Source organism: Nitriliruptor sp., assembly GCF_040882075.1.
Taxonomy (GTDB): domain Bacteria; phylum Actinomycetota; class Nitriliruptoria; order Nitriliruptorales; family Nitriliruptoraceae; genus Nitriliruptor.
The window spans coordinates 1-48,221 of the sequence record NZ_JBBEBZ010000004.1 but is presented as its reverse complement, the minus strand read 5'-3'; the positions used below and the strand labels follow the sequence as shown (position 1 = coordinate 48,221).

General features: G+C 72.7%; 45 protein-coding genes. 34 read left to right on the top strand and 11 right to left on the bottom strand.

The genetic code is table 11. The annotated features are described in order from the left end of the window. Positions 1 to 604: transposase (locus WEB03_RS00480; RefSeq protein WP_368069009.1), on the top strand; the 604-nt coding region annotated here is incomplete at its 5' end. Positions 605 to 896: 292 nt separating this feature from the next. Here the strand turns inward: WEB03_RS00480 and WEB03_RS00475 are convergent. Beyond that, positions 897 to 1,547 carry a response regulator gene (locus WEB03_RS00475; RefSeq protein ID WP_368069008.1) on the bottom strand — a complete coding sequence of 217 codons (651 nt, stop codon included), beginning with the start codon at positions 1,545 to 1,547 and terminating at the stop codon, positions 897 to 899. A 69-nt stretch (positions 1,548 to 1,616) separates the two neighbouring features. Between WEB03_RS00475 and WEB03_RS00470 the strand changes: the two genes are divergently transcribed. Next, entirely contained in the window at positions 1,617 to 1,946 is a 330-nt protein-coding gene (locus WEB03_RS00470; protein WP_368069007.1) for a hypothetical protein, read from the top strand. A 22-nt stretch (positions 1,947 to 1,968) separates the two neighbouring features. Here WEB03_RS00470 and WEB03_RS00465 read toward each other — a convergent pair whose 3' ends face one another. Further along, a complete protein-coding gene (locus tag WEB03_RS00465) occupies positions 1,969 to 3,546 on the bottom strand; it encodes a sensor histidine kinase (protein ID WP_368069006.1) in 1,578 nt (525 codons plus the stop codon). Positions 3,547 to 3,838: 292 nt separating this feature from the next. Between WEB03_RS00465 and WEB03_RS00460 the strand changes: the two genes are divergently transcribed. Next, on the top strand, positions 3,839 to 4,633 hold the full coding sequence (locus tag WEB03_RS00460; protein ID WP_368069005.1) for an enoyl-CoA hydratase/isomerase family protein: 795 nt from the start codon (positions 3,839 to 3,841) through the stop codon (positions 4,631 to 4,633). Between the two features lie 97 nt (positions 4,634 to 4,730). Beyond that, positions 4,731 to 5,051 (top strand): DUF3040 domain-containing protein, encoded by a 321-nt coding sequence (locus tag WEB03_RS00455; RefSeq protein ID WP_368069004.1) that lies wholly within the window; start codon positions 4,731 to 4,733, stop codon positions 5,049 to 5,051. Positions 5,052 to 5,060: 9 nt separating this feature from the next. Here the strand turns inward: WEB03_RS00455 and WEB03_RS00450 are convergent, their stop codons facing one another. The 4 genes from WEB03_RS00450 to WEB03_RS00435 form a co-directional block, all read right to left on the bottom strand. Beyond that, positions 5,061 to 7,382 carry a transglutaminaseTgpA domain-containing protein gene (locus WEB03_RS00450; protein ID WP_368069003.1) on the bottom strand — a complete coding sequence of 774 codons (2,322 nt, stop codon included), beginning with the start codon at positions 7,380 to 7,382 and terminating at the stop codon, positions 5,061 to 5,063. After that, positions 7,382 to 8,626: a DUF58 domain-containing protein gene (locus WEB03_RS00445; RefSeq protein WP_368069002.1), complete on the bottom strand. Its 1,245-nt coding sequence runs from the start codon at positions 8,624 to 8,626 to the stop codon at positions 7,382 to 7,384. Before WEB03_RS00445 ends, WEB03_RS00450 begins: the two co-directional genes overlap by 1 nt. 8 nt (positions 8,627 to 8,634) lie before the next feature. Next, positions 8,635 to 9,564, bottom strand: a complete 930-nt coding sequence (locus WEB03_RS00440; protein ID WP_368069010.1) for an AAA family ATPase — start codon at positions 9,562 to 9,564, stop codon at positions 8,635 to 8,637. 209 nt (positions 9,565 to 9,773) lie between these two features. Then, positions 9,774 to 10,037 (bottom strand): hypothetical protein, encoded by a 264-nt coding sequence (locus WEB03_RS00435; RefSeq protein WP_368069001.1) that lies wholly within the window; start codon positions 10,035 to 10,037, stop codon positions 9,774 to 9,776. Between the two features lie 172 nt (positions 10,038 to 10,209). Between WEB03_RS00435 and WEB03_RS00430 the strand changes: the two genes are divergently transcribed. From WEB03_RS00430 to WEB03_RS00330, 21 genes are all read left to right on the top strand, one after another. Then, positions 10,210 to 10,818: a TetR/AcrR family transcriptional regulator gene (locus tag WEB03_RS00430; RefSeq protein WP_368069000.1), complete on the top strand. Its 609-nt coding sequence runs from the start codon at positions 10,210 to 10,212 to the stop codon at positions 10,816 to 10,818. Positions 10,819 to 11,396: 578 nt separating this feature from the next. After that, positions 11,397 to 11,819: a division/cell wall cluster transcriptional repressor MraZ gene (gene mraZ, locus WEB03_RS00425; RefSeq protein WP_368068999.1), complete on the top strand. Its 423-nt coding sequence runs from the start codon at positions 11,397 to 11,399 to the stop codon at positions 11,817 to 11,819. A gap of 86 nt (positions 11,820 to 11,905) precedes the next feature. Next, positions 11,906 to 12,175: a hypothetical protein gene (locus tag WEB03_RS00420; protein WP_368068998.1), complete on the top strand. Its 270-nt coding sequence runs from the start codon at positions 11,906 to 11,908 to the stop codon at positions 12,173 to 12,175. 14 nt (positions 12,176 to 12,189) lie between these two features. After that, the gene (rsmH, locus tag WEB03_RS00415) at positions 12,190 to 13,188 is read left to right on the top strand and encodes a 16S rRNA (cytosine(1402)-N(4))-methyltransferase RsmH (protein WP_368068997.1); all 999 of its coding nucleotides are present in this window, start codon (positions 12,190 to 12,192) and stop codon (positions 13,186 to 13,188) included. Next, on the top strand, positions 13,185 to 13,634 hold the full coding sequence (locus WEB03_RS00410; RefSeq protein WP_368068996.1) for a hypothetical protein: 450 nt from the start codon (positions 13,185 to 13,187) through the stop codon (positions 13,632 to 13,634). The genes rsmH and WEB03_RS00410 overlap by 4 nt, the downstream gene beginning before the upstream one ends. 21 nt (positions 13,635 to 13,655) lie before the next feature. After that, positions 13,656 to 15,539: a peptidoglycan D,D-transpeptidase FtsI family protein gene (locus WEB03_RS00405; protein ID WP_368068995.1), complete on the top strand. Its 1,884-nt coding sequence runs from the start codon at positions 13,656 to 13,658 to the stop codon at positions 15,537 to 15,539. A 125-nt stretch (positions 15,540 to 15,664) separates the two neighbouring features. Next, entirely contained in the window at positions 15,665 to 17,146 is a 1,482-nt protein-coding gene (locus tag WEB03_RS00400; protein ID WP_368068994.1) for a UDP-N-acetylmuramoyl-L-alanyl-D-glutamate--2,6-diaminopimelate ligase, read from the top strand. Further along, positions 17,143 to 18,528: a UDP-N-acetylmuramoyl-tripeptide--D-alanyl-D-alanine ligase gene (gene murF / locus WEB03_RS00395; protein WP_368068993.1), complete on the top strand. Its 1,386-nt coding sequence runs from the start codon at positions 17,143 to 17,145 to the stop codon at positions 18,526 to 18,528. Before WEB03_RS00400 ends, murF begins: the two co-directional genes overlap by 4 nt. Then, positions 18,525 to 19,562 carry a phospho-N-acetylmuramoyl-pentapeptide-transferase gene (mraY, locus tag WEB03_RS00390; RefSeq protein ID WP_368068992.1) on the top strand — a complete coding sequence of 346 codons (1,038 nt, stop codon included), beginning with the start codon at positions 18,525 to 18,527 and terminating at the stop codon, positions 19,560 to 19,562. The genes murF and mraY overlap by 4 nt, the downstream gene beginning before the upstream one ends. Positions 19,563 to 19,669: 107 nt before the next feature. Then, the gene (gene ftsW, locus WEB03_RS00385; protein ID WP_368068991.1) at positions 19,670 to 20,788 is read left to right on the top strand and encodes a putative lipid II flippase FtsW; all 1,119 of its coding nucleotides are present in this window, start codon (positions 19,670 to 19,672) and stop codon (positions 20,786 to 20,788) included. Next, complete coding sequence (gene murG / locus WEB03_RS00380; protein WP_368068990.1) at positions 20,785 to 21,939, top strand: undecaprenyldiphospho-muramoylpentapeptide beta-N-acetylglucosaminyltransferase; 1,155 nt, start codon at positions 20,785 to 20,787, stop codon at positions 21,937 to 21,939. The genes ftsW and murG overlap by 4 nt, the downstream gene beginning before the upstream one ends. Beyond that, entirely contained in the window at positions 21,936 to 23,303 is a 1,368-nt protein-coding gene (murC, locus tag WEB03_RS00375) for a UDP-N-acetylmuramate--L-alanine ligase (protein ID WP_368068989.1), read from the top strand. The genes murG and murC overlap by 4 nt, the downstream gene beginning before the upstream one ends. Continuing rightward, positions 23,300 to 24,241 (top strand): UDP-N-acetylmuramate dehydrogenase, encoded by a 942-nt coding sequence (murB, locus tag WEB03_RS00370; protein WP_368068988.1) that lies wholly within the window; start codon positions 23,300 to 23,302, stop codon positions 24,239 to 24,241. The genes murC and murB overlap by 4 nt, the downstream gene beginning before the upstream one ends. Then, positions 24,238 to 25,020 carry a cell division protein FtsQ/DivIB gene (locus WEB03_RS00365; RefSeq protein ID WP_368068987.1) on the top strand — a complete coding sequence of 261 codons (783 nt, stop codon included), beginning with the start codon at positions 24,238 to 24,240 and terminating at the stop codon, positions 25,018 to 25,020. Before murB ends, WEB03_RS00365 begins: the two co-directional genes overlap by 4 nt. A 367-nt stretch (positions 25,021 to 25,387) precedes the next feature. Continuing rightward, on the top strand, positions 25,388 to 26,539 hold the full coding sequence (ftsZ, locus tag WEB03_RS00360) for a cell division protein FtsZ (RefSeq protein ID WP_368068986.1): 1,152 nt from the start codon (positions 25,388 to 25,390) through the stop codon (positions 26,537 to 26,539). After that, positions 26,517 to 27,299 (top strand): polyphenol oxidase family protein, encoded by a 783-nt coding sequence (locus tag WEB03_RS00355; protein ID WP_368068985.1) that lies wholly within the window; start codon positions 26,517 to 26,519, stop codon positions 27,297 to 27,299. Before ftsZ ends, WEB03_RS00355 begins: the two co-directional genes overlap by 23 nt. Next, positions 27,296 to 28,087 (top strand): YggS family pyridoxal phosphate-dependent enzyme, encoded by a 792-nt coding sequence (locus WEB03_RS00350; RefSeq protein WP_368068984.1) that lies wholly within the window; start codon positions 27,296 to 27,298, stop codon positions 28,085 to 28,087. Before WEB03_RS00355 ends, WEB03_RS00350 begins: the two co-directional genes overlap by 4 nt. After that, on the top strand, positions 28,084 to 28,659 hold the full coding sequence (locus WEB03_RS00345) for a cell division protein SepF (protein WP_368068983.1): 576 nt from the start codon (positions 28,084 to 28,086) through the stop codon (positions 28,657 to 28,659). The genes WEB03_RS00350 and WEB03_RS00345 overlap by 4 nt, the downstream gene beginning before the upstream one ends. After that, the gene (locus WEB03_RS00340) at positions 28,659 to 28,964 is read left to right on the top strand and encodes a YggT family protein (protein ID WP_368068982.1); all 306 of its coding nucleotides are present in this window, start codon (positions 28,659 to 28,661) and stop codon (positions 28,962 to 28,964) included. Before WEB03_RS00345 ends, WEB03_RS00340 begins: the two co-directional genes overlap by 1 nt. A gap of 31 nt (positions 28,965 to 28,995) precedes the next feature. Next, positions 28,996 to 29,700, top strand: coding sequence for a DivIVA domain-containing protein (locus tag WEB03_RS00335; RefSeq protein ID WP_368068981.1), 705 nt, complete (start codon positions 28,996 to 28,998; stop codon positions 29,698 to 29,700). Positions 29,701 to 29,801: 101 nt separating this feature from the next. Further along, the gene (locus WEB03_RS00330; RefSeq protein ID WP_368068980.1) at positions 29,802 to 30,944 is read left to right on the top strand and encodes a helix-hairpin-helix domain-containing protein; all 1,143 of its coding nucleotides are present in this window, start codon (positions 29,802 to 29,804) and stop codon (positions 30,942 to 30,944) included. A gap of 57 nt (positions 30,945 to 31,001) precedes the next feature. Here WEB03_RS00330 and WEB03_RS00325 read toward each other — a convergent pair whose 3' ends face one another. From WEB03_RS00325 to ileS, 3 genes are all read right to left on the bottom strand, one after another. Beyond that, positions 31,002 to 31,415: a hypothetical protein gene (locus WEB03_RS00325; protein WP_368068979.1), complete on the bottom strand. Its 414-nt coding sequence runs from the start codon at positions 31,413 to 31,415 to the stop codon at positions 31,002 to 31,004. 69 nt (positions 31,416 to 31,484) lie between these two features. After that, on the bottom strand, positions 31,485 to 32,078 hold the full coding sequence (locus tag WEB03_RS00320; protein WP_368068978.1) for a hypothetical protein: 594 nt from the start codon (positions 32,076 to 32,078) through the stop codon (positions 31,485 to 31,487). Next, entirely contained in the window at positions 32,075 to 35,278 is a 3,204-nt protein-coding gene (ileS, locus tag WEB03_RS00315; protein WP_368068977.1) for an isoleucine--tRNA ligase, read from the bottom strand. Before ileS ends, WEB03_RS00320 begins: the two co-directional genes overlap by 4 nt. Before the next feature lie 473 nt (positions 35,279 to 35,751). Here ileS and WEB03_RS00310 point away from each other — a divergent pair, with 473 nt between their 5' ends. From WEB03_RS00310 to WEB03_RS00300, 3 genes are read left to right on the top strand one after another with little or no spacing between them, the layout of a single operon-like run. After that, positions 35,752 to 36,123 (top strand): TraR/DksA family transcriptional regulator, encoded by a 372-nt coding sequence (locus WEB03_RS00310; protein ID WP_368068976.1) that lies wholly within the window; start codon positions 35,752 to 35,754, stop codon positions 36,121 to 36,123. Positions 36,124 to 36,129: 6 nt separating this feature from the next. Continuing rightward, the gene (lspA, locus tag WEB03_RS00305) at positions 36,130 to 36,723 is read left to right on the top strand and encodes a signal peptidase II (protein ID WP_368068975.1); all 594 of its coding nucleotides are present in this window, start codon (positions 36,130 to 36,132) and stop codon (positions 36,721 to 36,723) included. Next, positions 36,720 to 37,694 carry an RluA family pseudouridine synthase gene (locus WEB03_RS00300; protein WP_368068974.1) on the top strand — a complete coding sequence of 325 codons (975 nt, stop codon included), beginning with the start codon at positions 36,720 to 36,722 and terminating at the stop codon, positions 37,692 to 37,694. Before lspA ends, WEB03_RS00300 begins: the two co-directional genes overlap by 4 nt. A gap of 3 nt (positions 37,695 to 37,697) precedes the next feature. Here the strand turns inward: WEB03_RS00300 and WEB03_RS00295 are convergent, their stop codons facing one another. Continuing rightward, entirely contained in the window at positions 37,698 to 38,948 is a 1,251-nt protein-coding gene (locus tag WEB03_RS00295; RefSeq protein WP_368068973.1) for an APC family permease, read from the bottom strand. Positions 38,949 to 39,093: 145 nt separating this feature from the next. On the opposite strand from WEB03_RS00295, the gene WEB03_RS00290 reads away from it, so the two are divergent. The 3 genes from WEB03_RS00290 to WEB03_RS00280 all read left to right on the top strand — a co-directional run bounded on the left by WEB03_RS00290 (position 39,094) and on the right by WEB03_RS00280 (position 44,226). Beyond that, positions 39,094 to 39,882 carry a hypothetical protein gene (locus WEB03_RS00290; RefSeq protein WP_368068972.1) on the top strand — a complete coding sequence of 263 codons (789 nt, stop codon included), beginning with the start codon at positions 39,094 to 39,096 and terminating at the stop codon, positions 39,880 to 39,882. A 272-nt stretch (positions 39,883 to 40,154) separates the two neighbouring features. Beyond that, positions 40,155 to 43,709, top strand: coding sequence for a DNA polymerase III subunit alpha (gene dnaE, locus WEB03_RS00285; protein ID WP_368068971.1), 3,555 nt, complete (start codon positions 40,155 to 40,157; stop codon positions 43,707 to 43,709). Positions 43,710 to 43,887: 178 nt separating this feature from the next. Then, entirely contained in the window at positions 43,888 to 44,226 is a 339-nt protein-coding gene (locus tag WEB03_RS00280) for a YnfA family protein (RefSeq protein ID WP_368068970.1), read from the top strand. A 25-nt stretch (positions 44,227 to 44,251) separates the two neighbouring features. Here the strand turns inward: WEB03_RS00280 and WEB03_RS00275 are convergent, their stop codons facing one another. Continuing rightward, positions 44,252 to 44,920: a trans-aconitate 2-methyltransferase gene (locus WEB03_RS00275; protein WP_368068969.1), complete on the bottom strand. Its 669-nt coding sequence runs from the start codon at positions 44,918 to 44,920 to the stop codon at positions 44,252 to 44,254. Positions 44,921 to 45,086: 166 nt separating this feature from the next. On the opposite strand from WEB03_RS00275, the gene hisD reads away from it, so the two are divergent. Genes hisD through hisB form a run of 3 tightly spaced genes read left to right on the top strand, consistent with a single transcriptional unit; the run spans position 45,087 to position 48,111 of the window. Continuing rightward, positions 45,087 to 46,388: a histidinol dehydrogenase gene (gene hisD / locus WEB03_RS00270; RefSeq protein ID WP_368068968.1), complete on the top strand. Its 1,302-nt coding sequence runs from the start codon at positions 45,087 to 45,089 to the stop codon at positions 46,386 to 46,388. Continuing rightward, complete coding sequence (gene hisC / locus WEB03_RS00265; RefSeq protein ID WP_368068967.1) at positions 46,385 to 47,527, top strand: histidinol-phosphate transaminase; 1,143 nt, start codon at positions 46,385 to 46,387, stop codon at positions 47,525 to 47,527. Before hisD ends, hisC begins: the two co-directional genes overlap by 4 nt. After that, complete coding sequence (gene hisB, locus WEB03_RS00260; RefSeq protein WP_368068966.1) at positions 47,524 to 48,111, top strand: imidazoleglycerol-phosphate dehydratase HisB; 588 nt, start codon at positions 47,524 to 47,526, stop codon at positions 48,109 to 48,111. Before hisC ends, hisB begins: the two co-directional genes overlap by 4 nt. Positions 48,112 to 48,221: the final 110 nt, after the last annotated feature.

Here is a 48,221-nt window from a genome sequence, read left to right as displayed (position 1 = left end):
CCCGACCCAGGTGACCTCGGTGTGCTGTGACATGTCCCCGGCGTTCATCCGTGGCGTCACCGACCACCTGCCCGAAGCCGAGATCACCTTCGACCGCTACCACGTGGTCGCCCAGCTTTCCGACGCGGTCGATCAGGTCCGGCGTGGGGAACGCAAGGCCAACCCGGAGCTGACCCGCACCCGCTACATCTGGCTCAAGCGTCCCGCCAACCTCACCGCCCGGCAGGCCGAGACGCTGGCGTGGCTGACCCGACCGTCGTCGCAACTGGCCACCGCCCGCGCCTACCGCTGGCGGATGGACTTCGACGGCTTCTACGACCAGCCTCCCGGCCTGGCCGAGGCCTACCTGACCCGCTGGTGTCGCGGGGCGATCCGCTCCCGGCTGGAACCGATCAAGACGTTCGTGCGCATGGTGCGGGCCCACTGGGACGGGATCCTGCGCTGGCATGTGACCCGGTCGTCCAACGGCATCCTCGAGGGCACCAACTCGCTCGTTCAGGCGGCCAAGCGCAAAGCTCGCGGCTACCGCTCCAAGACCAAGATGATCACCATCGCCTACCTCATCGCCGGACGGCTGCCCCTACCCACAATCCACACGATCTAGCGAGGAGCCCACTTCTTCATGTGGTTCCCCTGTGGGTTCGTGTACGGGGGGTGGTTTCGCCATTGGGCTCCCCACGGATCCGGCGACCAGACTCGATCCGTGGTTCGCGGCCCTCGCTCCCGCGCTGGTGTTGCTGACAGGAGGGAGCATCCCGACCGAACGGCCCCGGCCGCATCATCAGTTCTGTTGAAACCACGACCGGATCGGGCCCACCGCGTGGCCGACCGAGAACCGGAGAAGCGCCTGGCAACGACGGGGCGACCGGGTTCGCAGGGACCGACAGCGCGACGGGTCAGGTGGCCAGCGGGGGATCCCAGCCGGCGTCGCGGGCCTTCGCGGTGGCGGCGAGCTGGGAGGTGACGCCCAGCTTGGTCAGGATCGCTCGCACCTGGGTGCGGACCGTCGCGACGGTCACGTGGGCCGCCCTGGCGACCTCGTCGACCGAGCGGCCGTGCATGAGCTGACCGAGCACCTCGGCCTCTCGCTGCGTCAACGCCTCGAATGGTGCCGATCGGCGTCGTTCACCGTCGCGGTGCTCGCGCAGCAGCGCGAGGTGGTCGTTGCGCTCGGCGGGGGAGAGCAGCGTCCCCTGGTCGACCGCTCGCTCGATCGCGCCCACCAGCTCGTCGAACGAACCGGACTTGCTCAGCACACCGATCGCCCCCGCGGCGACGCACTCCGCCCGGCGCACCGGATCGGAGACGCCGGTCACCATCACCACGCGTACGTCAGCTGCCGCCAGTGGCTCCACCAGCGGCAGCCCGGTGCGGCCCCCGCCGAAGTCGAGGTCGAGCAGCACCAGGTCCGGCTCCGTCGCGGTGACGGCATCGAACAGGTCGTCGTTCGTGTGGGCCGGGTCGATGACCGCGACCGCCGTGCCACGCGCCGTCAGCGCTGCCGCGACCGTCTGCGCGATCAGCCCGTGGTCCTCGACGATGGTCACCCGTCGCACGTCGGGTTTCTCCCCCATGTAGATGATGCGGTCCAGTCTCAGAGCGTGCTTCGATGCGGTGTGGACAGCTCGACCCCGCCCCGCTTGCGCATCGCCCTCTCGGTGGTGCCGCCCCTGCTCGCCGACAGCCTGCGGGTGCTGCTCGTCGACGAGCGAACCGATGTGACCGTCATCGTAGACGGGGCCAGTGACCGGTACGACGTGGCGCTCGTCACCCCGGGCACGACGCCGGTCGACGCCGATGTGACGATCGTGTTCGACGACGATCCGCAGGCGCGCGGCGGTGGGGTGCTCCACCAGGGCCCGGTCGCCACGCACCTCGGTGACGTCCACGAGGTGGTCGCAGCCATCCATCACTTCCACCCGGGCGCGACGGTCGCCGACGAGTAGCGCTCCGCAGCGCCCCTGGCTCTCACCCTCCGCCTCCGGCTGTGGCCGACGGGAACGTGGCCACGAACCGTGCGCCACCGCCGGTGGGGTGCTCGTGGCGCAGGTCGCCGCCGAGGTCGCGCATCGTCCGTCGAGCGATGTGGAGGCCGAGGCCTTCACCGGCGGAGCTCGGCGACAGTCGGACGCCGCGCTGGAAGATCGACTCCTCCTCGCCGATCGGCACACCTGGGCCGTGGTCCCGCACGCTGAGGACGACCTGGTCGCCCTCGTTGCGGACCTCGATGTCGATCCGGCCGCCGCGGGCGCCGGAACCGTGGACCTCGGCGTTGCGGAGCAGGTTGTCGACCACGCGGCTGATCGCCGAGCGGTCGCTGCGGATCTCCGAGGTGATGAGGCTGGCGAGCCGCAGCTCGACCGACAGGTCCCGCGCACGCGCGAGCCCGACCTGTTCACGCACCACATCGGCCAGGTGAAGGACCGGCGTTCCGTGGTCGCCTGGCCCGGCGGACGTGACCCCCCGGCCGTCGCTCGCCCGGGAACCGCTCGCGTCGCCAGCCGGTCCACCTGGGCTCGCCGCCGGTGCGTGGTCGCGGAGCATCATCCCGCGCAGCTCGGCGAGCTGGTTGACCACCGTGGCGGTCAGCTGCTCCTGGACCTCCGGTGACAGCTCCTCGCCGTGGCGTTGGAGCGTCAGGGTCGCGCCTTCGATGGCCATGAGCGCGTTGCGGAACTCGTGGTCACGCTCGGCCGCCTCGGAACGCTGGTCCTCCTCGCCACGCTGCTGGCGCAGCAACGCGTGGTGCAGCTCGGCGCGGCGGGACGTGGCGAACGTGGCCAGCGTCGTGACCGTCCCGCCGGCGGCGAGGGCGAGCGCCCCGAACCGCACGGTCGACGACGGGAAGGCGAGCGCGAGGTCGCCGACGCTCTCGATGAAGCGCACGACCTCGGCGGCCGCGATCCCCGCCACCGCCCACTGCGTCCAACCGGGCAGGTAGGCGCGGGCGCCGGCCGAGCGCACCGCGACGTTGATAGCGACGACGACCCACCAGGTGACGGCGAGGATCCGGACCACCGGTACCCAATCCTGACCAGGGACGGGGAGCCAGACGAGGGCCAGCAGCACACCCCAGAGAGCGAGCGTGGCCAGCGCCGCCGACAGCAGATCGCGTCCGGCCCTCGCCTGGGTGTCGACGTCGGGGCCGACGGCTGCCCACAGCAACCACGCGGCGGAGCTGGCGCCGAAGGCAGCCTGCAGCAGCCACGGTGCGGAACCGGGCGTCGGACCGACGAGGTCGAGCGCGACGACGCCGGCCAGCGCCCACGCCGCTGTCGCGATGCGGCAGCCGCGGACCTCACCGGTCACCCGCCACAGCCCGGTGGACGCGGCCGCGAACACCACCGTGAGCACCAGAGCCGCGACCTGGAGGTGGCTGGTGAACGGCAGGAGCGCCTCGCGGAGACCCGTGTCGACCGCGAGCAGACCCACGATGATGGCCAGTCCCAGCAGGCCGAGGCCGGCGCCCGACCACGAGCGGGCGTCGGTGCCGTCGCTGAGCGGTGGCCGCCGATCCGGGCCCCGGTACCGGTCACCCCGGTCCACGCGCTGGCCACGCCACGCTCGGCCCCTCGAACGGCCGTCGCCTCCAACTGCCGGATCCACCACGTCCCTCTGCACTCGTGCACGCCCCTGAACGTCCGCCCCGGAACGTCCCCGACACGTTGTACCGGAGGACCCTGACACGAACGCGGCGACGGGGAACCCTGAACACGGACGCTTCGACGGTCACCTCCGGCGCCCCTGCCTCCCATCGGCCAGCTGGCGCCCGCCTACGCTCGGCGCCAGGAGGGGCCGGTGCAGCGACGTACCGACCCGCGATCGGAGGAGGCGCAGCGTGAGCGAGGTCGTCAGCTACGAGGTCGTCGACCGGGTCGCCCACGTGACCATCGAACGGCCCGAGGTCAAGAACGCCATGAGCCTCGAGGTGTTCGACCAGCTCACGGACCGGGCCGAACAGGCTGCAGCGGACGATCGAGTGGGCGCCGTCCTCGTCCGCGGGCGTGACGGGGTCTTCAGCTCCGGGCTCGACGTGAGCGTGTTCGCCGCGCACGACTCGGCCGAGGATGGTGAGGAGGAGCTGACGGGGGAGGGGTTCATCGCCCGCCTCCAGCGCGCCTTCACCGCCTACGAGGACATCGACAAGCCGACCGTCGCCTGCATCGAGGGGTACTGCTTCGGTGGCGGTATCCAGCTCGCCGCCGCCTGCCACCTGCGCGCTGTGGCACCGGACGCGCAGCTGTCGGTGCTGGAAGCGAGGTGGGCGCTGGTCCCCGATCTCGGCGGCTCGTGGCGCCTGCCGCGCTTGGTCGGGCTCGGTCGTGCGACGGAGCTGACGCTCACGGCTCGGCGGGTCGACGCTGACGAGGCGCTGGCCATCGGGCTGGCCGAGTGGCGGCTCGGTGGTGACGACCCCGTCGCCGACGCGCACGAGCGAACCGCCGCGCTCGCCGCAGGTCCTGGTTCGGTGCGCCGGGCGCCACGCCTCCTGCGCGAGAACCTCGAACGCGACCGTGCCGCCGCGCTCCGTGTCGAGGCCGAGACCCAGCTCGCCTGCCTGTCCGGACCGGACTTCACCGAGGCGGTCACCGCCTCCCTCGAGCGGCGCGACCCCCGCTTCACCGGCGCCTGACCGACGCCCTCGCGAGCGTCCGGCCCCCGCTGGTCGACCGTGTGCGTCGCCGAGGGGGCATCGGTACGCTCGCGCGACGTCTTCCAGAGGATCGTCGATGCCGCTGTCGGAGCACGAGGAGCGCATCCTCGCCGAGATCGAGCGGCAGCTCGCCGAGGATGACCCGCGCTTCGTCGCCCGCTCGCGGCGCACCCCCGCCTCGCCTCTGGTCTGGCCCCGTCAGCGTCGACTGCGTGCAGCCATCGGCCTCGGGATCGTCGGCGTGCTCCTGGTGCTCTCGCTGGCGTTCACCTCGATCGGGGTGGCCGCCATCGGGATGGTCTGCATCCTCACCGCCATCGTGCTCGGTGCGACGGCCGTCCGTGAGCAGCTGGCTCCGACCCCGTCGCGGGCCGTCTCACCGGACGATGCCCCCTAGCGAGCCAGGTCACCCGCGACGGCCGGGGGCTCGCGAGATCACGGCCGCACCCGCGCGACGCGCGCTGGCTGCGGTGGTCTCCAGCGGCACCCGCAGCGGTGACAGCGCCCGGTCCCGGGGCGACACCGACGCCCGGAGCTCGGCCTCGAGGTCGGCCACGAGCGCTTCGGCCTCGGCGGCGATGGCCGCGTCGACGTCGCCACCGAAGGCGGCCGCCTGCGCGAGGGCGGCGAACCGGTCCCCGCCGGCGCTGACCCGCCCCTCGGCCTGCCAGCGACGCACCACCTCGGCGGTCGTCTCCTGCGGCGCCCGGCCGACGCCGTAGCGGCGACCGGTGGCCAGCAGCGAACGTTGGGCAGCGAGCACCCGCGCCTCGGGAGCGGTGTGGCCGGCCGCGCGGTCGCGGCGCGACAGCACGACCGTCCCGATGAGGGCCAGCAGGCCGAGGGCCAGCACCCACGGCCACCACGGGCCGCCGTCATCGGCGCCGTCCTCGGTCCCACTCTGATCGGTGCCGGGATCGGTCGGCGTCGCCGAGTCCGGGGCGGGGACGGGGTCCGGGGTGTCGGGGGTGGGGGTCTGTTGCTCACCGGTGTCGAGCTCGCCGAGCTCGCGGAGCCGGCGTTCGCGGAGGTTCTCGACCGGGGCGAGGTCCTCCTCGGTCGGCACGATCTGGGTCAGGTCGCTACGTGGCGTCGGTTCGAAGGTGATCCAGCCGTACCCCGGGAAGAGCACCTCGACCCAGGCGTGTGCGTCCGCCGTCGAGACGGTGTACTCGGTCAGCGGTTGTCCCGCGTCGGGATCGGCCGGATCGGTGACCGTGCCCGGCAGGAAGCCAACGGCGACGCGCGCGGGGATGCCGGTCGCGCGGAGCATCACGGCCATCGCCGTGGCGAAGTACTCGCAGTACCCGACCCGGTCCTCGAGGACGAACCGTTCGAGGGCCTGGTCGCCACGGAGGGCGGGGACGTCGAGGTCGTAGGTGAACCGGCCCCCGTCGGTGAACCAGTCCTGCAACGCCAGCGCCCGGTCGACGTCCGTGGTGGCACCAGCGGCCTCGTAGACGGCGCCCGCGGCCTCGGCCAAGCGGGCGTAGTCGCGGGGCAGCGCCGTCCACCGTGCACGCGTCTCCCCGTCGAGCTCGACGGCCCGTAGCTGGTCGATCGACGGCACGGGACGTTCGGCGTCGACGGCGTAGGTCGCACCCTCGGACACGCCGACGCGCGGTTGCCCGGTCAGGCCCTCACCTTCCGCCACGCTCCAGGTCGCCAGGAACCCGCCCTCGGTGGACCACACCATCTCGCCCGCGAGCTGGCCCCGGACCGTCACGGGTTGGTACGGCGTCGGGACGTAGATGTTGGCGAGGTCGAGGACCTCGACCTCGACGCGCGCCGTCGCCGTGGCGCGGGCGGGCTCCTCCGGAGGGAGGGGGCTATCAGCTCGGTAGAGCGACGACTCGGCCGGTTGGAAGCTGCCCGCTCCCGACGGTCCGAGCCGCCAGGTGCCCCCGTCGAAGCTGTCGAGCCCGGCGAGCCGGAGGTAGAGCCGTTCGCTCGAGCGGATGCGGAGCACGTCGCGTTCACCGGGCAGCTGTAGACGCTCGGTGACGTCGACGATCGGTTGGTACCCACGCGGCGACTCGGCGCCGCTGAGGTCGACCCACGCGGCACCGCCGTAGCCGGGCAGCAGCAACGGCGCGATGAGCGCGACCGACAGCGCGCCCGCTCCGACCGCCAACCCCGAGACCGTCGCCCGCGGCGTGTCGTCCTCACCGCCCTGCGGGGTGCTCAGCAGGAGCACGATGCCGACCGCCGCGAGGAAGGGCAGCGCTCGCAGCACCGCGCTGCCCGGGTCGTCCATCGGCACGGTCAGGGGCAGCGCCCAGAACACCAGGAACGGCACGAGCCCGGCGCCGGCCCGGCGGAAACGCACCGTCAGCTCGTGAGCGAGGTAGCTGGCCAGCCACGCGCCGGTGGCGATCGCCGCGGTGAACGCCGGTGTCGAGGCGACCGGTGCGATCTCGTCGCGCAGCCCGATCGCGGCCGCGTCGAGCAGATCGCGGAAGGTGGCCAGCGAGCTCGCGTCGGGCAGCAGACCGACGGAGGGCAGCGCTGTCACGTAGGTGAACAGCACGAGGCCCACCACCGAGGAGGTGAGCGCCGCGAACGCGCCACCGCCGACCCGACGGACGGCCCAGCCGACGGCGAGCGCCATCAGCCCGGCCGCGAGGGAGCGCCCCCGCCAGGTGTCGTCGACGAGGACGCGGGAGTAGGCCGGTGCGGTGGCGAACAGCACGAGGGCGAGCGCAGCGGCAAGGATCGTGTCGCGCATCAGCGGAGCCCGCCGCCGGCGGTGCCGGACATCGCCGGTCGGGCGACCACCAGTTCGCGCCAGTGGAGGTCGAGCCGGTCGCCCGGCCCGACGACGGTCACCCGCCACCCCGCAGCCCGCAGGCGGTCCGCCGTCGCGACCGGATCGACCACCTGCCGGGCCCCGCGACCGCCGTAGCGTTCCGCGTCGATCAGCAGCGCCACCCGGGATGTGAACGCACGACCGGTCCGCACGAGCAGCTGGAGCTCCACCGGGTCGGGGACGGTCAGGACGGCCACGAGCGCGCCATCGCCGGCCAGCCCCTGCCCGAGCTGTTGGAGGACAGCCGGCAGGTCCACCGGTCGCGGCTCGACGACCGCGAGGTGTTCGAGCCACGCTTCGGCGGACCGAGCGCGCGGGGCGGACGTGAGCGGTCCGTCGATGACGACCACGCCGCGACCACGGTCGGCGAGGTGGAAGGTGACCGACGCAGCGGCGGCGACCGCCGCCTCGATCGACGCTCCGGGTCCGTGCCCGTGGTGGCGATCGGCGCGTACATCGACCAGCACGCAGGCACGCGGATCCTGCGGCGCTTCGGCCTGGCGCACCATGAGCTTGCCGCGGTGGGCGGTCGAGGCCCAGTGGACGGCGCGCAGGTCGTCACCTTGCACGTACTCGCGGACCGTCGAGCGGTCCTCCCCGGACGCCAGTGGGCGGGGTGTGCCCTCGCCACCGGTCGAGTTCGCGCCCCCGAGCGGTAGTCCGGCGGGTAGGGCCCAGACCGGGGGGTAGACGATCACCTCGGCGGTCCCCGGCAGGTCGCGTGATCGGGCGATCAGGCCGAACGGGTCACGCAACCTCACCCGCAGCGGACCGACGGTGAAGCGCCCACGCTGCTGGCCCCGGAGCGGTGTGGTGAGGGTGACCCGGGCTCCGGGCGCCAGGGGGGGCACGGTCACCGACCCGCCGCCGCCGAGCACGAGCGGGAGGTGGTCGTGCAGCTCGAGCGTGGCCGTGGGCAGCCGGCCGGTGTTGCGGACGGTGACCTCCACCGCGGCCTCGGCGTCGAAGTGCAGACGACCCGGGCGCACGAACCGAACCGCGTCGAGCGTCGCCGAGGTCGTCCACACGAACAACAACGCGGCCGCGAGGAGCGCGAGCGCAGCGACGGCCGCGAGCTGGAGCTCGGCGACGCCGAACGCGCGGGAGGCGAGGTAGAGCAGGACGGCAGCGCCGACGAGACCCGACCCACGCTCGGTCAGCACTCGGGCTCCTACTCGGTCGGGGCCGGGACGCCGTCGATCACGTCGAGGATGACGTCCACGGGATCGTGCCCGGCGAGCTGCGCTTCCGGACGCAGGATGAGACGGTGAGGCAGCAGGTGCGGCGCGAGCGCCTTGACGTCGTCAGGGATGGCGTAGTCGCGACCCGCGACGGCGGCGGCGGCCCGGGTCGCGCGCAGCAGCGCCAGCGATGCGCGCGGTGACGCGCCGAGCTCGACCTCCGGGTGGGAGCGGGTCGCACGGCAGAGGGCGACGAGGTAGCGCTCGAGCGGTTCGGCGACGTGCACCTCGCGGATCGCCTCGATGGCGGCCGCGACCTCGGTGGCGTCGGCGACCGGTGCGAGCGAGGCGAGTCGGTCCCCGTGCCCGTGGGTGCGCAGGATCGCCAGCTCGTCCTCGGCGTCCGGGTACCCGATCGAGATGCGCATGAGGAACCGGTCCCGTTGCGCTTCGGGCAGCGGGTAGGTGCCTTCGAGCTCGATGGGGTTCTGGGTCGCGATGACCATGAACGGCGCCGCGAGCTCGTAGGTCGTCCCGTCGATCGTGACGGTCCGCTCCTCCATGCACTCGAGCAGCGCCGACTGGGTCTTCGGCCCGGCCCGGTTGATCTCGTCGCCGAGCACGAGGTTGGCGAACACCGGCCCCGGGCGGAACTCGAAGTGCCCGGTGTCGGGGGAGTAGACGGTGACGCCCGTCACGTCGGAGGGCAGCAGGTCGGGGGTGAACTGCACGCGGGCGACGCTGCAGTCGATCGAGCGGGCGAGCGCCTTGGCCAGCATCGTCTTGCCGACGCCGGGGACGTCCTCGATCAGCAGGTGCCCCTCGGACAGCAGCGCGATGATGGCGAGCCGTGCGACCTCGGGCTTGCCCTCGATCACCGCGCGGACGTTGGCCTCGATGCGCGCGATCGTCCCCCGCACCTGGTCGAGGTCGGGGCGGCTTCGCGTGCGGCGTGCGGTGGTCACCGGTGCCGGGTCTCCCCGTCGAGCCGGTGTCGTGTCATGACGCCGGCCGCCCTGGTCGCGGACATGGTCGTCCGCGGCCCCCTCGCTGGAGGCGGCGTGATGGTAACGGGACCGGCGGGTGCTGCCCCCCGGTGCCGGGCGCTACCGCGCGATGGTGCGGGTCGTTAGCGCGAGATCTTCCCGGCGTACCCACCCGCGTGCGCCGCCACCAGACCGTCATCGTCGGGGAAGGCCACGGTACGACCGTCGCCGGAGGCGAACGGGGACGGCATCGACAGGCGCGTGAAGACCTCGTCGGCGCAGCCCGGGCAGGTCACCCAGCGCTTCTCGACGCTGACGTCCACGCCGCTCTCGTCGGTGGCCTCGGTGGTGAACACCACCCGGCTGCCGGTGGCGGTCGTGTCGCAGCGGTCACAGGTGTAGGCCACGGGTCGTCTCCCTCGTCCCGGGGTCAGGCGATCCGACCTCCGGAGACGAGCCTGCCCGAACCTGACGTGACCGTCAACGAACTCGTCCGCGCCGAGCGTTCCCCACCAGCGGGCGACGACTACGGTCGTCGGTGCGCCACCGACCGGTGGACCACGCCAGGCAGGAGCGCGCGTGTCCGACGTCCCAGCCGTCCCTCGCACGTCGCGAGGTGAACGCACCGCCGCGCGCCTGCGGGACGCGGCACGCCAGGTCTTCGCCGAGCGCGGGTACGCGGCCGCACGGGTCGAGGACGTGGTCGCGGCTGCCGGGGTGAGCCACGGGACCTTCTACACCTACTTCACCAACAAGGCCGGTGCGCTCGACGCGCTGATCGACGAGACGGCCCGCGAGCTGCAGACCGTCGTCGAGGAACCGTGGGACGCGCCCGACGCGGCGCAGGCCATCGCGACCGTCATCGAGCGGTTCGTCGACGTCTTCGCGGACCACGCCGACGTCGTCGGCACCTGGCTCGAGGCATCCGCCCACGAGCCGCACTTCCGCCAGCGCCTCCGCGAGGTCCGCGACGGGTACATCGCCCGCGTGGCCCAGCAGCTCGACCCCGCCCTCGCCAGCACACCGCACGACCCGAAGGTCGCCGCGGCGGCCCTGGTGGCGATGGTGGAGGGGTACGCCACCCAGGGCCTGCGTGCGGACGATGCCGAGGACCGGGCGTCGCGCGTCCGCACCCTCGCTGCACTCTGGTTCGGTGGGCTGCTCGGGTTGACCCAGCCGATCGGCTGATCCCCCTACTCGTGTCCGGATAGCCCCGAGGCTGGCTGGTCGCTTCACCACCTGCGCGACGCTCCGCGGGTGGCGGTCGGCTCCGCGTTCAGGGCTGGGTCCGTGGGTGACCGCTCCGCGGGTGGCGGTCGCCTCCGCGGGGGGCGGTCGCCCTCCGGACTCGCTCGCTCCGCAGGTCATCGCTCCGCTCGACCTGCGAGCCCCCGCTACGGCGACCGCCACCCGCTGCGCTCCCTCGGCTCGGACCCCGCTCGCTGAGCGCTGATCGTTCCGCCGGGGCTCCAGGGCACTCCCTGGTGGTGACCCTCCTCCACCTCGCTCCCCTCGGGGTCGGGGTGTCCACCACTTCGCGCCACCTCGGGGCCGGTTTCGGCCTGTTCGGGGGTGTGGAGGGCTGGTCAGGGTGGTCGTGGGTGGGTGAGCGGGGGAGCGGGTGTGCGGGGGGTGTGGCGCTGGAAGTGGGGCTGACCTGCGGGAACTCTGGCGTACCGTTGACCGGGTGGGTGGTGTGCCGTAGAGTGGAGCGAAGTGGAGGGGCTTCCCAACCGGGGGAGCCCGACGACCCGCAGACGGACGCCGTGTTCCTCGGAGAGCACCAGCACACGCTGGACGCGAAGGGCAGGGTCATCCTCCCTGCCCGCTTCCGGGAGCGGTTGTCGAGCGGCCTGGTGTTCGCCCCGTCCCAGGACCGCTGCATCGACGTCTACCCCCAGACCGCCTTCGAGCGGCGCGTCGAGGAGCTGCGGTCCCTGCCCCGCGAGGACGAGCGCGCCCGGCTCTACCTGCGGGTGCTGCTCGCCGGTGCCCAGCAGGAGACCCCGGACGCGCAGGGTCGGGTCGTCATCCCGACCCGGCTGCGCGACTACGCCGGGCTCGACAAGGACCTCACGATCAACGGCGCCGACGAGAAGGTCGAGATCTGGGACCGGACCGCGTGGGAGTCCTACCGCGGGGCCGCCGAGGACGCGTTCGCCAACTTCTCCGCCCCGTTCGCCCCGTGACCGCCGCTCGTCCCGCCCCCACGCGTGCGACCTCCGTCCCCACGCGACGACCGATGTCCGCCCCGATCCCGGCCGAGGAGCGCCCCGTGCTGCAGACCGTCACCGACCTGCTCGCCACCGTGCAACGGCTCCCCGAACCCGACCGCAGCGCCGCCCGCGCCCGCATCGATGACGCCGTGCGGGGCGATGCCCGGAGCTGTCGCGCCGCCCTCGGCGCGCTGGCGCTCGACCTGGTCGACGCCGCCCCGGCGCGGCCGGTCCGACCCGTGGCTGCCTCCGCGGCGTCGCGGCTCACCGTCCGTGTGCACCAGTTCGACATCGATCTCGACCGCGTGCCCACCGCCGCGTCCGCCTGAGCCCCGAGGTGCCCGTGTCCGCCGCCCCCCGCCCGCACGTGCCGGTCCTCCTGGACCGGATCGTCGGACTGCTCGCGGACGCTCCCGATGGGGTCATCGTCGACGCGACCCTCGGGGCAGCGGGACACGCCCGGGCCATCACCGAGGCGCGCGCCGACCGGTACGGCCGAGCCGTGCTCGTCGGGCTGGACCGCGATCCCCTCGCGCTCGACCTCGCTCGCGATCACCTCGCCGACCTCAGCGCCCGAGATGGCGTGGACGTCCACCTGGTGCGGACCCGCTTCGACGGGATGGCCGACGCGCTGGATGAGCTCGGCATCGATCGGGTCGCCGGCGTCCTGTTCGACCTCGGCATCTCGTCGATGCACGTCGACCGCGCCGAGCGCGGCTTCTCCTACCGCCAGGAGGGTCCGCTCGACATGCGGATGGACCCCGACGGCGCGACGACCGCGGCCGACCTGATCGACACCCTGTCCGCGGTCGAGCTGTCGCGGATCATCCGCCGCTTCGGCGAGGAACCGATGGCCGACCGCATCGCGCGCGCCATCGTCGCGGCCCGGCCCCTGACCACCACCACGGCGTTGGCCGAGGTCGTGCGCGACGCCATCCCGGCGGCGCGGCGCCGCACCGGTGGACACCCCGCGACGCGGACCTTCCAGGCCCTGCGCATCGCGGTCAACGGCGAGCTCGACGCGCTCGAGGCGGTCCTGCCGGACGCCATCGCGCAGCTCGCCCCCGGCGGCCTCGTGGTCGCCCTCAGCTACCACAGTCTGGAGGACCGCAGCGTCAAGCGGGCCTTCGTCGACGCGGCCCGCGGGTGCACCTGCCCCCCGGGTCTCCCGGTGTGTGCCTGCGGCCGCGTCCCCCTCGTCGAGCACGTCGTCCGCAAGATCGAGCGTCCGAGCGCCGCGGAGGTGGCGACCAACCCCCGCGCCTCGGCCGCTCGCCTGCGGGCCGTGCGCCGACTCGACACCCCCGTCCAGACCCCCGAACCCACCGAGGTCCACCGATGAGCGCCGTCGCCCCACCACGGGCTCGCCAGCGTGTCGCGCCCCCCGCACGACGCGCACAGCAACGTCCGCAGCTCCGGGTGGTGCAGCCCGCTCGTCCCGTCCACACTCTGGCCTACGCGCTCGCGACGATCATCGTGCTGGCCGGAGCGATCTTCGGGACGGTGACGCTCAACGCGCTGGCGGCCGGGCAGGCGGTCGAGGCGCGTCAGCTCGAGGCCCGCGTGACCGAGGGCGAGCGTGCCTACGCGCAGCGTCTGGTCGACGTCGCCGCACTCGAGGACCCGGCGCGCATCCGCGAGGCCGCGTTCGATCTCGGGCTCGTCCCCTCCGGTCCGTCCCGGCACCTGGCGTTGACCCGTGCCCTGCCGGCCGACGGTGCCGTCACCGAGGCACTCCCCGGCGACGCTGCCGATCCGCTCAAGCCCGTGCTGTCCGCGAACCGTTAGCACGACCTCCCGGGGGAAGATGTGACCGAACCGCACCGCCTCGCCGCACGTCCACGACACACCATCGCCCGGCGAGGTGGCGACGTCACCGCCGTCCACCGTCTGCGGTGGCTGCTCGTGATCTACCTGCTGATCGCGGCCGTCGTGGTCGCCCAGCTCGTGCGTGTCCAGGTCGTCGACGCTCCCGGCTACGCCGATCTCAGCGCGTCGCAGCGTGCCCGCGTGATCGAGCTGGCTGGGGAGCGAGGACGCATCTACGACCGGGACGGTGACGTGCTCGCCACCACCGTGCAGGCGGCGACCATCTACGCCGACCCCCGTGCCTTCCGTCCGCGCGAGACGCCCGACGGTCTGATCGTGCCACCGGCGGCCGATGCCGCGACCGTGGCTGCGCAGCTCGCCCCCGTCCTCGCCCGTGACGCGGCCGACATCGCCGCCGCGCTGACCGGTGACGGGCACTTCGCCTACCTCGCCCGGCAGCTCGACCACGAGGTCGGTGTCGCGGTGCGGGAGCTCGAGCTCGACGGCATCGGCGTGATCGCCGAGCCGAAGCGGGTCTACCCGGCCTCCGGCCTCGCTGGCCAGGTCGTCGGGTTCACCGGCATCGACGGTGAGGGCCTCCAGGGCCTCGAGGCGCGCTACGAGGACCTGCTGCTCGGCCGGCCCGGCATGCTGACCCTCGAACGGGCACCGGGCGGGTTGGACATCGCCTCGGGCACGCGTGAGCTGATCCCGTCCGAGCCCGGGACCGACCTCGTCCTCACCCTCGACCGTGAGGTGCAGCACGCCGCCGAGCGTGCCGCGGTCGCGGTCACCGAGGAACACGGTGCCGCCGGCGCGTCGGTGCTCGTCCTCGAGGTGGGCACCGGCGACGTGCTCGCGATGGCCTCCGCGCCGACCTTCGACCCGAACCGGCGAGGTGACACCGACCCGGCCACGTGGCGCAACCGTGCCGTGACCGACGTCTTCGAGCCTGGATCGGTCCAGAAGGCGTTCACGATCGCGGCCGCGATCGAGGAGGGGCTCACCCACGAGGACGCGGTCCTGCGCGTCCCGTCCAGCATCACCGTGGCCGACAAGACGTTCACCGATGCGACGCCGCAGCCGACCTCCGACTGGTCGCTCACCGAGATCATGGAGCGCAGCTCGAACGTCGGGACCATCGCCGTCGCTCAGCAGCTCGGCGAGGACCGGCTCGATGCCTACCTGCGTTCGTTCGGTCAGGGCAGCTCGACGGGCACCGGTTTCCCCGGTGAGTCCGCCGGTCTGCTCAGCCCCGTCGATCAGTGGTGGGGGACCTCGCTGCCGACGATCGCCATCGGCCAGGGCGTGGCCACGAGCCTGCTCCAGCTCGCCAACGGCTACGCGACGCTCGCGAACGACGGGGTGGCCGTGGCCCCGCGCATCGTGCGGGGCACGGTCGGCGAGGATGGGCGGCTCACGCCCGCCGCGGATCCCACCGAACGGCGGGTCGTGTCCGACGAGACGGCCCAGCAGGTGCAACGGATGCTCGAGCGGGTCGTGTCGGGTGACGACGGGACCGGCCACCGTGCTGCCGTGGACGGGTACCGGGCCGCGGGCAAGACCGGGACGGCGCGGAAGCCGAGCCCAGACTCGCGCGGCTACTCCGGTGAGTACATCGCGACCTTCGTCGGGTTCGCCCCCGCCGAGGACCCCCAGCTCGTCGTGGCCGTCATGGTCGACGACCCCGGGCCGGTCTACTACGGCGGGTTGGTGGCGGCACCGGTGTTCTCCGAGGTCATGGGCACGGCCCTCGCCAGCCGCCGGGTCCTGCCGGACAGCGCCGGGACCTCGCTCGAGGAGGCCATGGCGGCGGCGCGGGCAGCCCGTCAGGCGGCCGAGGTCCAGGCCGCGGGACGAGCAGCGGACCCGGCGGACGACTGAGCCCCTGGGCGTCCGTGCGGGCGTCTCCGGGTGCGTGGGGAGGGCGGTCCCGGCCGTTACGCTCCGGCGGCCCACCTCGCACGATCCGTCACCGTTCTGCCCTCGTCTCCGCCCCGGAGTTCCCCGTGTCCGCCACCCTCTCCGCAGTCGCTGCGGCGCTCCCGCGCGCGGAGCTCCGCGGGGACGACGTCGAGGTCGTCGGTGCCACGCACGATTCCCGCCAGGTCGAGGCGGGGTGGCTGTTCTGCTGCATCGTGGGGTCCAGCACCGACGGTCACGACCACGCACCGGACGCGGTCCAGCGGGGCGCCGCGGCGCTGCTCGTCGAACGGCCGCTCGAGCTCGCCGTCCCGCAGATCGAGGTCCCGTCGGTCCGTGCCGCGGCCGGCCCCGCCGCGGCCGTCGTCCACGGACGGCCGAGCGAACACCTCACGGTCGTCGGCGTCACCGGGACCAACGGCAAGACGACCACCACCGCCCTCCTCGAGGGCGCGTTCGCGGCCGCCGGGCTCGGCACGGGCGTCATCGGGACCGTCGCGACCCGGATCCACGGTGAGACCGTGCCCGGCGTGCGCACCACCCCCGAGGGCCCCGATCTCCAGCGGCTGCTGCGGATCATGCACGAACGGGGCGTGGACGCCGTCGCCGCCGAGGTGTCTTCGCACGGGCTCGACCTCCACCGCGTCGACGGCACCCGGTTCGCCGTGGCCCTCTACACCAACCTCTCCCACGATCACCTCGACTTCCACGGGTCGATGGAGGCCTACCTGGCCGCCAAGGCACGCCTGTTCACCCCGGAGCTCGCCGATCGTGGCGTCGTGCACCTCGACGGGCCGTGGGGCCGACGGCTGCGGGACCTCTCCGAGGTCCCGATCATCACCTTCGGCGTGGACGATGACGCCGACCATCGGGTGATCGACGTCACCACCGGGACCGACGGCGGCCGCGCGGTCGTGCTCGGTCCCGACGGTCGACGCCTCGAGGTACGCACGACCCTGCTTGGCAGCTTCAACGTCCTGAACGCGGTCGGAGCGGTGCTGGCGGCGGAGGCCGCCGGCGTGCCCACCGACGCCGCCGTCGCTGGTGTCGCCGCCGCGACCGGCCCGCCCGGCCGCGTCGAGCGCATCGACGCCGGCCAACCGTTCACCGTGCTCGTCGACTACGCCCACACCCCGGACGCGCTCACGGCGCTGATCGAGGCGGTCCGCGACGTCCAGACCGCCGAGGGCCGCGTCCACGTCGTCATCGGGTGCGGTGGCGATCGTGACCGCGACAAGCGGCCAGCGATGGGCGCTGCGGCCGTGCGGGCCGACGTCGCCATCCTGACCTCCGACAACCCCCGTTCGGAGGACCCGGCGACCATCCTCGCCGCCGTCGAGGCCGGCGCCCGGGACGCGCTCGCTGCCGGCGCCGACGCGGAGCTCCACGTCGAACCCGACCGCCGCGACGCGATCGCGTCCGCGCTCGCCCGCGCTGCGCCCGGGGACGTCGTCCTCGTCGCCGGCAGGGGCCACGAGACCGGGCAGGAGCTCGCCGACCGGACGCTGCCGTTCGACGATCGCGACGTGGTCCGTGAGCTGCTCGCCGGCCGTGAGGTGCGCTCGTGATCCAGCTGACGCTCGCCGAGGTCGCCGACGCCACGGGTGGTCGCGTGGTCGGCGACCCCACCCGGACCGTCGACGCCATCGCCACGGATTCGCGGGACCTGCCGGGGGGCGCGCCGCTGTTCGTCGCCCTGCGTGGCGAGTCGGCGGACGGTCACCGCTACGTCGGCGACGTCCTCGATCGCGGAGCCGTTGCGCTCGTGGAGCAGGCCGGTGACCACGCGGGCGGCCTGGTCGTCGTCGACGACACCTGGCAGGCCATCCGTGACCTCGGCGCCCACGTGCGTCAGCGCGTCGCCCCGATCGCTGTGGCCGTCACCGGATCGGTCGGCAAGACGACGGTCAAGGACCTCACCGCGGCGGCGGTCAGCGCTGGTCGCAAGGTGTCGGCCTCCCGGGGCTCGTTCAACAACGAGCTGGGCGTCCCGCTCACCCTCCTCGGTCTCGACCACGGTGACGAGGTGCTGGTCGCCGAGATCGGCGCCCGCCACGTGGGCGACATCGCCGATCTCGCTGCACTCGTCGCCCCGGACGTCGCGATCGTCACCGCGGTCGCTGGTGTGCACCTCGAGGTCTTCGGCTCGATCGACGCCGTCGAACGCGCGAAACGGGAGCTGGTCGAGTCGCTCGGACCGGCCGGCATCGCGGTGCTGAACGGCGCGGACCCACGCGTCGCAGCGATGGCCAGCCACGCCCCCTCGGTCCTGACCGTCGGCTCCCCGGACGCCGACCTCACCGCGGCCGACGTGCGGCTCGACGGCTCGGCGCGTCCGATCTTCACCGCCCGGACCCCGTGGGGGGACACCGAGGTGCACGTGGGGGTCGCCGGTCGTCACCAGGTCGGCAACGCGTTGCTCGCGTTGGCCGTCGCCGGCCACCTCGGCGTCGACCTCGTCGCAGCCGCCGAGGGCATCGGCGGGGCGAGCGTCAGCCCCTGGCGTGGGGAGGTGACCCGCCGCGGAGGTCTGACGGTCTGCAACGACGCCTACAACGCCAACCCGACGTCGGTGCTCGCCGCCCTCGACACCTTGACCACCCTGGCTGCCGACGGGCGGTCGATCGCCGTGCTCGGCGAGATGGCCGAGATCGGTCCGACCAGCGCGGACGAGCACCGCCGCGTCGGCGGCGAACTCGCCGACCTCGCGGTGCAGCGCCTGGTCGTGGTGGGGGACGCTGCCGCTCCTCTCGCCGAGGGAGCGATCGATGCCGGCATGGACCCCGCAGCGGTCGCCCAGGTGACGGACGCCGCCGCTGCTGCCGACCACCTCGCCGGCGATCTGCGTTCCGGAGACGTCGTGCTCGTCAAGGCCTCACGGGTCGCAGGGCTCGAGGCGGTCGCCGCCCGCCTGCTCGACCCCGACACCCCGGAGGTCGCCGCCACGTGATCGCCATCCTGATCGCTGGAGCCGTCGCTGGCGGGCTCGCCCTCGTCGGTACGCCGCTCGTCATCGCCTACTTCCGCACGCGCGGGTTCGGGCAACCCATCCGAGAGGAGGGGCCCGAGAGCCACCGGTCGAAGGCCGGCACCCCGACCATGGGTGGGACGGCCATCGTGCTGGCTGCGGTGGTGGCCTACCTCGTCGCGCACATCGGGTCCGCCGACTTCACCTACACCGGCGCGCTGGTGCTCCTGACCATGGTGGGCATGGGCGTGGTCGGGTTCGCCGACGACTTCATCAAGCTGCGGCACCGGCGCAACCTCGGGCTGAACAAGACCACCAAGTTCACGGGTCAGGCCATCATCGCGGCCATCTTCGCCTTCGCCGGGCCGGCCTTCGGTGGCATCGAACAGAACGTCTCCGTCGTCGGGGACATCGCCTTCGACCTGCCCTCCTGGGCGTTCTTCGTGTGGGTGTTCCTGCTCCTGGCCGGCGCGTCCAACGCCGTCAACCTCACCGACGGTCTCGACGGTCTCGCGGCTGGATCCGGGTCGCTCATCTTCGGGGCGTTCACCCTCATCGCCTTCTGGATGTTCCGCAACCCGGCGGCCTACCCGTTCCTGTCGTCGGGCGAGGCCCTCGATATCGCGATCGTGCTCGCGGCAGCGACCGCAGCTTGCGCCGGCTTCCTGTGGCACAACGCGCCACCGGCCCGGATCTTCATGGGCGACACCGGGTCGCTCGCGCTCGGCGGCCTGCTCGCCGCGGTGGGGATCGCGACCGGCACGCAGGTGCTGCTGGTCCTGCTCGGCGGCCTGTACGTCCTCGAGACGCTGTCGGTGATCGCCCAGGTCGCGGTGTTCCGCACCACGGGCAACCGGTTGTTCCGCATGGCGCCGATCCACCACCACTTCGAGCTGCTCGGGTGGCAGGAGACCACGATCATCGTGCGGTTCTGGATCATCGCCGGTATCGGTGTGGTGACCGGGCTCGGCATCTTCTACGGCGAGTGGTGGAGCCGCTTCGGAGGTCTCGGGTGAGCGCCCCCACGACCACGACAGATCGATCCGCCCGGACCGGTCGGCTCGCTCGGCTGCGTTCCCGCTGGGAGCCGGGGCCGTGGAGCCGCGAGGCAACGGCGCTGACCGTGGTCATCGTTGTGCTCGCGCTCCTCGGGCTGGTGATGTCGTTCTCGGCGTCCTTCGTGGACGCCGCCGAGGACGGGGACCCGTTCGGGGTCTTCCGGCGACAGCTGGTCTGGCTGACCATCGGCATCCCGGCGTTCGCGCTCACCGCGAGCCTCGACCACCGGGTGTGGCGCCGGCTGGCGTGGCCGATGCTCGCGGCGTCCATCATCGGTCTGCTGCTGGTGCTGACCCCCGTCGGGGTGGAACGGTTCGGGTCCTCGCGGTGGCTCGGGTTCGGGCCGCTCGTGGTCCAGCCGACCGAGATCACCAAGCTGGCGCTCCTGCTGTGGCTCGCCGATGTGCTCGAACGAAAGCGTCCCCGCGACGGATCGCTGCAGCGCACCGACCACCTGCTCGTGCCTGCTATCCCCGTCTTCCTCGCGCTCAGCGTGCTCGTCCTGCTCCAGCCGGACCTCGGGACCACGGTGCTGCTCGGCCTCATCGTCGGGGCGGTGCTGTGGGTCGAGGGGCTCGCCGGACGCATCGTCGGGTCGCTGGTGGCCATCGCGGGACTGAGCGTGTCCGTCCTCGCCGTCGTCGAGCCCTACCGGTTCGCCCGCATCGCCGGATGGCTCCACCCCGAGGAGGACCCGCTCGGCAACGGCTACCAGCTGCTGCAGAGCCTGTACGCGATGGCCGACGGGGGGTGGTTCGGCCACGGCCTGGGCGCGTCCCGGGGCAAGTACAACTTCATCCCGAACCCCGAGACCGACTTCATCTTCGCGATCATCGGCGAGGAGCTCGGCCTGGTGGGCTCGCTCATCGTGGTCGCCATGTTCGTCGCCATCCTCCACCTCGGACTCAAGATCGCCTACCTCGCGCCGGATCCCTTCGCCCGCACCGTCGCCGCGGCGGTGACGGCGTGGATCGTCGGGCAGGCGTTCATCAACATCGGGACCGTCATCGGGCTGCTGCCCATCACCGGGGTGACCCTGCCGCTGGTGTCGGTCGGTGGGTCCTCGATGGTCTCCACGCTGGTCGCGCTCGGCATCCTCGTGGCCATCGCGCGACGCCCGGAGGTCCCCACCCGACGCTCCGGGCCCCGCCCGCTGGCTGCACCCACCGGAGGTCGTCCGTGACCCGTCGCGTCCTCGTCGCCGGTGGCGGTACCGCCGGGCACGTCTTCCCGGCGATCGCCGTCGCCCGCGCGCTGACCGTGCTCGCTCCCGACATCGAACCGGTCTTCGTCGGCGTCCCGGACCGCCTCGAAGCCGACCTCGTCCCCGCTGCCGGTTTCCGGCTCCACCACGTCGACGCGGTCCCGGTGCCACGCCGGCTGTCCCCGAAGCTGCTGAAGGTCCCGTCCGGGGTCCTCGCCTCCGTGCGCCGGTGCGAGCAGATCATCGACGACGAGGCAGCGATCGGGGTGGTCACCTTCGGTGGGTACGTGTCCTTCCCCGTCTCGTGGGCGGCCGCACGGCGCGACCTGCCCCTGGTCATCCACGAGCAGAACGCCGTGCCGGGCCTGGCGAACCGCGTGGCGTCGCGGTGGGCCGACCGCATCGCGGTCACCGTGCCCGGGTCGGCTGACCGGTTCCGCCGCGCCGAGCGGGCTGCGGTGACCGGGAACCCCGTCCGGAACGAGGTGCTCCAGCTCGACCGGGACGCCCGCCGCGCCGACGCGAGGATCCGGTTCGGCCTGGACCCGGACCTCCCGACGGTCCTGGTCTTCGGTGGCAGTCAGGGAGCGCGGCAGCTCAACCGAGCCATCGTCGGGGCGCAGCCGCTCTGGCGCGGCACGCGGATGCAGATCCTGCACGCGGCCGGTCACCGCCTGGTCGAGGAGACCGAGCAGGCTTGGGCCCGGGCTCGTGAGGAGGTCGACGGCGGCCCGCAGGTCCGCGTGCTCGACTTCATCGACGGCATGGCGGACGCCTACGCCGCGGCGGACGTCGTGGTCTGCCGAGCGGGCGCCACCTCCATCGCCGAGCTCACGGTGCTCGGGATCCCCGCGGTCCTCGTTCCCTACCCCCACGCGACGGGTGACCACCAGACCCGCAACGCCGAGGCGCTCGCGGCGGCGGGTGGCGCGTTCCTGATCCCCGACGACGAGATCGACCCTGCGTCGCTCGTCGCCGCCGTCGAGCCGCTGCTGACCGATCCCGAGCGTCACCGGACGGTCGCCGCCGCCGCCCGTTCCTTCGGACGGCCGGACGCGGCAGCGAACGTCGCTCGTCTGCTGCTCGACCTGCTCCCCACCGACACCCGCGACCCCGGAGCCGCCTCGTGACCCCCGCCCTGAGTGATCCTCGTCGTGTCCACCTCGTGGGCATCGGTGGCGCCGGCATGTCCGGGATCGCCCGGATCCTCCTGCAGCGTGGGCACACGGTGAGCGGCTCGGACCTCCGGGAGGGTCGCGCGCTCTCCGAGCTCCGTGCCCTCGGAGCCGCCGTGCACGTCGGCCACGATGCCGACCACCTCGGCGACGCCGAGATCGTGGTCACCTCGACCGCGGTCCCCGCGGACAACCCCGAGGTGGCCGCTGCCCGCAGCAGCGACCGTCAGGTGCTGCGTCGGGCCGAGATGCTCGCCGCTCTGATGGCTGACGAGCGTGCGATCCTGATCGCCGGCACCCACGGCAAGACGACGACCACCTCGATGGCCGTCGTCGCGATGCAGGCGGCTGGCCGCGATCCCTCGTTCGCGATCGGTGGCTCGCTCAACGAGTCGGGGACCAACGCCCACGCCGGCACCGACGGGGTGTTCGTCGCCGAGGCGGACGAGTCCGATCGCTCGTTCCTGGCCTATCGACCGGACCTCGCGGTGGTCACCAACCTCGAGCTCGACCACCCCGAACAGTTCGCGGACGTCGCGGACGTCGACGACAGCTTCGATGCCTTCCTGGAGCGTCGCACCTCCGGCGCGGTGGCGTGGTTGTGCCTCGACGACGCCGGCACCGGGCGGCTCGCGGAACGGCACGACAACGTGCGCACCTACGGCACCGATCCACGTGCCGACGTCTGGCTCGTGGTGGGCGACGACGGCACGCACCGGCTCCGCCACGACGGGGAGGAGCTCACCGACCTGCAGCTCGCGGTCCCCGGCCGGCACAACCTGCTGAACGCCGCCGCGGCCATCGCGGTGTGCCTCCAGCTCGGGATCGACCCGGTGGTCGCCTCGTCGGGGCTGACCCGGTTCACCGGCGCCGCCCGGCGCTACCAGCGTCTCGGGAGGGTCGCCGGCGTCGAGGTGGTCGACGACTACGCCCACCACCCGACCGAGCTGCGTGCCACGCTGGCGGCGGCCCGGGGCGACCAGCCTGGACGCGTCGTCCTCGTGGTGCAACCCCACCGCTACTCACGAACACAGGTGCTCGGCGCCGAGCTCGGTCGAGCGGCAGCGGGCGCGGACGTGGTCATCGTGACCGAGATCTACGCGTCGTCCGAGGCGCCGGTCCCAGGCGTCTCGGGACGGACCGTCGCCGACGCAGCGTCGGCTGCTGGTGCCAACGTGACCTACGTGCCGCACCTGACCGAGGTCGTCGACGCGCTCGTCGACATCGTCCGCGAGGGTGACCTCGTGCTCGTCACCGGCGCCGGTGACGTGACGCAGGTCGGCCCGGCCCTGCTCGCCCGGCTGGAGGGCGGCGCGTGACCGCGGTCGCGAGCTCCGACGGCGATCCCGTCGTCGCGACGCTCCGCTCCGCCGGGGTCGGCGAGGTGGCGCCCGGGTCGTCCCTGGCTGCGCTGACGACGCTGCGGGTCGGCGGCCCGGCGCGCGCGCTGGTGACCGCCGAGCGAGAGGCCGACCTGACCGCGGTCGCCGACGTCTGCCGCGACCACGACCTCCCCTGGCTCATCGTGGGCCGGGGCTCCAACCTCCTGATCGCCGACGCGGGGTGGCCGGGTATCGCCATCACGCTCGGCCGCGGGTTCCGTGGGGTCGACATCGATGGGGACCAGGCTCGCCTCGGTGCCGCCGAACCGCTGCCGACGGTCGCGGTGCGGCTCGCCGACGCGGGTCTCGGAGGCGCGGCCTGGGCGGTCGGGGTCCCGGGCACGGTCGGGGGCGCCGTACGGATGAACGCCGGCGCCCACGGCGGAGAGGTGTCGGACCACCTCGTCGAGGTCGACCTCGTCCGTCTCCGGACCGGCACCCGCGAGACGTGGCCGGTCGAGGCGTGCGGGCTGACCTACCGCCACAGCGACCTGCCGGACGACGCGGTGGTCGTCAGCGCGGAGTGGCGGCTCGCACCGGCCGACCGTGACACCGTTCGGGAACAGATCCGCGAGATCCGAGACTGGCGTCGCGAGCACCAGCCCCTGAACCGACCGAACTGCGGGTCGGTGTTCGCCAACCCACCGGGTGACTCCGCGGGTCGGCTCATCGAGGACGTCGGCGCCAAGGGGTTGCGCGTCGGGGGTGCCGAGGTCTCGACCAAGCACGCCAACTTCATCGTCACCAGCTCCGGGGCGACCGCCGCTGATGTCGCGGGTCTGATCGCGACCGTCCAGGACCGCGTCGAGAGCACCCACGGCATCCGGCTCCGCGCGGAGGTGGTCGTGGTCGGCGCGGTGGGGGCGGCTCCGTGACCTCGCCGCCGGTGGACACCGGCGCCGGTGGTCACATCGACGACCGGATCGCCGAACGCCGGCGTGAGGTGCGACGCGACCGCCAGCTCGCTCGCCGGCGCCGGACCTTCTGGATCGCCGGTGTCCTCGGGACCCTCCTCGTCCTGTTCGCGGTGGAGCGCAGCCCGCTGGTCGGGCTCGAATCGGTCGAGATCGTCGGTACCGACCGGTTGACGGTCGACGAGGTGCGGGAGGCGGCCGACCTCGAGCTCGGTACGTCGACGCTGCGCCTCTCGCTCGGAGCCGTCGAGGACCGTGTCGCCGCCCTCCCGTTGACCCGCGACGTCGACGCCCGCCGGCTCGACCCGCTCCGGGTGCGGATCACCGTCACCGAACGGATCCCGGTCCTCCAGGTTCGGGGTCGCGGGCAGGTCGCGCTCGTCGACCGCACCGGCCTGGTGATCGACGGTGGGCAGGTCGAGGGGCTCCCGATCGTCACCCTGCGGGACCGCCCTCCCGAGGTGGGGGGGCGGGGACCGGACCGCGGCCCGCTCGACGAGGCGGTGACGGCGTGGCGCGGGCTGTCGGGTCCCCTGCGCGCCGAGGTCGTCGGGTACGCCTCGGGTGGCGAGGGGGACCTCGACCTCGAGTTGCGGTCGGGGGTCACCGTCCGGTTCGGCCGCGCGGAACGGATCGACGAGAAGGTCCGTGCGCTCGGCGCCGTGCTCGAGGACGTGGGATCGACCGAGGTCAGCGCCATCGACGTGCGCGCACCTGCACGGCCCGTCGTGGTGCCCTGACCGACGGTCCCGCATCCGGTACCGGATCTGGAGAACCACGCCGCGGTTCGCAAGATCCTGGCTGTTCCGCGGCTCGGGTCGTTCCACGGTTCGGTCGTCCTGGACGTGGGTTCCCGACCGGGCCCGGTCGCACGGCCGGGCGCCGTGCTTGACCCTGCTCGACCGACACGTCTACCGTCCGCCCTCACGCCGAGGTTGACATAACTATAGACCTCTACTTGAGGTTCAGGGTTGCGACGACGGCGCGTCGCGAGCTCACGGGGATGTCCACCGACCCCGAGGCCGCGCGGAGCAACACCGGCAACAGACCCAGATCGACGAGCCCACGGACCGTGGTGCGCCGCTCCGGCGGCGGGAGGAAAGACCAGTGGCGGCGAGCCCCACCAACTACCTGGCCGTGATCAAGGTCGTCGGCATCGGCGGTGGCGGCGTGAACGCCGTCAACCGCATGATCGATGCGGGCCTGCGCGGCGTCGAGTTCATCGCGATCAACACCGACGCTCAGGCGCTGCTGATGTCCGACGCGGACGTCAAGCTCGACGTCGGTCGTGAGCTCACCCGTGGGCTCGGCGCTGGTGCCGACCCCGACCTCGGACGCAAGGCTGCCGACGACCACCGAGACGAGATCGTCGAGGTGCTCAAGGGCGCGGACATGGTGTTCGTGACCGCGGGCGAGGGTGGCGGCACCGGCACCGGTGGTGCCCCGATCGTCGCGCAGGTGGCCAAGGAGCTCGGCGCGCTGACCATCGGTGTCGTGACCCGCCCGTTCACCTTCGAGGGGCGGCGCCGCTCTCAGCAGGCCGAGACCGGCATCAGCCAGCTGAAGGACGAGGTCGACACCCTCATCGTCATCCCGAACGACCGGCTGCTGCAGATCGCCGACGGCGAGACCTCCGTGGTCGACGCCTTCGCGCTCGCCGACGAGGTGCTGCTGCAGGGAGTGCAGGGCATCACCGACCTGATCACGACGCCGGGCCTGATCAACCTCGACTTCGCCGACGTCCGCACCGTCATGCGGGACGCCGGCAGCGCGCTGATGGGCATCGGCAAGGCCCGCGGCGACTCCCGCGCGCTCGAGGCCGCCAAGCTCGCGATCAGCTCGCCGCTGCTCGAGGCCTCGATCGACGGGGCACGCGGGGTCCTGCTGATGCTCGCCGGTGGCTCGAACCTCGGCCTGTTCGAGGTCAACGAGGCCGCGGACGTCATCACCCAGGCCGCCCACCCGGACGCCAACATCATCTTCGGTGCGGTCATCGACGACTCGCTCGGCGACGAGGTCAAGGTCACCGTCATCGCCGCGGGCTTCGACGAGGCCGAGCCGCTCGAGCAGCAGGGCCAGTTCCTGCACCAGTCGGCCGCGCCGGCCCCCGGTTCGCTCGGGCTGCGGGACGACGAGGATGACGACGAGGATGAGGTCTTCCGCGCCGATCCGCCCCGAGGGTCCGGCAACGAACGCATCGTGGTCGACGCGACCGACGAGGGCGACGACGGGCTCGATGTCCCCTCCTTCCTGCGCTGACTTGGCGCCGCTGGTCCTGATCGTCGATCTCGGTCCGGGCGTCCGAGCGGCGGTCACGGGCCGGGACGCCGCTGCTCCAGCGACGGCGGTCGGCGTGCCGGGCAACCTCGGTCACCGACGGCCCCACCGGCCCGCTGACCTCGCGGCTGCGCGGCGCTCGGTCGGTGCGGCGACGGAGACCGACCCGACGGCGTGGCACCTGATGCGTCAGGTGCACGGCGCATCGGTCGCGGTGGTCGGCGCTGACACCCCGCCGGGTCAGGAGCTGCGCGACGTGGACGCGCTGGTGACCGCGGAGCCCGGCCGTGCGCTCGTGGTCCAGACGGCCGACTGCGTGCCCCTGCTGCTGGCTGGTCCCTCCACGGTCGCGGCGGTGCACGCCGGCCGGGTGGGCTTCGCGCTCGGTGTGGTGGACGCGACGCTGCGCGAACTCGCCCGGCTCGGCGACCCGCCCGAGCAGCTCCGTGCCGCCGTCGGTCCCGCGATCGGAGGCTGCTGCTACGAGGTGCCGGCCGAGATGCGCGACGAGGTCGCGAGCACCGCGCCCGAGGTCGCGGCCGAGACCTCGTGGGGGACCCCCGCGCTCGACCTGCCGGCGGGGGTCGTCGCAGCCCTGCGGGTGGCAGGGGTCCCCACGATCGAGCGGATCGGTGGGTGCACGCGGTGCGACCCGGGGGAGCGCTGGTTCAGCCACCGCGGCGATCCGGCCACGGGACGGCAGTTCGGCCTCATCGTCCGCGGATCGGCGGTGGCAGCGTGACCGAGCACCGGGTGGCCGAGCGGCTGGACGAGGTCCGGGCCCGCATCACCCGCGCCTGTGCGGACGCCGGTCGGTCCCCGGCGTCGGTCGCTCTCATCGCCGTGACCAAGACCCACCCGCCGGAGCTGGCAAGGGCCGCCGTCGCCGCGGGGGAGAGGGATCTGGGTGAGAACCGCATCGAGGAGCTCGTCGCGAAGGCACCGTTCGTCGGCGGGGCGCGTTGGCACCTCATCGGGCAGCTCCAGCGCCGCAAGGTCCGCGACGTCATCGGACGCCAGATCTTGGTCCACGCCCTCGACCGCCGCTCGCTCGCGGACGCGTTGTCGCGACGTGCAGCGGACGCGGGGGCGGTGCAGCGCGTCCTCGTCCAGGTCAACGTGGGCGACGACCCCCGGAAGGGCGGGTGCCAGGTCGACGACGCGCTCGACCTCGTCGCCTACGCTCGGGATCTGCCGCACCTGACCGTCGAGGGGCTGATGACCGTCCCGCCGTTACCACCGGACGGCACCGACGCCAACGCGGCGGCACGACCACACTTCGCCTCCCTGCGAGCCCTGCGCGACGACGCGCGGTCCCGGTTCGCGGAGGTGGCGCACCTGTCGATGGGCATGTCGGCCGACCTCGAGGCGGCCATCGCCGAGGGGGCCACCATGGTCCGCGTCGGCAGCGCGATCTTCGGCGAGCGGGGCGCCAGCCCGTGGCAGCCGTCGGACCACGACGCACCGACCCTCCCGCCGAGCGCACCGTCGCCGGCCGGGGTGGCGGTGGACACGGAGGAGCAGCGATGAGCAGCGGCCTGTGGTACCGGACCCTGGTCTACCTCGGCCTCAAGGAGGAACCCGAGGAGGGCTACGACGACCTGCCCGAGCGGGTCACCGACACGTCGCGGCGTGGCGACGCGGGGTACTGGGAACAGCGTCCCGCTCCCGAACCAGCCGCGGGCGGTCACGAGCGTTTCGATCCGGTCGGCGATCCCGACCTCGACCCCGACCGTCCCCGCAGCGTCGGTGGCGACTCCAACGTGCGACCGCTCCGTGTGGCCGACGCGGGGCACGCTCGTTCGCGAGGTGGCGTCCGGCTCGCCGTCGTCGAGGTCGGCAGGTTCGACGACGTCGAACAGGTCGGGTCGCGGTACCGGACCGGCCAGCCGGTGCTCTTCGACGTCAGCGGCGCCGACGGGGCCACCGCCCGTCGCGTGGTCGACTTCGTCTCCGGGCTCACCTACGCGCTCCGAGGCCGGATGACCAAGGTCGGGACCCGAGCGTTCCTGCTCGTCCCCGACGGCGTGTCGCTCCCGGACGATGAGGTCCGCCGTCTCACCACGCTCGGGTACCGCCTGCCGACGGGGAGCGACTCCTGATGGGAGCCGGCTACAACATCGCGACGGCGACCTTCCTCGCGCTCGCGGACGCGGTGTTCCTCTACACCCTGGTCATGCTCGCCTACGTCGTCTTCTCGTGGGTGCCGCGCCCCCCCGAGCCGCTCGTCCCGATCAGGCTCGGGAGCGCCGCGATGGTCGATCCGCTCCTGCGGCCGCTGCGCCGGATCATCCCGCCGTTGCGGCTCGGCGGCATCGCGCTCGACCTCAGCATCATCCTGCTCTTCATCGCAGCCAGCCTCACCCGCAACGTCCTGGCCCGGTTGGCGGCCGCGGCCGCGGGTTGATCCGTCCCCCTCGTGCCTCGGAGCGATCGGCGTGGACCTGAGCCCCGACGACATCGTCAGCTACCGCTTCAAGCAGTCGCTGCGCGGCTACGCGGTCGACGAGGTGGACGCGCTTCTCGACCGGCTCGCCGACCAGGTCGAGAACCAGCTCGCGGAGCTCGAGCAGCTACGCGACCGGGTCGCCGTCGCCGAGGAGATCGCCGATCGCACGCGACGGAACGAGGCGACCATCCAGCGGACCTTGGTCACGGCCCAGGAGGCGGCCGAGCGGAGCACGGCCGACGCCGCGACGCAGGCGGAACGGACCCTCGCGGAGGCGAACGAGGATGCCGATCGGATCCGTCGCGAGGCCGAGGAGGATGCCGCCCAGCGTCGCGATGGCGCCGACGACGAGGCGGCTCGGATCGTCGGCGAAGCGCAGCAGCTCGCCCGTCGCGAAGCTGAAGCGGCGCGCGCCCGGGTCGATGAGGCGGCGCGCCGCCACGCGGACGTGATCGCCAGGATCGCCGAACATCGTGACGCGCTGCGTCAGCACCTCGCGACCCTCGAGGAGCTGACCGAGAGCAGCCCGCTGGAACCGCGGCCCGATCTGGTGGCCGGTGAGCTGCCGACCGAGGGGACCGGCGGCGGCGCCGATGACCCCGGCGGACCGTTGCGCGTGCGCGTCAGCGACCACCGTCGGGGGCCGTCGCCGGCGTCACCTCCGCTAGGGTCACGCCCACGCGACGGGGGCTAGTCCCGCGCGCGCGTCACCCTCGAACGTTTCGGGCGTTCAGGTGGGGGCGCGAGGGAACGACCCGCGGAGACGCCGCGGGCACGGGAGCGCAAGGTTCACCGGTGATCTTCCTCAGCTTGGTGCTCGTCATCGTGGCAGCCGTCACGCTGGTCCTCGGCGTCTTCCAGGACGGCTTGGTGCTCATCTACGTGTCGATCGCGACCTGCGTCGCGGCGATGGCGGTCCTCGGCGCCGGCGTGCTCCTGCGCCGTCGTGAGGAGGCCAGCACGTCGCCGACCGGCTACGCCGGCGCGACGCCGGTCAGCGACGCGAGCGACGGTCGGATCGCCCGCACGCCGGCTCCGACCGCGCGAGACACGGCTGGTACGGCGCCCGCGACCGAGCGCACGGCCGTCGTCAAGAAGGTCGAGACCAGCCCGGCGGCGCGGGCGGACAGCCCCGGCGCCGGCGCTGCTGCAGGGACCGCCGGCGCCGCAGCCGGTGCAGCTGCTGGTTCGAGCTCCGCTTCGGCGCCACCGTCCCGTCCCGCCGCCAAGCGAGCGGTGGTGCGTCGCGCTCGCGTCGACGAGTCGGCCGCATCCACACCGGCGGCGGAGACGACGTCGGAAGTTGCGGGCTCGCCTCGCCCCGCGACACGTCCCGACGACGCGGCCTCGCCTGTCGCTCGGGTCACTGACCCGACGACCGAGCTCCCCGCGACGCCCCGGCCGACGGAGCAGACGTCGGCCGGCTCCGCACCCGCTGAGCCGACGGCACCGCCCGCGGCCGCGGTGAAGAAGGCCGCGGTGAAGAAGGCCACGGCGAAGAGAGCGACCGCGAAGAAGGCGACCGCGAAGAAGGCGACCGCGAAGAAGGCGACCGCGAAGAAGGCGGCGACGAAGCGGACGGCTGCGGCGGCCCCGGTCGAGAAGCCGGCCGTGAAGAAGGCGACCGCGGCGGCCCCGGTCGAGAAGGCGACGGCGAAGAAGGCCGCAACCAAGAAGGCCGCAACCAAGAAGGCCGCAACCAAGAAGGCCGCAACCAAGAAGGCGACGGCCACGAAGGCGACGGGCAAGAAGGCGACGGGCAGACGGAACGCCGACGCCCTGTCGGAGATCCGCGGTCTCGGGCCCGGCAAGCGCGACGCGCTCCTCGCCCGCTTCGGCTCGGTGGACGGCATCGCTGCCGCCAGCGTCGACGACATCAGCGCCATCCCCGGCATCGGCACGGGCCTGGCCGCGACCATCAAGCAGCAGCTCGGCTGACCTCGCTCCGTACCGACGACGCCCGGCCACGTGCCGGGTGTCGTCCGTTCCGGGCCCTCACGAGCGGGCGAGGGGCCGTCCCGCCCGCGCGACGGCGAGCTCGAGGAGCACCTGTCGTTCCTCATCGTGCGTCGGTCCGCCGGGTCGGTCCTGGAGCGCGGCGAGACGCGCGGCGAGACGCGCGACGGCGGCGTGCACGGCGTCGAACCGCCGCTTGGCAGCTCGATCGGGCAGCGAGCGACGCGTCGTCAGGAGGCGACGCCAGTCCGAGAACGCGATCAGCTCCCCGACCCGCAGCGCGTACCGCGTCGTGAGCGCCGGCACGTGGGTGACGAACCTGCGTGCTTCCCGTCGACGTGCGATGGCCAGTCCGGTCGCTGCCGCTGCGAAGAGCGCCACGACACCGAGCAACAGGATCGGGGCGACGACGGCCCGGTCACGTCGATCGCGACCACGGTCGTGGCGTTCCACGCCGCGTGAAGCGCGATGGCTCCGGTGGCTCCGGTGGCTCCGGTGGCTCCGGTGGCTCGGGCGGCGGACTCACGGCTTCGAGGGATAGCCGCGTGCGACGTCACGCGCGGCCCGCTCGAGCGGGTGGTCCCGGTAGCCGTAGCGGGCCGAGAGCCAGACGTAGGCGGGGAGCAGGAACGGGCCGAGCCGCTCGCTCTGCCGCACGTGCGCGACCTCGTGGCTCAGGAGCGCCGCCGAGGGCTGTCCGTGACGGGCGAGCACCACCTGGCCGATCGTGTTGGCGTCCGCTCCGACCATCGCGAGGGCGGCGCCGGAGGGTCCGCGGACCCCGGCGGCCACGAGACACCCGTGGACGGGATCCCACCGTGGGACGGCGCCGCCGAGCAGCCCGAGGACCACGCCTGCGGTCGTCAGCGGCGAGGCCCAGAGCGCGGCGGCGAACCGGCCGATCACCGTGGTCGGCCGCTGCGGACGCCAGGCGGCGAGCGCGCCGCCGACGCGACCCGGCTCACGGAGGGGATCGACCACGCTGGCGGCGGACGCGGGCGCCAGGTCGCCCCGACGGACCCGTGTCATCTCGGTGCGTTGCCGGACGACCCCGATGAAGCCGGCGGCCAGCGTCGCTGCGGCGGTGACGGTCAGCACCCCGCGCGTGGTGATCACGTCCGCACCCAGATACGGGCCTGACCGAGCGAACCGAGGTCGACCGGCACGGCGTCGCTCGCGGGCATCCGGTGGACGCTGGTGGCCAGCACCTCACGGGCGACCACGTCGTACCACCCACCGGCATCGAGGTCGGCGTCGAGCTCCTCGGGGGTGACCGCGACGACCAGCTCGATGCGGTCGTCGAGCGCGAGCCCGGTCGCCTTGCGCTGGTCGTTGACGGCGCGCACGAGCTCACGGGCGGCGCCCTCGACCTCGAGCTCCCGCGTCAGGGCGGTGTCGAGGGCGAAGGAGGTGCTGCCGTCCGCCGCGACCGCCCAGCCGGTCCGCGGCGTCTCCACCACCTCGACCATCTCACGCGTGACGGTCACGGCATCGCCCCCGACCTCGAGCTGTGCGTCCCCGGTCGTCTCGAGCGAGACCGCGAGCGCACCGGCCGCCTCCGGGCCCAGCACCTGGAGCGCCTTCGCGACCTCGGGGGCGCGCTTCTGGAAGGCCGGTCCGAGCGCCCGGAAGTTCGGCTTGACCGACCGCTCGACGAGGTCGCCGGTGCCGTCCGACAGCTCGATGGCCTTCACGTTGAGCTCATCGGCGACCTCCGACAGCAGCTCGGCGAGAGCCGCGCGTTCGTCGGGTGGCACGGTCACCAGCGCACGCGCCAGCGGCTGGCGCACCTTGACGGCGCTGTCGGTCCGCGCCTGGCGGCCGAGCTCGACCACCCGCCGGGTCGTGGTCATCGCCGCTCGCAACGGCTCGTCGCGCCACTCGGCGGCGGCCACGGGGAAGTCGGCGAGGTGGACCGATGCGGGTGCGTCAGGATCCTGCGACACGACCAGGTCCTGCCACAGCTGATCGGCCAGGAACGGTGTGAACGGTGCGAGGAGCTTCGACAGGGTGACGAGGCAGGTGTGGAGGGTCGCGTAGGCGGCCAGCTTGTCCGGCTGGTCCTCACCCGAGGCCTTCCAGAACCGGCGGCGACCCCGTCGCACGTACCAGTTCGACAGGTCGTCCACGAAGCGCTCGAGCCGGCGCGTGGAGGTGGACACGTCGAACCGCTCCAGCGACGCGTCGACGGTGTCGACCAGGTCGGCGAGCTCAGCGAGCACCCACCGGTCCGACGCCGGCCGGTCCGCGACGTCCGGGACCGCCGGGTCCGACAGATCGATGCCGTCGAGCCGGGCGTAGGTGGTGAAGAAGACGTGGGTGTTCCACAGCGTCAGCAGGAACCGCCGCACGATGTCCTCGAGCAGCTGGTGCCCGACGCGCCGTGACAGCCACGGGCTGCCCTCGGCCATCATCAGCCAGCGCAGCGCGTCCGCGCCGTGGCGCTCGATCAGCTCCCAGGGGTCGATGATGTTGCCCGCGGACTTCGACATCTTGCGCCCGTCCTCGTCCACGATGTGGCCGAGGCACACGCACGCCCGGTACGAGCTGTCACCGAACAGCAGGGTGGATTCCGCCAGCAGCGTGTAGAACCAGCCGCGCGTCTGGTCGATCGCTTCGCAGATGTAGTCGGCGGGGTAGTGGCGCTGGAACTCCTCGACGCCGGTGTGCGGGTAGCCCCACTGGGCGTAGGGCATGGCGCCCGAGTCGAACCACGCGTCGGCGACGTCCGGCACCCGGTGCGCCGTCGCACCGCAGTTCTCGCAGGGCACCGTCACGTCGTCGACGTACGGCCGGTGTGGGTCGAGCTCGCTGTGGTCCGCACCGGTCAGCTCCGAGAGGTGCGCACGTGAGGACACGACCGTGACGTGGTCGCAGTCGTCACACCGCCAGAACGGCAGCGGGGTGCCCCAGTACCGATCGCGGGAGAGCGCCCAGTCGACGTTGTTCTCGAGCCACTTGCCGAAGCGGCCGTCGCGGATGTGTTCGGGGTGCCAGTCGATGGTCGCGTTGTTGGCCAGCAGCTGGTCGCGCACGGCGGTCGTGCGGATGTACCACGAGGGCTTGGCCCAGTAGATGAGCGGCCGCTTGCAGCGCCAACAGAACGGGTAGGTGTGGGTGTAGCTCGCCGCACGCAGCAGCAGGCCGCGCTCGTCGAGGTCGGCCTGGATCGCCTCATCGGCGTCCTTGACGAAGAGGCCCTCCCACGGGCCGGTGGTGAAGCGCGCGTCGGGCCCCACCGGGTTGACGATCGGTAGCCCCTCGCGTCGACCCACGGCCATGTCGTCGGCACCGAAGGCGGGAGCGAGGTGGACGATGCCGGACCCGTCGGTGGTGGTCACGAAGTCGGCCGCGAGCACGAACCGCCAGTCGGCACCGGCGTCCGGGGGCTGGGCCCAGTCGTACGGCGCGCGGTAGTGCAGGCCGATGAGCTGGTCGGCGGTGAGCTCCTCGACCACCTCGGCGTCGTCGCCGAGGACGGTCTCGACCAGGTCTCGGGCGAGGATCAGCTCGTCGTCCGAACCCGCCTCGCGGGCGATGGCGTACACGACTTCCGGCCCGACGGCGCAGGCGGTGTTCGAGGGCAGGGTCCAGGGTGTGGTGGTCCAGACCACCAGGCTCGCGCCGCGTTCGGCGAGCGGACCCTCGGTCACGGGGAAGCGCACGTGGACGGAGGGGTCGTCGGTCTCGGCGTAGCCCTGGGCGACCTCGGCGTCGGACAGCGCGGTCCCGCAGCGGCCGCAGTAGGGGGCGACCCGGAAGTCCTCGAAGATCAGGTCGCGGTCCCACAGCTGCGACAGACCCCACCACAGCGAGTCGACGTACTCGGGGTCCATCGTGCGGTACGCGTCGTCCATGTCGACCCAGAACGCGATGCGTTCGGTGAGCTCCTCGAAGGCGCCGACGTAGCGTCCGACCGATTCGCGGCACCGTTCGTTGAACGCCTCGATGCCGTACGTCTCGATGTCGGTCTTCGAGTCGAGCCCGAGCTCCTTCTCGACCTCGAGCTCGACGGGCAGGCCGTGGCAGTCCCAGCCACCCTTGCGGCGGACCGATGCGCCCTTCATCGTCCGGTACCGCGGGAAGACGTCCTTGAAGACCCGCGCCTCGACGTGGTGGGTGCCGGGTCGGCCGTTGGCGGTCGGCGGGCCCTCGTAGAAGGTCCACACGGGGCCGTCGGCACGCTGCTCGACCGAGGTGGCGAACACATCGAGCTCGGCCCACCGCTCGAGCAGGTGGCGTTCGATAGCCGGCAGATCCGGCCTACCGGTCACCTCGGGCCAGCTGGTCGGCGTCACGGGGGAGTGGTCGCTCATCGCTGCGTGCCTCACGTCGGTGCCGTCCACCCGGGACGGCACGGGGTGCGTGCCGGTGTCCCGAGGGACGACGCCGGTCGGCGCCGCGGTCCCACCCTCGTTGGCGCCGGGCGTGGAGGCCCGTGCACCCGCTCGTCGCTTCCGCCGGGTCGCCCCGGCCGGCCCGCGTGTCGTGCGGGCGCCGTCCCGGTCTCCGCACCCGTGTGGCTCCGCGGGTGGTCTCGACCGGGCCGATCGGAGGTGATGTGCGCACCGCGGTCCACCGCCGGCTCACACCATCCCGGCTCGCTCGTGGTGGACGGGTCGGGTGCGCCGCGTCCTCGTCGGTTCGTTCGCCCAGGTTCGGGCGGTCGCTGCGACCCGGCAGCCTACCGCCGCCCCCGCCTGCCGGCGCAGGAGTCCGGCCGCGCGAGCGCGCCGCTGCTACCTTCCGCCGGCCACGCGCCCGCCTGATCCGGTCGGAAGCTCTCACGATGGCCAGGAAGCTCACCAAGAAGCAGTCGAAGACCCTCGAGCAGGCTCTGGTCGACGAGCGTGCCGAGCTCCTCGACCAGGTCGCCGACCTCCAGGCCGATGCCGGGGTCGACCGCTGGCGTGGGGACGCCTCCGGCGACGATCCGGCCGACCGAGGGACGGCGACCTCCGAGCGGGAGACCGCGGCGACGCTCTCCGACCACGCCCGCCGTCTCATGGGCGAGATCGACGAAGCCCTGCGACGGATCGAGGCCGGGACCTACGGTGTGTGCACCCGGTGCGGCGAGAACATCGGGTTCGATCGACTCGAGGCTGTCCCTGCCGCTGCGCTGTGCTTGGACTGCAAGCGCCGCGACGAGTCGGGACGCTGACCCTCCGTGACCCCTGACCCCGCGGCGATGCCCCCGGCTCGCCACCCCCTCGCCGTACCCGTCGTGACGCTGCTCGCGGCTGCCGGTGTGATCCTCGACCAGGCCACCAAGCTGGTGGCCGAACGCATCCTCGACCCCGGGGTGTTCGTCCCCCTGCTCGGGGACGGGGTCGGGTGGCAACTGATCGGCAACCCCGGTGCCGCCTTCGGGATGCCGGTCCCTGCCCCGCTGTTCCTGGTCGTGACCGCGCTGGTCGTCTTCATCGTCGTCCGCAGCTTGCGCACGACCGCCTCGCTGCTCCAGGCGTCCGCCTACGGGCTCCTGCTCGCCGGCGCCGTCGGCAACCTGATCGATCGCGTGCTGCGCGCCGGCGAGGGGTTCCTGTCGGGCGAGGTCGTCGACTTCGTGGCCTGGGGCAGCTTCCCGCGGTTCAACGTCGCCGACTCGTGGATCACCGTCGGGTTCGCGTTGCTCGTGATCGCGCTGCTGATCGAGGATCGCCGGGTCGCCGCTGCGGAACGCGCAGCCGCCGAGGCCGATGCAGCGTCGGCGTCGACCGCCGATGGCACGGCGGAAGCTCACCGGACCGAGGGAACATGAACGACACCGGCGCGACCGACCACCCCGTCACCTCTGACGACGCTGGCGCCCGGCTCGACGTCGTCCTCGCCCGCCTCCTCGACGAGCCACGCTCGCGGGCCGCGGCTCGCATCGACGCCGGTGCGGTCACCATCGCAGGCGCCGTCGTGCGACGCAGCCACCGCGTGAGCGAGGGCGAGCGGATCGTGGTCGCGGCCGACGAGGTCGGGCCGGTCGTCGATGCGCCACCGTTGCCCCCCGTCCGCTACCGCGACGAGCACCTGGTCGTGCTCGCCAAGCCCCCGGGTCTCGTCGTCCACCCGGGCCCGGGCCACGCCGCCGGGACGCTGGTGGATGCGCTCGCGGCGGCCGGTGTCCCGCTGGCGCCCGCCGGCGGCGAGGGCCGGCCCGGGATCGTGCACCGGCTCGATCGGGACACCTCGGGGTTGCTGGTGGTCGCATCCACCGACGAGGTCCACGCCGCGCTCGTCGAGGCGCTCCGCCGCCGACAGGTCGTGCGCCGCTACCTCGCGCTGGTCGATGGGGTGCCGGCGTCACCCGTCGGGCGGATCGAGGCGCCGATCGGTCGGGATCCCGACCACCGTCGTCGTTTCGCGACGGTGCCCAGCGGCAAGGATGCGGCGACGAGGTACACCACCATCGTTTCCGGGATGATCGGTGAACGACCGGTGTCCCTGCTCGCGTGCCGGCTCGAGTCCGGTCGGACCCACCAGATCCGCGTCCACCTGACGGCGATCGGCCACCCGGTCCTCGGCGATCCGGTCTACGGCTCGCGGCCGACGGTCGCCGCGGCCCTCGGCCTCGAACGTCCGGCCCTCCACGCGGGCCGGCTGGCGTTCGCTCACCCCGTCACCGGCGCGGGCATCGACGTGTCCGAACCGCTGCCGGACGATCTGACCGCCGCGTTGCAGCGAGCGGGGATCGATCCGCCCGACGTCGCGCAGGTCCTGGCCGACCCGGACGAGGGCTGACGGTCAGTCCTCGCGCGCGCCGCGCCGCGACGTGACGGCGTAGGCGATCCGTCCGACGATCAGCAGGGCGACGCCGCCGAACACCGACGGTCGCGGCAGGGACAGGGCGAGCACCACGCAGCCGACGACCCCGAACGCGGCGAGCCACCGCGGCCACCGCAGCTCGTGGTCGGCGAGGCGGAGAGCCGACAGGTTCGCGATCGCGTAGTAGGCCAGGACCGAGAACGAGCTGAAGCCGATGGCGCCGCGGAGGTCGGCCACCAGGACGACCACGGCGACGGTCGCACCGACCGCGAGCTGCGCCACGTGGGGAACACGTCGCTCGGGATGCACGCGGGCCAGCGGTCGGGGCAGGTGACCGTCCCGGGCCATGGCCAGGCTGGTGCGAGCCACACCCGCGAGGAGCGACAGCAGGACCCCGGCAGCGGCAGCGGCAGCGCCCACCCGGACCACGCCGGCGAGCTCCGGCAGCCGGCCCGCGGCGACCGCCACGGCGAGCGGCGCGTCGGCAGCGGCAAGAACGTCGGCGCCGACCGCGCTGACGGCGGCGACCGTCACCAGCACGTACGTCAGCAGCGCGGCCCCGAGCGCGAGCGGCACGGCCCGGGGGATGGTCGTGGCGGGGTCACGCACCTCCTCGCCGAGGGTGGCGATCCGTGCGTACCCGGCGAAGGCGAAGAACAGCAGCCCCGCCGCCTCCAGCACGTTGCCCGGCGTCGGAGCGGGTCCCTCGGTCAGCCGGCCGAGATCGGCGCTTGGCGCGGTGCCCGACGCCACGACGACGACCAGCAGGCTCAGGAGCACGATGGCGAGGCCGACCCGCATCGCGGTCGCGGTGCGCTGCACCCCGCGCGCATCGAGCAGGGTCAGGGCCACGACGGCGGCGAGGGCGAGCGGACGCGCGATAGACGGCGCGACGTAGGCGCCGAAGGTCAGCGCCATCGCGGCGCAGCTGGCGGTCTTGCCGACCACGAACCCCCAGCCGGCGAGGTGCCCCCAGGCCGGGCCGAGGCGCTCCCGTCCGTAGACGTAGGTGCCCCCTGCGGCCGGGTGGACCGCCGCCAGCTCGGCCGACGACGTCGCGTTCGCGTACGCGACGGAACCCGCCACGAGCAGGCCGAGCAGCAGCGCCGGCGCACCACCGACGGCGGCGGCGCCGACGGCAGCGAAGACGCCGGCGCCCACCATCGCACCGAGCCCGACGACGACGGCATCGCCGACACCGAACGCGCGTCGAAGCTCCGGTTCGCTCACGGTCCGCCCGTCGTCGGTCGGTCAGGTCGCCGAACCGCGCCGGCGTGGTCCACCTCGCCGTCTCGATGCCTCGGCGGGACCGGGGTGGAGCAGGCACGAGGCTAGCATCCGCTCCGCCGAGTCCCGCCGTCCGAGGAGCACCCGCGTGCGCACGTCTGACGTCGTGCGCCCGTGGTGGGCGCGGCTGTCCTCGTGGGAGGACGAGCACCTGCCGGGCCCCGTCCGGAAGCTGGTCGCGCACCCGACCGCCGTGGCCTTGCTGGCCGCGGTCGTGGTCGTGGCGGCCGCCTCCGTGCACCTGACCCGCTACCCGACCGAGCCGGTCGCATCGACGGACGGGGAGGTCGTCGCGGTCGACCAGGTCGACCAGATCGGGCCGTCGGTCGGCGCCGATCTCGACGCGTACATCGACGAACGGCACGAGGTGCTGGCGTCGCTGCCCGAGGAACCGACCCGGGCGGTGGTGTCCTTCGAGGGTCTCGTCGGGGTAGATGACCTGGCCCTCGTCGGCGAGGTCACCATCGAACGCCTGCAGCTGTGGGTGCCCGGCCTGCTCGAACCGGTCGAGGTCGCCGCGGGTGCCGACGCTCCGGAGCAGGCGCGCGAGCTGATCGCGGACTCGCGTGAGGACGTCGACGCCGAGCTGGCCGAGCTGGAAGGTCTGCTCGAGGAGGACCTCGGCGATCCGGCGTTCGAGCAGGACTACGTCGACCGCCTGGCGGAGCTCGAGCAGGCCCGCGACCTCGCCGACGAGGGCGCCGTCGTCTTCGCAGCGATCGTCGTGGCACCGACCTCGTTCCTGCAGATGTTGGTCGACGACCCCGCCGTGCGGGCGGTCGACCCCGGCGGAGCGGCGAACGCGACCAGCCGCAGCCGTTTCCGGGGCATCCTGCCGACCGATCGGCAGCGTGCGTCGGTCGGGTTCGCGATGTGACCCGCCGGGCACCCGGCGCCGCTCCCCGCCCGTGGGCGCCCGCCCGTCACCCACCTCCTCGCAGCCTCGGCGGTGGCTGCTAGCCTCCCGAACCACAGGCGTGTGGTTCTTCCCCGGCACACGCCTCGAGGTCGCCCCGGTCGGCGGCCGACGCGGTTCCGGTGCTCTCGCGCCCCCGCTCGGCGCCCCGGGAGCACCGACGTCGCGGTCCGCCGTGGCGATGACGATGGCGAACGCGTGCGCCCCGGAGCGGGGCGCCAGGGGAGGCCCGGATGAACGGTAGCAACGACGGTTTCGTCCACCTGCACGTCCACACCGAGTACTCGATGCTGGACGGGGCCTCCCGGATCGACGATCTCGTCGAGCACGTCGCCCGTGACGGACAACCCGGCGTCGCGATCACCGATCACGGCAACCTCTTCGGCCTCGTCGAGTTCCACAACGCCGGTCGCAAGGCGGGGATCAACCCGATCCTCGGTTCCGAGCTGTACCAGGCCATCGGCTCCCGTCGCGACCAGCAGCTCGGTGGTTCCACCGGCAAGGACCGCTACTACCACCTGACGGTCCTGGCCCAGAACGATGCGGGGTACCGCAACCTGATCGGTCTCTCCACCCGGGCCTACCTCGAGAGCTACTGGTACAAGCCGCGGGTCGACCTCGAGCTGCTCGAGGAGCACGCCGACGGGCTCGTGGTCCTCTCTGGCTGCCTCGGTTCCGAGGTCAACCAGAACCTGCTGAAGGGCGACGAGGCGGCGGCGAAGCGGACGCTGTCGGACTTCAAGGACGTCTTCGGTCCCGAGCGTTACTTCGTCGAACTGCAGGACCACGGCATCCCCGAACAGCGCACGACCTGGCCGCAGCTCGAGAAGCTCGCGGCCGAGTTGGGCCTGCGGACCGTCATCACCAACGACTCGCACTACACCGAGGCCTCGGACGCCGAAGCCCACGACGTCCTGCTGTGCATCCAGACCGGCGCGAAGATCTCCGACGCCGATCGGTTCAAGTTCTCCGGCAACGACTTCTACGTGAAGACCGCCCGCGAGATGCGCGAACAGTTCCGTGACTTCGGTCCGGCGCTCGACGCGACGCTCGACATCGCGCAGATGTGTGACGTCGAGATCGAGTTCGACCTCGACCTGCTGCCCGCCTTCCCCTGCCCCGACGGGATGACCGAGGCCGAGTTCCTGCGCCACAAGGTCCTCGAGGGCGCGCGCAGGCTCTACGGCACCCCGATCCCCGACGCCGTGCAGGAGCGCATCGACTACGAGCTGCGCGTCGTCGGCGACATGGGCTTCCCCGCCTACTTCCTCATCGTCGCCGACCTCTGCGAGCACGCCAGGTCGGTCGGCATCCGGGTCGGACCAGGCCGTGGATCCGCCGGTGGATCCGTCGTCGCCTACTGCACCGACATCACCCGGGTCGACCCCATCAAGCACGGGCTGATCTTCGAGCGGTTCCTGAACCCCGCCCGCATCCAGATGCCGGACATCGACATCGATTTCGACGACCGTCGGCGCGGCGAGATGATCCGCTACGCCGCCGACCGCTACGGGGCCGATCACGTCGCCCAGGTCATCACCTTCGGGACCATCAAGGCCAAGTCCGCGATCCGCGATGCTGCCCGCGTGCTCGACGAACCGTTCTCGGTCGGGGACACGCTCGCCAAGATGATGCCGCCGCCGGCGCAGGGCAAGGAGTTCCCCCTCGCCAAGGCCTACGAGATGTCGACCGAGCTGCGGGCTGCCCGTGAGGACCCCGGCTACGCCAAGGTGCTCGAGACCGCCGAGAAGCTCGAGGGCCTCAAGCGCCAGCACGGCATCCACGCCGCCGCCGTCATCATCGGTGCTCGGCCGCTGACCGAGACTCTCCCGCTGCTGCGCACCGAGGACGGCTCGGTGGTCACCCAGTGGGAGATGAACGCCGCCGAGGCGTTGGGCCTGCTGAAGATGGACTTCCTGGGCCTGCGCAACCTCACCGTCCTCTCCGATGCCGAACGCCACGTGCGCGACAACCGTGGGGTCAGCGTCGACCTCGACGATCCGATCTTCCTCGGCGACATGGACGACCCGACCACCTACGAGATGCTCGGTACGGGCTACACGCTCGGGGTCTTCCAGCTCGACTCGACCGGGATGCAGGCGCTCGTCCGCAAGCTCAAGCCGACCCGGTTCGAGGACATCTCGGCGCTGCTGGCCCTCTACCGCCCGGGTCCGCTGTCGATGAACATGCACGTGGCCTACGCCGACCGCAAGAACGGCCACGAGGCGGTCACCTACGACCACGCTGATCTGGAGGCGGTGCTCGGCGACACCTACGGCGTGATCGTCTACCAAGAGCAGATCATGAAGATCGCCACCGACATGGCGGGCTTCACCATGTCGGACGCCGATGGCCTGCGGAAGGCGGTCGGGAAGAAGAAGCGCGACCTGATGGAGTCCTTCAAGGACCAGTTCATCGCCGGTGGCGTCGACCGCGGGTACGAGAGATCGCTCATGACCCAGCAGTGGGACATGATCGAGAAGTTCGCCGAGTACGGCTTCAACAAGTCGCACACGGTCGCCTACGGCGTGGTCAGCTACCAGACCGCCTACCTGAAGGCCCACTACCCGACCGAGTACATGGCGGCGCTGCTCACCTCGGTCAAGAACCACAAGGACAACAAGCCGCTCTACCTCAACGAGTGTCGCCGCCTCGGCATCCCCGTCCTGCCGCCCGACGTGAACGAGTCCGACGCCGACTTCACCCCCCGCGGCGACGAGATCCTGTTCGGCCTGTCGGCCGTCCGCGGCGTCGGCGAGGGCATCGTGGAACAGATCGTGGCCGCCCGGCGCCAGCACGGTCGCTTCACCGACTTCCGTGACTTCTGCGCCAAGGTCGACGGTGGCGTGCTCAACAAACGCACGCTCGAGAACCTCGTCCTCGCCGGCGCGTTCCGCTCGCTCGGCCACACCCGCAGGGGCCTCTTCGGTGCCTACGAACCGCTCGTCGACGCGGCCCTGACCCGCAAGAAGGCCGAAGCGGCGGGCCAGTTCTCGCTGTTCGACGGTCTCGCGGGTGACGACGGTCAGGACGACGGCGGCCTCGACGTCGACGACGGGCCGGTGATCACCGACGAGGAGTACGACAAGGCCGATCTGCTCCGCCACGAGCGGGAGATGCTCGGCCTCTACGTCTCGGATCACCCGCTGTTCGGCACCGAACGCGTCCTCGAGCGGGTCACCGACGCGACCTGCCTGAGCCTGCGCGAGAAGGACGACGGCGCGTCGATCACCGTCGGCGGCGTCCTCACCGGCCTGCAGAAGAAGTTCACCAAGAAGGGTGACACCTACCTCGTCGCCACCCTCGAGGACCTGTCCGGCAACGTCGAGGTCACCTTCTGGCCCCAGACCTACCGCGCTGCCCACGAGGTGCTCGTCGAGGACTCGGTCCTGATCATCACCGGCAAGGTCGAGAAGCGCGACGAGGCGGTCAAGGTCCTCGCGAACCGTGTCTCCGCCCCCGACCTGTCCGAAGCGCTCGGCTCACCGATCGTCGTCACCTTCGCCGCCGAGCAGTGCACCGCGGACGCCATCCGCCGGCTCAAGGGTGTCCTGGCCGAGCACACGGGCGTCGTCCCGGTCCACCTGCGGCTGCGTGACCCGGACGGTTCCGTCCGGCTGTTCAAGCTCGGCGACGACCTCCGTGTCGAACGTCGCCCCGGCCTGTTCGGTCAGATCAAGGAGAACTTCGGTCCGGACGCCATCGACGACGAGGTGGGGGGCCGCACCTTCGGCGAGGACCGCGACGAACCGGCCTGGAAGCGCAAGCGCGAACCCGCGATGACCTGAGCCCGTGGGGGGCGTTCGTGACGGAACCTGGGCCGCAGCCCAGGGAGTTGCGTGGGGGTCGGTGCACGCGGCCGTGGATGTGCAACGACCTGGGCCGCAGCCCAGGGAGTTGCGTGGGGTCGGTGGTTGGTTCGCCCGAGCTGCTCGTAGGCTCGTCACCCCGCACCGAGGAGCTCCCGTGGTCGTCCGGTCCGTCCTGCTCTACCTCGCCGCTGGTCTGGCCGAGCTCGGGGGAGCGTGGCTGGTCTGGCAGGGGGTGCGGGAGCGCGGTTCGATCGGGCTCGCGCTGCTCGGGGGTCTCGTGCTGTTCGGGTACGGCGCGCTCATCGCGCTGCAGCCGGCCGCGGACTTCGGTCGGATCATGGCGGCCTACGGCGGGCTGTTCATCGTCGCCGCTCTGGTGTGGGGTCGGGTGGTGGACGGGTTCCAGCCGGACCGGTTCGACCTGCTCGGCGCCGCCATCTGTCTGGTCGGCGGTGCCGTGATCATCTACGCCCCGCGCGCTGCGGGAGCCTGACGCTTCGACCGATCGACCGCGGCGCTCAGCGGCGGTGGTGCGCCGTCACCCACGTCGCGTCGAGGACCTCGCCGAACTCCAGGCCGACCTCGGCGAGCACCACGTCGAGCGCGTCATCGTCGAGCAGTTCGGCCTCGAAGGTCTGCGCCCAGGAAGCCGCCGTGAACGCCATCGTTGAGGTCGCCCGGATCTGGCTCCCGCGACGCTCGTGGACCTCGAGGGTGATCGTCAGTGGTCCACGGTCCGTGGCCACCACCTGGCGGCGTGTACCCACCTCGTAGACGCCGGGGGCCGGATCGTGCCGTTGCAGGTACGCGGTCCCGCCCGCATCGAGGTGGGACACGATCGCGGCGAGGAACGCCCGGCGCAGGTGGCGGTCCGCGACGTTCACGAGCCGGCTGGCGAGCACGACCGCGCCGAACCGTCGGCTGAGGTCCAGCGAACGGAGGTCGGCCTCCACGGCGGTCACCTCGTCCGACAGGTGCGCGAGCATCGCCAGCGACTCGTCCACCCCCCAGACATCCCGCCCGGGTCGTGCGAGGACGTTCACGAGCCGGCCGACCCCACACCCGAGGTCCAGCACGGACGCCTGCGGATCGAGGTGGTCGAGCACGGCGGTGAACGCCGGCTCGGCGGGGAGCGTGAGGTAGACGGCCACGGGGGAGCCGTCCGGTGCGACCTCCTGGTCGTGCACAGCGGTCCCGTCGCTCGTGGAGCGCGAGCCTGTCACACGCCTCGGAGCGGTGGAGCGGACGGTCGCAGCGGTACGCTCGGGGCCCGAACGCGGCACGTCGACGGTTCCGTACGGGATGCCGTCCGCACACGCTCGCCGCCCTCCACCGACCGCCGGGGGACCACCCGTGGCCCGTCTGACCGTCCTCGACCTGCGAGGCGACCGCTCCGACCCGCGCGACCGCATCCCGCGGCCGCGGGACCAGGTCGCGGCCGCGACCGATGTGGTCCGGGACATCCTCGCTGCCGTTCGGGAACGCGGTGACGACGAGGTGCGCGCCCTCACCTCCCGCTTCGACCGGGTCGAGCTCGACGACCTCCGGGTCCCGCAGGCGGCGCTCGATGCGGCGCTCGAGGACCTCGACCCGGACCTGCGCGCCGCGATCGACCGCGCGGTGGACCAGGTGCGGTGGTTCCACGAGAAGGCGGCTCCCACCGACTGGGAGGAGACCCGCGACGGGGTGCGGATGGGGCAGTGGCACCGTCCCATCCAGCGCGTCGGTGTGTACATCCCGGGGGGCAAGGCCGCCTACCCGTCGACGGTGATCATGACGGTCGTCCCCGCGCAGGTCGCGGGGGTCGGCGAGGTGGTGCTGTGCGTGCCGCCGACGGGTGACGGCGGCGTGCCGGACCGGACCGTGCTGGCCACGGCCTCGCTGCTCGGCGTCGGCCACGTGTTCTCGATCGGCGGCGCGCAGGCCATCGCCGCCATGGCCTACGGCACCGACAGCGTCCCGGCGTGCGACAAGATCGTCGGTCCCGGCAACGTCTACGTGGCGCTCGCCAAGGCGCAGGTCCAAGCCGAAGGCGTCTGCGGGATCGACTCGATCGCCGGTCCGACCGAGATCGCCATCGTCGCCGACCGCACCGCGGATCCGAGGGTCGTCGCTGCCGACCTGGTCTCGCAGGCCGAGCACGACGAGCTCGCCAGCGCGATCCTCATCACGGCCGACGAGGACCTCGTCGCTCCCGTCGAGGCCGCGCTCGAGGACGAGGTGGCGGCCACCAAGCACCGCCAGCGCATCGAGGCGTCGTTGGCCGGGCAGGGCACCGTCGTGCTCGTCGACGACATCGACCACGCGGTGCAGGTCGCCGAGGCGTACGCGGCCGAGCACCTCGAGGTGCAGACCGTCGATGCCGCGGCCGTCGCCGAACGCATCCGGTACGCCGGGACGACCTTCATCGGCCACGACACGCCGGTCAGCCTCGGTGACTACGCCGCGGGCCCGAACCACACCCTGCCGGTGCTCGGCACCGCGCGGTTCACCGGTGGGCTCACGACCGCCAGCTACCTCGTGCCGGTCAACTACGTCGAGGTGACCCGGGACGCGCTCGCGGACCTCGCGCCATCGGTCCGCCAGCTCGCCGCCGCCGAGGATCTGCCGGCGCACGCACGCGCGGTCGATGTGCGTCTCGAGGGCGACGCGTGAGCGACGCATCTCCAGAGCGGGTGCCGCTGCGGGCCGATCTCGCCGACGTGACGCCCTACGGCGCGCCGCAGCTCGACGTACCCGTCCGCCTCAACACCAACGAGACCGCGGACCCACCACCGCCGGGCTACCTCGCTGAGGTGGGCCACCGCATCCAGGACCTCGAGCTCAACCGGTACCCGGACCGGCCCCACACGGCGCTGCGCGAGGCGCTCGGCGCGCCGTTCGGGCTCGGGTCCGACCAGGTGTGGGCGGCCAACGGGTCCAACGAGGTGCTGCTGCAGCTGCTCCAGGCGTACGGCGGCCCCGACCGTCGGCTGGTCACCTTCCGCCCCCCGTACTCGATGTACCCCGAGCTGGCGCGCACGACCCTCACCCCCGTCACCGAGGTCGACCTCGACGCCGACTTCTCCCTCACGGTGGACGTCGCAGCCGACGCCGTCGCCACGCACGACCCGGACGTGGTGTTCGTCGCGTCACCGAACAACCCGGTCGGCACGCTGGTCGGGCACGACGCGATCCGTGCCCTGCACGACCGCTCGCGCGCGCTGATCGTCGTCGACGAGGCGTACGTCGAGTTCGCTCCGGATGGCGCGTCGGCGATCGGCCTGCTCGAGGAGCTGCCGCGGCTGGTCGTGTCGCGCACGTTCTCCAAGGCCTACCGCCTGGCGGGTCTGCGACTCGGCTACCTCCTCGCGCGGTCCTGGGTCGTCGACGACGTGCAGACCGTCCGGCTCCCGTACCACCTCGACGCGATCAAACAGGTGGCTGCGCTGGTCGCGCTCGAACAGACCCCGGCGTTCCTCGAGCACCGCGAACGCACGGCTGCCGAACGCGACCGCGTCCACGCGACGCTCGCGGCGCGAGCCGACGTCGAGGTGTGGCCGTCCGCCGCGAACTTCCTGCTGTTCCGCACCGACGTCCGCGACCTGTTCGACCGGCTGCTCGAGCGCGGCGTTCTCGTCCGCGACTTCTCGCGTCAGCCGCGGCTGACGGGTTGCCTCCGGGCCACGGTCGGGACCCCGGCCGAGAACGACGCGTTCCTGACCGCTCTGACCGAGATCCTCGACGACGTTGCGGATCCCACGGCGATCCCCTCAACGTCCCCCACCACCGCACCCACCGGAGCAACCCGATGAGCCGCACCGGCAGCGTCGTCCGTGACACCAAGGAGACCGCGATCCGCGTCGAGGTCGACCTCGACGGCAGCGGGAAGGTCGACGTGTCGACCGGTGTCCCGTTCTTCGACCACATGCTCGACCAGCTCGGGCGGCACGGCCGCCTCGACCTGACCGTGCACGCCGACGGCGACCTGCAGATCGACGAGCACCACACCGTCGAGGACGTCGGCATCGCGCTCGGCCAGGCGCTCGCCGAGGCGTGGGGCGACCGCGCTGGCGTCGAGCGGTTCGGCGACGCTCAGGTCCCCATCGATGAGGCGCTCACCCGGGTGGCGATCGACCTGTCGGGCCGCCCGTACCTGGTGTGGGACGTCGACGCACCCGTGGAGCTGATCGGCACGTTCGAGACCAGCCTCCTCAAGCACTTCTGGGAGTCGGTGGTCGCCAACGCTCGCATCACCCTCCACGTGCACAACGTCTCCGGTGACAACACCCACCACGTGTTCGAGTCGGTGTTCAAGGCGTGTGCCGTCGCGCTGCGTCGTGCCGTCGCGACCACCGGTGGTGGCGGCGTGCCGTCCACCAAGGGCGTCCTGCAGTGAGCTCCGATGCGGCGCGCCGGCACCGCATCGCCGGCGGCGCGGAGCGAAGCGAGCACGCACGGCGCTCTCGGATCGCCGGCGGCGCGGAGCGAAGCGAGCACGCACGGCGC

Bases quoted from the DNA above. Each gene is read 5' to 3' on its own strand.
- WEB03_RS00450 (WP_368069003.1), bottom strand. From the start codon at position 7,382: ATGCGCGACACGATCCTTGCCGCTGCGCTCGCCCTCGTGCTGTTCGCC.
- WEB03_RS00300 (WP_368068974.1), top strand. From the start codon at position 36,720: ATGAACGACACCGGCGCGACCGACCACCCCGTCACCTCTGACGACGCT.
- hisB (WP_368068966.1), top strand. From the start codon at position 47,524: ATGAGCCGCACCGGCAGCGTCGTCCGTGACACCAAGGAGACCGCGATC.
- WEB03_RS00355 (WP_368068985.1), top strand. From the start codon at position 26,517: ATGTCCCCTCCTTCCTGCGCTGACTTGGCGCCGCTGGTCCTGATCGTC.
- WEB03_RS00455 (WP_368069004.1), top strand. From the start codon at position 4,731: ATGCCGCTGTCGGAGCACGAGGAGCGCATCCTCGCCGAGATCGAGCGG.
- WEB03_RS00310 (WP_368068976.1), top strand. From the start codon at position 35,752: ATGGCCAGGAAGCTCACCAAGAAGCAGTCGAAGACCCTCGAGCAGGCT.
- dnaE (WP_368068971.1), top strand. From the start codon at position 40,155: ATGAACGGTAGCAACGACGGTTTCGTCCACCTGCACGTCCACACCGAG.
- WEB03_RS00410 (WP_368068996.1), top strand. From the start codon at position 13,185: ATGAGCGCCGTCGCCCCACCACGGGCTCGCCAGCGTGTCGCGCCCCCC.
- ileS (WP_368068977.1), bottom strand. From the start codon at position 35,278: ATGAGCGACCACTCCCCCGTGACGCCGACCAGCTGGCCCGAGGTGACC.
- WEB03_RS00345 (WP_368068983.1), top strand. From the start codon at position 28,084: ATGAGCAGCGGCCTGTGGTACCGGACCCTGGTCTACCTCGGCCTCAAG.
- WEB03_RS00340 (WP_368068982.1), top strand. From the start codon at position 28,659: ATGGGAGCCGGCTACAACATCGCGACGGCGACCTTCCTCGCGCTCGCG.